The organism is Thalassospira australica, from assembly GCF_000763295.1.
In the GTDB taxonomy this organism is placed as follows: domain Bacteria; phylum Pseudomonadota; class Alphaproteobacteria; order Rhodospirillales; family Thalassospiraceae; genus Thalassospira; species Thalassospira australica.
On sequence record NZ_JRJE01000004.1, the window covers coordinates 1 to 57671 of the forward strand.

A 57671-nucleotide genomic window follows, 5' to 3' on the forward strand; every position below is an offset into this window, starting at 1 on the left:
CCCCGTCCCGGCCGCCCCGCGTCGCCCAATCGTTGGCGCCGCACTGCGTCGGTGGAGGCGGGTTATAGGGCCCTAACTCCGACCTGTAAACACCTTTTTCCCAAAAAAATGCATTTAATCGCGTTTTTTCCAAATTCCATTGAATTTCAATGACTTATGATTATTTGGCCATCCAACCATAACAATCAGATACCAATGGGCAGCAGACCACGGGTTGAAAAATCATGCCTGCGGCGGTCACACGTCCCTGAAACCGTAGGCTTTTACGTGATCAGATACCTTGAGAAGATTGAAAATGATTCGGACTGAGACCTCAAAAAACTAACAAATCGGACAAGGCGTTCTGCAAATCACTGTCGCCTCGACTGATTTGATGCAATGCGACACGTTGTGTTCACTATATATAGCAAAGGCGCAAGCCGCCCTGCGCGGTTGCGATATCCGGACGCGGTTGGAAAATGCTGCAAAAGCAAAGATGTGAACCTTTCCTTTACATTATCACCCGATTATAGGGTGAGATAGTCAGCCCCCTCGTGAGGCGCATGACTTATTAAGTTGGTTTGAACGGTCTCTCGGATTTGTGCGGATATACGCATCTAACCACGTAATAAGCCATGATCCTAAAAGATGGGCATCAGGGGACCGAAGGAAGATGATGAGACTGCGACAATATCTTATATGTGCCGCCGCAATTGCAGGGCTTTCTCTTGCAGGGTGTTCAGGCACCAGCCTTGTACCCAATACAAGTCAAGGCAGCGACGGCAAAAACGGCCAACCGGGACCGTCATTCACCCAGTTCACCGATATTCCAATGCCGTCCAATTCATCACTGGATATGGACCGCAGCATTATCTTTGGGGCGTCTGATGCCTGGCATGGGCGGCTTGTTCTTAACACCGGCGGCTCGCAAGCGCAGATGTATGACTTTTACGAACGCGAAATGCCGAACTTTGGCTGGAGCAAGGTAACGGTTGTCCGCGCCGATATTTCGGTATTGGTCTATGACCGTGAAAACCGCGTTGCCACCATCAAGCTTACAGGCGGTTCGTTTGCCGGATCGATTGTTGATATCACGGTATCGCCGAAAGGCTGATCACACCGGGCCTCAAAGCGGCAAACAACACAGTAAAAAAGAAAGGGTGCCAAATGGCACCCTTTCTTCGTAGGCAATTCGATAAGGCGCGACAGATCAGCGCGTACCGAACAGTCGGTCCCCTGCATCGCCAAGGCCCGGAACAATGTAAGCCTTTTCATTGAGCTTCTCATCAAGGCCGGCGGTATAGATCGGTACATCGGGATGGGCATCCTGAAACACCTTGACCCCTTCTGGGGCTGCGACCAGTGCCATAAAGCGGATGTCCTTATCAGCAACACCATACTTATTAAGGGTGTCAATCGCCGCCACTGCCGAATTCCCGGTTGCCAGCATCGGGTCCACCAGAATGAAGGTGCGGCCTTCGACTTCGGGCAGCTTGACCAGATATTCGACCGGCATGTGGGTTTCGGGATCACGGTACAGGCCGATATGGCCGATACGAGCAGACGGCATGAGTTCAATCAGGCCATCAGCCATGCCAGAACCGGCACGCAGGATCGGCACGACGGCAAGTTTACGGCCCTGAATGACCGGTGCCTTCATCGGGCAGATCGGAGTTTCGATTTCTTCGAAACTGACCGGCAGCTCACGGGTGATTTCATAGCCCATCAGCAGCGCAATTTCCTTAAGCAACTGGCGGAAGGTCTTGGTCGATGTATTCACCTTGCGCATATGGCTCAGCTTATGCTGGATCAGCGGGTGATCAAGAATATGAAGGTTCGGGAAATCCTTGTGCGTGCTCATGTTACTACCGGCCATCCTGTCTTGCGGGGCAACCATCGCGACCATGCGGTTGCCTGTCTATTGGGTACGGACGTAGCGCGTAGCGCCTTTGCCCAAGAATGGCAAGTAGAATGCCCCAATCAGCAGACAAAAACAAACCCGATAACCAAGAAACCTTCGATTACGCAAACGCAAAACGGGGTGGAACATCACTGCCCCACCCCGTCATTCTGTCTTTATATATATGTGATTTATATGTGTCCCGAAACAGGGTCAGGGTCAGTCAACCACCCGGTCATTGGGTTCTGCGCGGACCGGGAAGCCATCCAGGGAATGCTCGGACTTGATTTTCGCCGCATCGTCACGCGCATCAGCCAGGCTTGCATAAGACCCGATGCGCACATAGTACCAAGCGCCTTCTTCTTCTGGCCCGCGTACGACAACTGCGACCTCAAGCCCCTCTTTGCGCAGCTCTTCAGCGCGCTGGCTTGCATTTTCATGCACCTTGAATGCACCAACCTGAACCGAAAACGGTTTGTCACCATCCGTTGCAGCAGGAGGCGTGCTTTCGGTAGCAAGAGTCTCTGGTGCTGCGTCCGGGGTCGTGGCAGCGGTTTCTGTTGCCGCGGTTTGCTCTTCGGCTTCGACGGCTGGTGCTTGCTCAGCGCTTTCAGCGGCTTCATCAGCAGCGGTTGTTTCCTCAGCCTCGGTTGCGGCGGGGGCTTCGGGAACCTCTGGTGCATCCGGGGCGCTGGCAACGTCGCGAATTTCCGGTGCGGCGATTCCTGCATCCGGTTCTGCGGCCTTCGTTTCAGCCATTTCAGCCGGGTCAGAAGCGTTCGCATCATCTTCTGTTGCAGCATCGGTTTCCGAGGTGCCCGGAGTTTCTTCTTCCAACGCTTCGGTGCGCTGGGCAATCAGATCGCCAACCGGGTCTGTGCTGTCGGCACTGATTTCCGGGGCTGCAACCGTGGTTGACGGCTCGGTCACCGGTTCTTCCATGACAGCGGGTTCATCGGGGACCGATGCCAACGTTTCGACCTGGGCTGGTTCGGATTGAGTTGTGCTTACGCGTTCGTCGGAATCCATAAACAGGCCTGCGCCGACCAGCATTCCGGCAAAGAACAGGACAAGCCCAAGCATGCCTGCGCCCGTAATCAGGCCAAGAAGGGTTTTGCGATCCATATCTGCTATCCGTGAATTAAAATTTTGCCGATCACCGGTGCGAGGTCCCCCGCGTCCGTTGCCATCACCTTGCCCGTCCCGACCATATATAAAGGCCGGTAATGGTGCATCCTTTTGTGCGGATTCCGGATCGGTTTCCGTTTCAGGGACGGCACGCAGATCGGATTTAGGGGTGTGGTCTTCGTCAGCCATGGATTTGGCTATCCTTCACGACATCAAAGTTACCCTGCATTTGTAACCACCAGCACGTTTATAAAACGCTAAAGCCCCAAACCCCGTGTATAATAGGGTTGGCACATCAGTGCTTTGCACTCTGTTCACGCCGGTTCTGAGTATGTCCGTAAGGATAAAAAAAGGGGGACTGGTATGTTCCCCGGCATTGTCCCGCACAATAAACCGGATACCAGTCCCCTCGAGTGAGAGAGATCGACCTTCGGGGAGAGAGAGTCCCGAAGATAGAGATCATCAGGTACGCCATGTCAGCCTGATGACCAGTCACAAACGACGTTGTCGTCTGCATTTGACAAAAACAGTCATAGAGCATCAAAATCGCAATTGCAAACGATTATCACACACATTCGCATAATTTTTATTAAAAAGATCAAACCGATACCTTTAAACCCACCGAAAACATCCCGATTTGCAGGCCAGAACCGCCGTTTTGCCAACGTGATATTTTTGACCAAACCGGCAGATTTCCAACGATCAGAGTAACTAAATGATTGTTTTCCGAATTAAGCTCTGTTTGGATCAGGAAAACTACTCTTGAGAAGTAGAGGTGTGCGGGAGCGCAACGCCGAGACAACTGATAAGAAAAAACACGGTTTGCTCTGGAGTAAAAAGTATGACGGGAGACAAAGCCGCGAAGACGGCTATTTCAGGAGGTTTTTCCGGCCTTCTGACGTTACGGCGCATTTTGCTTGTAACAGGGTTACTGGTCTCAGGGGCAGTAACATGGATGCTTTTATGGACCGGCGATACATATCGTAATTTCGCCGTTGAAACGCTTAACGATTCAGTCAGCGGGACAGTTAACTTCTTTGTCGGGTCGCGTGTCGCCACCGACTATGCTGACAAAATCACACCGATTGCCAACGAATGGTCGCGCCTTGGCAGTCTGGTTAAAAGCTATCAGGAAAACGACCAGACCCGCATGCAGGCAGAACTCAACATTCTATCGAACGCCCGCGAAGTGGTTCAGGGCGAGCTGCAACTGATTGACGCGGTCGCCTATGATCAGGAATTCAATCAGCTTGCGACGTCTGAAGCCGATCTTGGGGCCAACGTCACAGATGATCCTGACGTCAAGGCCTTCCTTGCCGGACGGAGCAAAGGTGAAGCCCGCAAACCGGCAAGCTTCATGTGGCAAACACCAGATGGGCGTCCGGTCTTTAGCCTGATCCTGCCGGTGGGTGGTTTCAGGGCTGTTGGCTATTTGGAAGTCATCACCGATCCCCTGCCCCAGCTTGAAGGCATCGGCAAGGTTCTGGGCGGGAACTTCCAGATTCTCGATAATTCCGGTGGGGTTCTGTTTGAAAGCCTTGAAGGCAACGAAGCGGCAGAAGCTGCTGCGCCCGAAACACCACCAGCACCCAACGAAGGCGGCGGAGAAGACGGTGGCGAGGCAGCCACCGCAACACCGGAAGATACCGCTGACGTTCCCGCAGAAAACACAACCACCCACCGTGCTGCCGTTGATGTCACCATCGGCGACGGGCGTGGCGGGATTTGGGCGCAAGCGCGTTTCGACCGCGATATCACGGATTTCTATGCCCAGACCAATGACCTGAGAATACTGTCCATCGAGATCCTGATCGGGGTTTTGCTTGCGGCATGGGTTACGGGCTGGGTTCTGTTGCGCACGACGGTATTTCGCAATCTGCGGTCATTTGCTCGTGCAATGACCTCGATCTCAGAGGGCGATACCAATGTGAACCTGCCCACGGTTGGCGGGGATGAAATCGGGGATATGAAAAAGGCCCTGATTGCATTGCGCGAATCTGTACGTCAGGCGCTGATCTTGCAAAACATGGTTGAGAACACACCAACCATGACGGCCCTGATTACATCAGACGGAACGTTAAGCTACCTTAATGCCAGTGCGCAGGAATACCTTGGCGGAACGACAAGCACAGTTTCCGGTGATTTCCTGAAACTGGGTGCGGACTTTCAGGCCAAGCTTTCCAACCCTGACAACCTGCCCTTCTCAGAGGTTATCAAAACCGATCGCGGTTATCTTGATGTTCTGGCCGCCCCGGTGCGCGACAAGGACAATACGCTTCTGGGCACCATGTTGGCGTGGAATGACGTCAGTCAGCGCGAAGAAAGCAAAATCGCGGTAACCGACATGATGGCAGAGGTCGCCCGCGTGGCGCAATCGGTCACGGAACAGTCCGAAGGTTTGCTAAGCCTTGCCAACGAACTGACAAGCCAGTCGGAAAATACCGTGCAGCAATCTGGCAATGCTTTGGATGTATCGCGTGATGCGGCATCCAACACCCAGAATGTTGCCACCGCCGTCGAAGAACTTTCGTCTTCCATCGCGGAAATCAACCGACAGGCGACCGAGGCCTCGACCGTGACCGGACGGGCACGTGAAGAAGCCGAGGAAAGCCAACGCAATATCGGATCGCTTGAAAAGGCCAGCTCCGAGATCGGATCGATCATTGATCTGATCAACGATATCGCACACCGCACCAAGCTTCTGTCGCTCAATGCAACGATTGAGGCCGAACGTGCCGGTGAACTTGGCAAGGGCTTTGCCGTGGTTGCCAACGAGGTCAAATCACTTGCCGATCAAACGGCAAATGCCACCGGCCAGATTGGCGACCTGACGGCTGCCATTCAGCAGGAAGTCCAGAAAGCCGCGCATTCGATCAGCACGGTTGGCGAGGTTATTCATCAGGTTAACGACATCCAGTCGACCATCACCCATTCGGTGGATGAACAACGCCGCGCCACCAGCGAGATTTCCGAAAACGTTCAACGGATCGCCGCCGGTGCGGGTTCGATGGATGAAATGATCACCTTTGTGAATGACGGGGCACAGGGCACCGGGCGCAACGCCCATGACCTGAACACCGCCAGCCACAAACTTTCGGAAGTGGCACACAACCTGTCAGAAAAGATGCGCGAGTTTAGCGAACGCATGAAACTGACCTGATCAATCGATCAACGCGGCACATCAAAAACGAAGGGCGGCATCAATGCGATGCCGCCCTTTTCTTTGTTCATTCCCGATGTCTGTTTTGCCACTCAGGCGGCAGCAGACTTCGAGGCGATTTCATACAAATCACGGGAAATTTCCGGTTTCGCCAGAATCCGATCCAGAGCGGCCTTCATCTTGTCAGCACGACCGGCATCATATTTCGCCCATTTGCCAAGCGGTGCGCACAGGCGGGCCGCCACTTGCGGGTTGATATCATCAAGTTCGATCAGGCGATCAGCATAGAATTCATAGCCCGATCCATCCTTGGCGTGGAAATGGCGCGGATTGCCCATGGCGAACGCCCCGATCAACGCGCGTACCTTGTTGGGATTGCGCATGGTAAAGGCCGGATGGCTCATCAGGTCCTTGACCCTGGCAAGCGTATCATCACGCGATGACATCGCCTGAAGCGAGAACCATTTATCAAGCACGACGGCATCCTTGGCAAAGCGTTGCTCAAAATCAGCCAATGCCGTTTCGCGGCCCGGATGATCAAGATTGTTCAGCACCGAAAGGGCCGCCATCTGATCGGTCATGTTATCTGCCGTGCCATATTGCGCCACCGCCACATCGGCATATTCGTTCTCACCGCTTGCCACCAGGTAGGACAGTGCCGTTGCCCGCAAGGCCCGCTGCCCTGCGGACGCCGCATCCGGGGTGAAGGCCGCGTTTGAGGCGTTCTGGTGATAGGCATTGGCGAAATCATCGCAAAGCGCCTGCCCGATGCGTTGGCGCAAGGCGGTACGCACCTGGTAGATCGCCTCGGGATTGGCCGGGCTGCGTTGTTCTGACAGGAATGCTTCCCCCGGCAGGACAAGCGCATCGGCACGAAACGCCTTATCAAGATCATCATTGATCAGGGTCGCCCGCATGGCCGCAACAAAGGCATCGACACGGGCCTGTTCGGCGGCAAAGGCCGCATCAACATCCCCACCGTTTTCTTCAAACGCGGCAATCGCAGACAACATCAGACGGGTTGCGTATTTCTGTCCGGCTTCCCAGCGGTTAAAGGCATCAACGTCATTGCCCATCAAGAAGACAAGTTCGTCATCGGGCTGATCGGTGGTGATGTTGACAGGGGCAGAGAACCCACGATTAAACGACACAACCGGCTGTTCGGACACACCATCAAACACAAATTCCTGCTGTACGTCGGTAAGCTCAACAGTTTGCGCCACGATATCCGTGCCATCCGCACCCAAAAGCCCGATTGAAATTGGCATATGCAGCGGTTTCTTGTCTGGCTGTCCCGGGGTCGGGTCGGTTTTCTGCCAGATGGTCAGACGATATTGTTTGGCATCCGCATCATAATCGCCCTGCCAGGAAAGCTTCGGCGTGCCTGCCTGCGAATACCAGAGCTTAAGCTGTGTGAAATCAGCACCATTGGCATCTTCCATCGCCTTGGCAAAATCATCACAGGTCACCGCCTGCCCGTCATGACGATCAAAGTAAAGATCAATGCCCTTGCGATAACCATCCGGGCCAAGCAACGTATGCATCATGCGGATCAGTTCCGCGCCCTTTTCATAAACGGTCGCGGTATAGAAATTGTTGATTTCCATATAGCTGTCCGGACGTACCGGATGGGCCAATGGCCCGCCATCCTCGGGGAATTGCGCAGCACGGAGCGCCTGTACATCCTTGATGCGCTGTACCGGACGCGAACGTTGATCGGCGGAAAACTCCTGATCACGAAATACCGTCAGGCCTTCTTTCAGCGACAGCTGGAACCAGTCGCGGCACGTTACGCGGTTGCCCGACCAGTTATGGAAATATTCGTGCGCAACGATGGATTCAATGCGTTCATAATCAACATCGGTTGCGGTATCCGGGCGGGCCAGAACGAACTTGGCATTGAAAACATTCAGACTTTTGTTTTCCATCGCCCCCATATTGAAGTCAGACACGGCCACGATATTAAACAGATCAAGATCGTATTCGAGGCCATAAACCTCTTCATCCCATTTCATCGAACGTTTGAGGCTGTCCATCGCATAATCACAGCGATCTTCATTACCATGTTCGACAAAAATGCGCAGCGCAACGTCGCGGCCGGACATGGTTTTGAAAGTGTCTTCGACACAGGCCAGGTCACCGGCCACTAGGGCAAACAGATAGGATGGCTTGGGGAACGGGTCTTCCCACACGGCGAAATGACGCCCGTCGGCAAGGTCACCGCTATCAATCAGGTTGCCGTTTGACAGCAATACCGGGCAGGTTTCCTTGTTGGCATTGATCGTCACCTTATAGGTCGCCATGACATCCGGGCGATCCGGGAAATAGGTGATACGACGGAAACCTTCGGCTTCGCACTGGGTGCAAAAGGCACTTTGCGAAACATAAAGCCCTTCAAGGCGGGTGTTATTGGCCGGTGAAATCTGCGTTTCAAGCTCGGCGACAAATGTGCTTCCCGGTGCGGTGAAGCGCAAACCTTCGTGATCGACATTGAAATCACTTGAGGCCAGGCGGGTATCATCCAGCGTTACGGACAGAAGCTTCATTTCCTCGCCATGCAGGAAAACTTCGTCACCCTTGCCAGTACCGCGCACAGGATTCGCAGCCATAAACAGGCGTGATTTGACATTTGTGACCTCGCGATCAAGGTCAAAAACCAGTTCGACCTTTTCGACAATAAAGTCAGGTTCCTTATAGTCTTCGCGGCGAATCACCTGCGGCTGTTCAGACATTTATGTGTCCTTTTTTCCTTGGACTGCGCGGTTTTGGAACGGATTGTATAAATTCGCCAATTTTGCAGCGCAGTGTCATGTGTCAGAACTGAATTTCGGTCATTGATCACACTGATAAGACAAAATGCATTTTTCCTCAAATGCGGAGTTTACGACACGGATTTTAATGGGCATACTCTCAAACGGTGGCGCGAGGGGGGCCAGAGTTTCACATTTCGTGGGGCGAGAGTGATCTTTGGTTTCCCTCACTCCTTCTGCCGGTTTTTCCATATAAAAACACCTTCTGTGCAGATCGGCGTCTATCGGGTCGCACCTAATCAAAATCAAAAATATCCCATCCTTTTCTCACCTAATAATTTGTGAGTTCCGATTGATCGGGATAGAATACGCACGACCTGTCGGGGAAAATAACTTTCAGGGAAAATTCGTCTATGTCCGAGACCTTCCAAATTCTGATCGCCGATGACCATCCACTTGTGCGCGGCGCGCTCAAGCAGGCTTTATCAACAGAACTGGAAGATGTATCGGTGCTTGAAGCGGGCAGCCTGTTTGAAGCCATTGATCAGGTCGAAGCACACAAGGGCGATATCGACCTTGTTCTTCTTGATCTGCACATGCCCGGCATGAATGGCTTTACCGGCCTGTTCAGCTTGCGCGCATCCTATCCCGACATTCCGGTTTCCATCGTTTCAGCCAGTCAGGAATTGCCCGTGGTGCGCCGTTCCATCGAATATGGCGCATCGGCCTTTGTTCCGAAATCGGCCCCCGTAGAACAGATCGGCCTTGCGGTAAGAACCGTTCTTGATGGCGGCATGTGGATGCCCGACTGGGCACGTGATGCCATGGAAAACGGGCCGGCCGATGACGAAGCCACCCAATTGGCCGAAAAGATCGGTCAGCTCACGCCACAGCAGTTGCGTGTTTTGAACATGCTGACCGAAGGCAAATTGAACAAACAGATTGCCTATGAGCTTGATGTGACCGAGGCGACCGTCAAGGCCCACGTATCAGCCATCCTGCGCAAACTGTCCGTCCATAGCCGGACACAGGCCGTGATCATCGCCCGTGAATTGCAGCTTCAGGAACCCGCGATCGAGACCTGACGTGCGCGGCACGTATCGGGAACTTCCACGGCCATCAACCGTTACATGCATATACCTTAAAACTCTGCAGGCGTTTTGCCCTGCCCGTCGGGAGTCCATGCATGTCGGCCAGAAGCACAGCGCATTCGTCTGAAACACCCCCTGCCTTATCTGAAAATCCATCAACCGATCTTGATGATGCCACCACGCCCCCCATCGCCAAGCAGCGCATGATTGCGCGTGCACTGGTATATCGCCGTGCCCGGACGATCTCGGTGATTGGTACATTTATGGTTTTGCTGCTGGGCTGTCTTTATGTGGCGCAAAGTCTTTTGCTGCCTGTGTTTCTGGCGTTTTTGCTGTCGCTTGTGTTTTCGCCACTTGTCCGCACCCTGGCACGGTTTCGCATTCCCAAGGCCGTTACGGCCTTTGCGGTTGTTCTGGCCCTTACTGCATCGGTCATTGCCGGGATTTATGGCCTGAGCGGGCCGGTATCGGGCTGGATTGACGAGGCCCCCAACATCGAGCGGCAATTGCGCCTGCGTCTGGCTGATCTGAGCGAGCCGCTTGATAAACTGCGCGAAGCCCAGCAACAGGTATCAGAAGCCACCGAACAGGATAACGGCAACGAAGATGTGCAAAAGGTCGTGGTTGCCGAACCCAACCTGATCAGCCGGGCGGCCCAGGGTGCGCCCGATATCATGGCGGGGATCATGTTGATGCTTGTTTTGTTGCTGTTTATCCTTTCGGGCGGGGATCGCATTTATGAAAAGCTGATCCGGGCACTACCAACCTTTGGCGATCGGCGCAAGGGCGTGCGTATTGCCCATGATGTCGAACGCGAAGTGTCCCGCTATCTTGCAACCATCACGGCAATCAACATCTTGCTTGGCATTGTGGTTGGCAGCCTGATGGCGATTGTCGGCCTGCCCAACCCGGTTTTATGGGGGATTGCAGCCGCGATCCTCAATTACGTACCGATCCTTGGTGCGCTGACCGGCGTTGCCATTGTCGCCGTGGTGTCCCTTGTTTCGATGCAAACCACCGGACAGGCATTGATCGCGCCCGCGCTCTATCTGGCCTGCACCGTGATCGAGGGGCAATTAATCACCCCGGCCCTGGTGGGCAACCGGCTTAAGATCAACTCGATTGCCATTGTCCTTGCGATTGCGCTTTGGGGGTGGCTGTGGGGCTTTGTCGGCGTTCTGGTCGCCGTGCCGCTTCTGATCGTCATGGGGGTGATATCCAAACATGTCGAAGGCCTTGGCGGCCTGCGCGAATTGATCGGCCCGCATCGGGAAAACCCGCGACTGCCAATGGACAAGACATAGACCCAAGCTGGTTACCCGGACCAGATTGCGACGTTGGACATCAGCAACCACCAGCAACCAATTGCCAAACAGGCTTTATCCTGCCACCTTTAAACCATGTCGCAGGATCAGGTTCATATCGTTGCCCATGATTGCGCGGGTGTTGAGGCCGTCATGGCCCAAACCCGCCACAGCTTTGCCAAACACACCCACGAGGCGTTTGGCATCGGGCTTATGTATTCCGGGGCACAAAAATCCGCATCCGGGCGCGGCATGGTCGAAGCCGGGGCCGGCAACATCATCACCGTCAATCCCCGCGAAGTACATGACGGCCACCCGATTGGCGAAACGCCGCGTGGCTGGAACATGTTGTATTTCGACCCGGCGCTTATTGCCGATACCGCCAAGGACATGCAGGACGGTGCCAGCGACCAATATGAATTTACCCGCCCGGTGATGGATAGCCCGGCGGTCACGACCTGCTTTGGCGCATTGTTTGATGCAATCACCACGGGTACGGATCGGGCCGCAAGACTGCGCCGTGACGAGATGCTGTTTTTACTGCTTCATCACGCGCTGATCGCGTCCGGTGACATGACCCCGCATAACAACAGCCGCACGGCCGTTGCCCATGCCCGGATCAAACAGGCCAAGGCCCTGCTTGATGATGCCCCGGAAATATCGCACAGCCTTGACGATCTGGCGCATGCAGCACGTTTGAGCAAATTTCAAACACTCCGCGATTTCACCCGTGCCACCGGCCTGACCCCGCATGCCTATCTGATCCAGCGGCGCATTGATGTCGCACGTAATCTGATCCAGTCGGGCAAACCGCTTGCCGATATTGCCCACGCCACTGGCTTTGCCGATCAAAGCCATCTTAACCGCCATTTCGTGCGTGCCTTTGGCCTGACACCGGGCCGCTATGCCCGTGCGGTTCGGGCAAACTGAGGTCCCTCAAACCGACTATTCGTCACTCCCGCGAAGGCGGAAATCCAACGCAGCCGCCGCACTTTCCAGCCAGTTGTCATTCCTACGCAGAGCCTGTGCCCGCGAAGGCGGGTACGGGAATCCATCTTTGTTTCAATGCGCTATGGATTCCGGGTCTGCGCTTCGCTCCGCCCTGAATGACGAATTTGGCAAATTCATCCTGCAATTTCGTTCAAGAATGCCCTGCTCTTCCTGCTTAAACTTCGGGGCAACAGCATTCAACGAACGGACACACCATGATCAGCCTCGATTTCCTGATAACCTCGCTCATCATCGTCGCCCTGCCCGGCACGGGTGTGATTTATACCCTCGCACTCGGACTGGGACGTGGCATAAAGGCCAGCATCTGGGCAGCCCTTGGCTGTACGCTTGGCATTGTCCCGCATATGGCCGCCAGCATCCTCGGCCTTGCCGCCCTGCTCCACGCCAGTGCGGTTGCCTTTGAAATCGTCCGCTATCTCGGTGTGGCCTGGCTGCTTTATATGGCCTGGGGCATGTGGCATGGCACCGGTGCAATGAAAGTCACCGCCAATGAAACCACCACCGGCGTTCTTAAAATCATCCGCGACGGGATATTGCTCAACCTGCTGAACCCGAAACTTTCCGTCTTCTTCCTCGCCTTCCTGCCGCAGTTTGTTAGCGCTAACACGCCCGATACGACTGGCGACATGACGATCCTTGGTTTGATCTTCATGGCAATGACGTTTGGGGTGTTTGGGGTTTATGGGTGTTTTGCGGGTGCGCTTCGAAGCCGCATCATCGAACGCCCGAAGGTCATGGCATGGATGGGCAAGGGATTTGCCGGTGCTTTTGTCCTGATGGGCGCGAAACTTGTGCTTTCCAATCGCTAGAACAACATTGTGCCCCAACCACTGCTGTATGGTAATCTATCCTTGATTGAAGGAAGCCTAGCCATGCAAACAACCTATGCCATCAAGACCAAAACTGACTATGACGCAGCAATGGAACAACTTGAAAACCTTTGGGGTGCCAACCCCGGCACGCCTGAGGCCGATCAGATGGAGGTGCTTGGCATCCTGATTGACCAATATGAAGCGCAACAGTTCACGTTTGCCGCACCCGAAGCTGTTTAGGCCATGCTGTTTTACATGGAACCAAACGGAAATGCCTGGAACATTCTAGCGGATAGATTGATTCAGCAGGCTCGGACAGAAAATAAATCTGTCCCCTTTTCTGAATAAATCTGTCCCCTTTTCTGTGTGTACATATAGTTGCTTTGTAATTTCCAAATCCGGCTAAACAATGCGATAGCTTAAGAACCAGTATCTGAAGTCTTCGGGATGCCTGAAGTATGTAAAAAGAGCACAGAACGGCAGTAGTCGTACTCCTCAGAACTCATCATTTTTTCCTGAAAACCCTCTACAGACAACGTGCTCTTGCAGTGGAAATCCTGATAAAAAGCGGTGCGATAGCACAGGTTTAGGTTGACCGTTTGATTCGCATCGCACCACAAAAGCGGGTTATCTGGTTGAGACGATTTATAGCGTTTCACCCATTCGCTTACGATAACAGGAATTTCAGAAGCATCATACTGGCTTGCATTGGCGCGCAGTTTATCAACTGACAAACTGTGCTCATTCTCAATTTCCCAATGGTGCATCAATGCCGTCAAAAAGAAGTCTGATATCGGTGCAGGCTCAAGCTCATTGTTTGAGATAAACTTCTCCACATGCTCGCATTCATTTTTGCGCAACAGGACGAGCATTTGAGCGAACTCGGGTGCTAACCAAAAGTGCTCTAGGTCAAGCGGCTCAGGTGCGGGTGGGTTCTTGCTCGGGAACATCTTCGAGTAAAAACAAACAGTGTTCAGGTGATTGATTAGCTGCTTTACCGCACTAAAGTGCGCGTCGCCCAACGGCGTTAAATTCTGGACGAATTTTCCTGCCCAATCCCAATCATTAAAGAGGCTCGTGTAAGTAAAATAAGCGCTTCCGTACAGACTCCCCCGTTTTGCACTTTCACCAAGATATGAATACGTTCTTCGGGCCTCATCGCCCGAATTCATAGCTCCCTCGATCAATGCCTTGCGTATGAAGAAGGCCTTGAAAAAGCTATCGGCAGAACGCGCGGCATCTGGAAGCCCCAATTCAGCAATGATTTCCTCTGGCTGCTCATGAAATGTCCCCAAAAGCGCACTCTGGAGATACGAGTGCCCCAACGGTTCATCGATACAATCAGCAGCGAACTCTGCAGCTTCATACACATCTGTATCAGGTGTAAAGATTAACGAAGACAAAGCTGAGCAGTCTTTCGCAATTGGTCTCTCTGCACCCAACACTGATATGGCAGACAACAGTGATAGATAGACCGCGAGGCGGGAGATAGAAAACAATGCCATGTTCAAATTCAACTTTCGTTTTATTCGTTTCGTAGAATAGGGTCGGGCCAACCACACTTATTGTAAAGAATACTAGGTTCTCACTCCGCCGCATCACTCCCCAACCGGTTCAGCGCCCGCGTCATCAACGCCCGCAATTTTGCTGGCCGGAGTGGTTTATTCAGCAACGAGAATCCCTGCTCCGCTATCAGGTCGGCGGTTTCAGTTGAGCGGTCAGCAGTGATTATGACGCCCGGCACGTTAACGCCGTGAACATCGCGGAGCCGCATTAAGACATCAAGGCCGGTCTGGCCGGAATCAAGGTGGTAATCGGCAAGGATGATGTCCGGGGCAAAGGGGGCTTTGCCGTCAATTGTCTTGGTCAGGACGTCTTCGGCGGCGGTGCCTGACTGGGCCGTTGCCACAACGCAATCCCAGTTTTTCAGCATTGCACGCATGCCATCGAGGATATCGGGTTCGTTATCCATGCACAGCACACGAAGTCCGCCCAATTCGCCGGCCATGCGGCGTTTGGGTTTGGGGGTCGCGGCGGTATCGGCAACGCCAAGTGGCACGTCCACCGAGAAGACTGTGCCACGTCCGGGGCGGGAGCGTACCGAGATCGTATGACCAAGCGACTTGCCAAGACGGTCCACAATCGCAAGGCCAAGGCCAAGCCCCTTTACATCCGTGGTTTCCGGGCCTTCAAGACGATGGAATTCGCGGAAGATGATTTTCAGTTTGTCTTCGGGGATGCCCGGCCCGCTATCCCAGACTTCGAGTTTCAGTGTATCGCCGCGCACACGGCATCCGACCACCGCCCCGCCGGTGCGGGTATAGCGCATGGCGTTGGATATGAAGTTCTGCAGGATACGCCTAAGCAAGCGACTGTCACTGCGCACCCAAAGATCGCGCTTATAGACCTTGAAGCTAAGCCCCGCATTTTCGGCAATCGGGCCAAATTCGGTTTCAAGTGCGCCCAGCACATCATTAATGGCAAAGTCACGAATGGTCGGCTGCATCGCGCCTGCATCGAGCTTGCAGATATCAAGCAGTTCATTGAGCAGTTCCTCAACCCCCTTTAATGACAAATCAACCTTGCCGACCAGATCAAGCACGTCTTCAGCCAGACCCTGCTTGCCACCCAAGGCGACCGTGAACAGACGCGCAGCATTTAGTGGTTGCAGCAGATCATGGCTGGCGGCGGCAAAGAAGCGGGTTTTGGTGTCATTGGCGGTTTCGGCCTGTTCCTTGGCGTCTGACAGTTCGGAATTAAGCACCTCAAGCGCGTGGGTCCGTTCGGTCACGCGCGCTTCAAGGCCTTCGTTGGCTTCCTTAAGCGCCTTTTCGGCCGTCTTGCGTTCGGTGATGTCGTGGTAAATGCAGAAATAGCCAAGCACTGCGCCGGTTTCGTCAAAGTGCGGGATATAGGTGCCTTCGGCATAGCGGCCTTCGCGCACGCCCTGGATACCGCGTTCGTCATTGCGATTGCGCGTGATCGCCGGAAATTCGATTTCAAAGCTTTGTCGATATCCCTGCAGGACCAGATCAATCATCGGGGCGAGATGAACAAAACGTTCCTCGCCCACCGCTTCGCGGACCGACATGCCGTGTGCCTCGACGCGCCGCAGGCCAAACATCCGTTCATAAGGCCGGTTGGTAAAGCGCAGGCGCTGATTTTTATCGGCATAGGCGATCATCACCGGAATATTATCGGTATAAATCCGAATGTTGCGTTCGCTTTCGCGGAGCGCCTCTTCGGTGCGCACGCGCGCGGTGATATCGGCAATGGTGGCAACAAACCCGCCATCAGGCATCGGGTTGGTCCGCACTTCAAGCACCATGCCATCAGCACGTTTGCGTTCATAGGTATGGGGCAAGCGGCGCATCTGCGGGGCGGCATTCCGGCCCAGCAAGATATCAATATCAACCGCCCGGTTGCCGTTTTCTCGGCAAATATGAACCAGTTCGGACAGGGGCAAGGTCACCTGAATGTCACTGGTGGAAATGCCCAGCAAATCAATAAAACGGTGGTTCCAAGTCGCAAGCCTGAGGTTCTGGTCAAACACCCCCACCCCTTGAGAGATGTTTTCAAGCGTATTGAGCAAAAGATCACGGTTGAACTTGATCGCCTCGGAGGCTTCGTCAAGCAGTTCCATCGCATCACGGCGTGATACCGCCTTGTCAGGCAGCAACAGCGCCATGACCACCCGCGAAGATGCCGCCCCCACCGCACCGGACAACAGATGTTCGGTAAAGTTCGCGGCATCGACATCGGCAATATCGGATCGTTTGGTTTCGCCGTCACGCGATTGCAAATAATTGCGAAAGGCGCGCTGCGCCCAGTGTTTGCCAAGAAACCGTGCGGCAAGGTCTTCAAGGTCGCCAAGGGTCACCCGCCCCGGCCATGTATCATTGCGCGCCTTGGTGTCCTTGCGCCAGATATCGACAAAAACCTGTGCCTGACGGCGTTGGGTAACGCCCTGCACCCCAACGGCAGAACCGACAAACATCAACACAAAATTCATGCCAAGCGACCAGACCACCCCATGGGTCAGATGATCTTCGATCCCGACCCCCAAAAGGGCTTGGGGGTTCAGAATGCCAATGCCAAACGGCCCATTGACCAGGATCGACGGCGGTAACAACCCACCCTGCACAAAGGCCGGCACCAGCAGCGTATAACCCCACAACACAAAGCCCGATATCAGGCCAAGCCGAACCCCGGTGCGATTGATGTTTTTAAGGTAGATCGCGGCCAGAACCGCCGGGCCAAATTGCGCCATGGCCGCAAAGGACAACATGCCAATATCGGCAAGCGCATAGTTATCGGCCAAAAACCGATAGAACCCATAGGCCAGAAACAAAATCAGGATCACGGCCGCCCGGCGGATTTTCAGCAGCACCTGACTGACATCGCCCGACATGCGTTTTTGCAAGCGTTCCGAACGCAGCAAAAGCGGCATCACCAGATCATTACATACCATGGTCGATACCGCGACACAGGACACAATCACCATCCCGGTACTGGCCGACAACCCACCAATAAAGGCCACAACAGCCAGCCAGTTCTGTTCGCCAAGCAGCGGCAGAGTCAGAACAAATGTATCGGGATTGACCGTCGGGTCATCGCCAAACATGAAAAGCCCGGCAATCGCAATCGGCACCACAAAGATATTGATCGCAATCAGATAGGCCGGAAACAGCCAGCGCGCACTGATCAGGTTGCGGCTGTCATCGTTTTCAACAAAGGTCACATGGAACTGACGCGGCAGACAGAAAATGGCAAACCCCGCCAACAGGGTCGCAACAAAGAAGTTCGATGTCAGCCATGTATCGGGAATGAACATTTGCCGTACGGTCGGGTCGGCCATCGCCCGGTTGTTGATATCAACAAACCCGTCAAACATGCCGTAAACGACAAAGAACCCGACCATCAAAAGGGCGGCAAGCTTAACCAGGCTTTCAAACGCAACTGCAAGGATAAGGCCATCATGATGTTCGGACGCATGGATATAGCGCACCCCGAACAGGATCGCGAAGGCCGCCATCAGGATGGTAACGTAAAACGCGGTATCCTTTGAAAAATGGTCTTCGGAATGACGCACAACCTGCTGCCCAAGATCACCGATCAGCACATCAAATGAAAGCGAAACGGCTTTGAGCTGCAGCGAAATATAGGCCAGAACCCCGACCACCGCGATCAGGGCAACCAAAGCCGCCAGACTTTGGCTTTTGCCATAGCGCGACCCCAGGAAATCAGCGATCGAGGTGATGTTTTGCTTGTGACAGACCCGCGCGATTTTGGTCATGACGCCAAAACCGAAAATCATCATCAGGATCGGGCCGATATAAATCGGCAGGAACGCCCACCCCCCGGTGGCCGCCGACCCGACCGAGCCAAAGAACGTCCAACTGGTACAATAAACCGCCATCGACAGGGCATAGATCGTCGGTTTAAGCCGGGATCCGCGCCATTGATCGGCATATTTGTCGCCATAATGGGCAATGGCAAACAAAAGCCCGATATAGGCCATGGCAACAATAAAGATCAGTCCGCCCTGAAGCATCGACGCAAACGCCCTTGTTTTCGCCGCCTGTCGAGGCGGTCACAATTATCTATTATCTGGGACTATACCACGGCGACCATATTGTCTAAAACGACGCAAATCTCGTTGCGACCAAAGACCAAGGATAGAGTGGTTCAAATGGCTTCTGATTATGGCTTTTACGCCGGTATCTTGCGCTTTGTTGCCAAGAAAACCGAAACCGAAGATCCGGAAATCCGCGTCATGATGGGCCATCTGGCCGGTATTTCCGACGCGATTGAACAAGCCGGCCGTTTCATGGTCGAACGCAACAATTGCGAAAGTGCCGCGCGCGCATTCGCCGGTGTTGCCAAGTTCCTGCAGGAACGCATCCTGCCAGAGGCCCTAAATGCCGGAAACGAAGGTGCTGTCGAGCAGCTTAAATGGGCAATTGAAACATCGCTGGTGCTGGCTGCTGAACTGGTCAAACGTGCTGCCAACGAAGAGCTTAAAGATCAGAACAACTTCACCTTTGATTTGCCCGCAGCACCGAACGCCCCGACCGTGCACTAATACCGGCGTCATGGCGACATAGCCCAATACCACAAAAGGCCGACACCCGAGGGTGCCGGCCTTTGTCATTTGATGGGCCTTACGGCTTAGGAATTGCGATTGGCAAAGACATTTGCGCGCTGGTTTAGCGCGGTTGCCTCGAATTCCTTGCCATAGGGGGCGGCCTTTTTGGCAAACTCCATCAGCGATGCATAGATGCGGCCATTCAGATCATTTTGACCTGCGATCTCTTCGACCGCGTCCTTGGCGGCACCGGCAAAGGCATTGATCAGATCATCATTGAAGTGACGGATCTCGGTGCCTTTTTCAAGGATCGCCTGATAGGACTGAACGTTGTTAAAGGTAAAGTCCGACAGGGTCTGTTCGACATTGGCCTGTGCGGCAACTGCAACGATTTCCTGCAGGTCTTCGGGCAGTTCGGCGAACTTGTCCTTGTTGATGAAGACTTCGATGCCCGAACCCGGTTCAGCGAATGCCGGGGTGTAGTAATATTTGGCAACCGATGCCAGACCAAAGGCATAATCGTTCCACGGGCCAACCCATTCGGCTGCATCAATTGCGCCCGACTGCAAGCTTGGCAGGATTTCAGACGCCGGCAGCAGCGACGGGGTTGCCCCCAGACGACGCATGGCTTCGCCGCCGATACCCGCATAGCGGACTTTAAGACCCTGAAGGTCTTCAACAGAATTGATTTCCTTGTTGAACCAACCACCGGCCTGAAGACCGGTATTGCCTGCCAGGAACGGCTTTACGTTGAACTGGGCATACAGTTCGTCCCAAAGCGCCTGACCACCGCCAAAGCGCAGCCAACCGGAAAGTTCCCATGCCATCAAACCAAACGGAATGGTGGTAAAGAAGGAAACAGCCGGATCCTTGCCAAACCAGTAGTACGGCGTTGCATGCGCCAGATCGGCAACACCCTGTTCAACCGCATCCATGCATTCAAGGGCCGGGACGAGTTCACCTGCACCATAAACAGTGATGTTGAGGCGACCGCCCGACATCTTGTTCACACGCTTGGCAAACAGTTCACCATTGGCCCCAAGACCCGGGGTACCTTTTGGCCAGGGCATGACCATACGCCAATTGATGGAATCACTGGCTTTGACGATGGACGGTGCAGCGGCTGTGGCGGCAAATGCACCGGCAGCAACACCTGCACTGCTCAGAAAATCACGACGTTTCATTGTGGGGCTCCCAATTCGGTATTGGTAAAATTTTGCGTCAAAATATCACGAAGGTAATTTCGTAACTCTGCATGGGCGTGAAGTTACGGTTTTTGGCGCACCCAACAATTCATGATTGCGGGATGCTGCATCGCACGGACTGCATGACATCGACATTTCATCAACAAATCTTCACCTTATGGTTCAAGCCCCCCTTCCCACTCCCAAAAACAAAAAGGGACCGCCCGAAGGCAGTCCCTGATCACCGTGCGAACCCGATGGGTTCGAATAGTTGTTGTCTGGCTTAGTAGCCCCAGACCTTTGCACGGTGCAGAAGGCCGGTTGCTTCGAACTCCTTGCCGTAACGTGCGGCTTTTTTGACCAGATCGAGATAGCTTTCGGCAATCCGGCCTGCCAGATCGTTCTGAGCAGCAATTTCATCAACAGCAGCCTTGGAGTGTTCGGCAAGCGCCATGATGACTTCATCAGGGAACTGACGAACTTCAACACCCTTGTCGATCAGCGGCTGATAGGACTGCAGGTTATTGAAGGTAAAGTCAGCCAGCGTGTTTTCAGCAATCGCCTGGGCTGCAAAGCGAATGATCGCCTGCAGGTCCGGTGACAGCGCATCGAACTTGTCTTTGCCGATAAAGATTTCAAGCCCCGGTCCCGGCTCGTGGAAGGCCGGGGTGTAGTAGTATTTGGCAACCTGATACAGACCAAATGCCAGATCGTTCCATGGGCCAACCCATTCGGCTGCGTCAATCGCACCCGACTGCATGGCCGGCAGAATTTCGCCCGGCGGGATCATGGTGGCATTGGCACCGGCACGACGCATTGCTTCGCCGCCAAGACCGGCATAACGCATTTTCAGGCCCTGCAGGTCATCAAGGGAATTGATTTCCTTGTTAAACCAACCGCCCGCCTGCATGCCGGAGTTACCGGCATAGAACGGCACAACATTGAATTCTGCGTAGGCTTCTTCCCACAATTTCTGACCATCGCCAAAGCGCAGCCAGCTTGAAAGTTCCCACGCGGTCAGACCGAACGGAATGGTCGAAAAGAAGTTAAGCGCCGGGTTTTTGCCCTGCCAGTAATACGGGGTGCCGTGCGCCATTTCGACCACGCCCTGCTCGACCGCATCCATGCATTCAAACGGCGGCACAAGTTCGCCAGCGCCATAAACAGTGATGTTCAGGCGGCCATTTGACATTTCCTTGACCATACCGGCGAATTTTTCGGCATTGGTGCCAAGGCCCGGCGTGCCTTTCGGCCACGGCATGACCATGCGCCAATTCATGGTTTCCTGTGCGGATACAACGGCAGGTGCTGCAACCGATGCGGCAACCGCACCGGCACCCATACCTGCCCCTTTTAGGAACTGACGACGTTTCATTTAGACCCCCTTTTGAATTCTTGTGTGTTGGTGGATTTTTGCGCAACCACCAATCTCGAAGGGGGATTTTGGCCAAAACAGCCGTCATTTTCCACTAATTTTGCTGTACTCGCGAAATATTTTTCTCTGACGCTACGGAATGCTGATGTCCGGGCAAATTCTGCGTCAGGATGACGTCAGGTAGTGATTGTAATCGGCCACAAACTGTTCAACCGTCCCGGCCCCCTGTGGGGTGTTGTAATATTGCTTCCAGTATTGGGCGAGCGCATTGACATCATTTGGGTCGGTCGGCATTGCCGTCGGAGCGCGATAATAGCGGATACGACACAGCGCGGTTGCATAGGCCAGATTGGTCGCCAATTGTTTTTCCTTGTCGGGCGTGCCATCTGATTGGGTTGGCTGGGGGGCCAGAAAGCCGTCCACCTTGGCCTTCAGATCTGCGCGGTAATCGAGATAGTTGGCATAGCAATCATGCAAGGTAGCGGGTTCCATTTGGAAAATTCCAAGAGCCGGGCCACCGCCGACCTGTTCGATGTAATCGCCCAGATGACTTTCATGGGCGGCCGTCCCCATGATCAGGTTTTCGGCAACATCCTTTGCGGGAAGTTGCAGGGCGGCCAGAACCGGCTGAACAACAAGCTTTCTGAGCTGCGTAGCATTGATGGGCATCATCGCCTCCATTTTCTCATAAGGGATCGTCTTGCTATGACGCAGCCAAACCGAACTTGAGAAAAAATATCCCGCAAAGCGCCCCTTCCCCATCAATAGAGCCCCCCTTCCTTATAGGCTCCTCTCCTTACAGGGGCGAAAACATATACATACGCATAGTTTTACGGATGTATTCCATGCCAACCTAAAGTCCAGAGGCTTGTTTTTGCCCTGAAATCACGTGCCGACATTTTGGAGGACACTTTGAGCATACATCCGGAATTAAAACGCCGTCTTGACTTCATCGGGCTCGACGATGCGAAAATCAAACAGCTTAAACGGGCCTGGCCGGTGATTGAAAAGCACCTGCCATCGATGTTGGACGAGTTTTACCGGCGCGTGATGAGTGACCCTGCCCTGGCCAGGATTATCGGCGATCCGTCAAACATCGAAAGTTTGAAAAATGCCCAGCGCAACCATTGGGCAAAACTGTTTGATGGCGCATTTGACCAGTCGTTCTATGACGATGTCCGGCGGATCGGCAAAGCCCATGAACGTATCGGCCTGACCCCGGAATCCTATGTGTCGGCCTATAACTTCATGCTGGGCGAAATCACCACTGTTCTGTGCAAAAACTTCGCACGAGACTCAAAGCTTTCGACGATGCTGGTTGGTAGCACCAATGCCCTGCTGATTGATGTCGAAATGGCGATCACGGTGTATTACGAAGAAACCGAGAAAACCTATGCCCGCAAACTTCAGGATATGTCGCAGGAGTTTGAAACAACCATCGGGACGGTGGTATCGGCTGTGGCAAGTTCCGCAGAAGACATGTCACATGCCTCTGACACGCTGATGTCAAGCATACAAGAAACCCAAAGCGAGGTTGAAAAAGCCCGTGGGGCAGCAGAACTGTCAGCCGACAATGCCACAACCGTGGCCGGTGCGGCCGAAGAACTTGACGGTTCCATTCGTGAAATATCAAGTCAGGTATCGCGGGCTTCGACCATCTCGACCGAAGTCGAAGATTCCGTTCGCCAAACATCCGATACCATCGAGACCCTGAACACAGCCGCCGAACAGATCGGCACTGTGGTGGACCTGATCGACAAAATCGCAAGCCAAACCAATCTTCTGGCACTCAATGCAACGATTGAGGCGGCGCGCGCAGGCGAAGCGGGCAAAGGGTTTGCCGTGGTCGCAAGCGAGGTCAAAAATCTGGCCAATCAGACAGCCAAGGCTACCGGCGACATTACCGAACAAATCAACAATGTGCAGCAAAGCACCGTGGCCGCCGTAAACGCTATTCACAGCGTTGCCGGACAAATCAGCAATATCGTGGATTCCGTAACCGCGATTTCCGCAGCCGTTGAACAGCAGGCCGCAGCCACCACCGAAATCAGCGGCAACATCAATGCCGTGTCGTCAGCAAATCAGGACGTTAATCACAGCCTTGAAACCGTGAATGGCACGGCCACGCGAACCGGTTCGGTGGCGTCAAATGTGCTTGAAGCATCCCAGAAGCTTAAACAGAACTCCGAACGGCTTCGTACTGATGTCGATGCCTTCATCACCAAACTGACGTCATAGAAACAACAGGATCGCCCCGTCCACCAAACGAGCCTAGCGGTCGCGTGCTTCGGACGGGGTGATGCCGAAAACGCGTTTGAACGCTGTGGCAAAATTGGCCGGGCTTTTATATCCGGCCATCCAGGCGGCCTGGGCGATCGTGATGCCATCTTTTTCCATGGCATCACGCGCAGCAACCAGACGGCTTTCGCGAATGAAATCTTTTACCGTCATGCCATAGGCATCCTTGAAGATGCGCTGCATGCTGGCAACACTGATCCCGATGGCAGTTGCGATCGTTGACAAGGTTTGCTGATCGGGCGCGCTTTCGAGAATGTAATTGCGAATTTCGCGGGCACGATAATGACGATCAAGTGCGTCCGGTTCCGATACTTCCTGTGCGACCAATGTGTTCGCAGTACTGCTTTGGATGGCTGACAGGGCCTCGGCCAGAATTTCAAGACCGCGGCTTTCTTCATAGAGTTCGCGCACAATCGGGTCGGATGCATGCGGATAAATCAGCTGATCGGCCAGGGCAAGAACCCGGCGCGACGGCTGCCAGGATCGCACAGAGGTACCGGATGTGAAGAAATCCATGATTTCGCGGTACCGCGCTGGCGACTTTCCCAACAATTGCTGCACAACCCAGTCATAGTGCGCAGAGATCATCACCTTGCTGATCTCACTGCCTTTGTGGATGTAGCGGCGCACCATGGATGGGCGCGGCACTGCCCAGATAAAACCGACAGGATGATCGCGGGCATCAAGATCAATGGGCACACCATCAAAGTCGGCCTGCAGGCGCCCCTTCAACACGATGGCGACCTTGACCGCCGCCCCGACCTCGTAACTGGCAACCGCGTCCTTCATTTCCATCGTGTCTGATGTGTGAATATCAAGAAATGACGGCGTGTCGCTAAAGGACATGCGTCCACTCATTAGTGATCCCCTGCCGGACAGCGGACCTGCTGTGCCGCTGACACGGGTTCCCAGTTCTTCTAGCTGGCTCCTGGTAATAGAGTCACGCCGCGTTACCTGTCGGTGCGCTGTTACCCCCACAAACCTCTCCTGAGTTTTGATCTTCCAAAGCATCATTGGACAAACGCGCAAATGGCATCGGATGGCCGTTGCGCAAACATGCTGACGATTTCGCAAACATATCCGGCGATCTGGCAAACATCATTCCTGTTGCCTTCCTGCGTCAGAAAATAATACTCACAATCATTCTCATTTGCAAATTTAATTCTCAGGGAACAGACATGCCACAATCACCCTCGCAAATCTCATCCCCACGGGTCAGCAGCTTGCTGTGCTCTACCCTGCTTGCAGGTGTTGCTCTTTCGGTTTTGCCGACCGTCGCACTTGCCCAGACGGCAGACACTGATGAAACTGAAACGGTCACCCAGCCCATCGAAGTTACGGCATCGGCCGGGGCCGCATCGGGGCTTGCAGGTGGTGTTTCGATTGATCAGGAAGAAATTGATCGTCAGAACCCGCAAACCATCAAGGATGTGTTTGCAAACGAACCGTCGGTGCAATCGGGTGGCCCAACTGCGATCTCGCAAAAGGTCTATATTCAGGGCATTGAGAACACCAAGCTTAATGTACAGGTTGATGGTACGCGTCAGGTTGATTCAACCTTCCATCACATTGGCACGGCCATTATTGATCCGGCCATGCTGAAATCGGTCGACGTCGAGTCCGGCGTTTCACCAGCAGATGCGGGCCCGAACGCGCTTGGCGGTTCGATGTTCTATGAAACCCGTGATGCCCGCGACATCCTTGAAAATGGCGAGTCATTTGGTGGCTGGGCAAAGCTGCAATACAACTCAAACACCCAAGGTTTTGCTGAATGGCTGACCCTTGCCGGGCAACACGAAAACGTCGAGGCACTGGCATACATCAAGAACAGCAATCAGGGGAACTACGAGGATGGTGACGGCAACGAAGTCACCGGCACCGCCGACGGCAGCGAAAGCGGTCTGGGCAAGCTTGCCTTTACCGGAAATGACGGTGGCCGCTTCGAAGTATTCGCCAGCCACCTTGTCGACGAAGGTGTCCGCCCGGTACGCCCAAACTTTGCATCCCTTCCGGGCAGAACCACCCAACCGCAATGGCTTTCCTATACCGATACGTCAGTTGGCATCAGCTATGTTGATGAAATGCCAACGGACATGCTCGCACCAGAGTTCAGCCTGAATTACAGCAAAACCCATCTTGATGTACCGAAGCTTGACGACACCACGCACATTGAATCGGAAATTGAAACCCTGAACGGCAAGGCTGCAAACACCTTTGACGTTGGCATGGGCGATTTGACAGCCGGTGTAGACTTCTATCACGATGAAGCCACCGGCGGCGGCGACACTGCGCGTTCTGCGGGTCAAGCAGGTCGCTTTACAGAGACATCAACTAATATTGGTGTTTTCTCTCAGGCGCGGTTGTCACTGACTGATCGTTGGCGCGTTTCGTTTGGCGGTCGTGGCGATCAGCAGTGGTTTGAAGGCATCGACGGCACCGATTTCAGCGAATTCGGCCTGAGTGGTAATGCCAATACCGAATTTGACGTGACTGATAACGTCATGGCCTATGGCGGTTTCGGCACGACGTTTGGTGGCCTGCCACTTGGTGAATCGGCGATCTACAACTATTCCGCCATCTGGGATTACACCGGCTTTAGCCCATCGCGGTCATACAATGCGAAACTGGGGTCGCGCGTCACGTTGCAGGATTGGGCATTTGACGGAAATCTGTTCTACAACCTGATTGACGAATCTCATGATCTGTCGACGTCAGATCGAAATACCACCGTCGATCTCGATACACGTGGCGTGAATCTGTCAGCGACTTATACCTATGGTCCGGGATATGTCCGGGCGGGCTATACGCATACCAATGTCAAATCGGATGGCGCTGTCCCTGTCAGTACATCAGCTTCTTATCAAGGTGTGATTGTTGGTGACATCATCAATATTGATGCTGCACACAGCTTTGACGCCTATGGCGTACGCGTCGGAGGCAACTCAGAACTGGCATTGTCTGATGATAGCCCTGAGGACAACGGCAGCGACGAACTCGATACTTACTTTGTCGCCAACCTCTATGCCGAGTGGGTACCTGACACCTTGAACAACGCCGTTACCCTGCGCGTTGATGCCCTGAACATCTTTGATCGTGATTATGTCGCCCGCACCACAACGGGTTACGACAACAGCAATGTTGAGCCGTATCACGAACCGGGTCGGACTTTCCTGGTATCGGCAAAAGTTGATTTCTAAGGCGCAAGCGCACCACAGATTTGAATTCGAAATGGGCGGCACAATGCGTGCTGCCCGTTTCGTCATTTCAACATGTGCTTCGCAATAATCACCCGTCAAAAGACAAGCCCGCAGAACGAGAGATCATATTGATGTTTACCACAAAGGGATCGGTTAAAACCGGCAATGCTGCCAAATACCTTGTGCAGATGTGCAAGCATTTTGCCCATAAGGTCGAGGTGGATTTGGGCGAAACCCGCGGGGATGTAAGCTTTCCCATGGGACCATGCGTTATCATCGCCCTGGACGATCAGCTTACCATTGAAGCAAAATCGCACAAGGCCGAAGGCATCGAGAAAATAAAGGGCATTATCATTGTTCATCTTGATAAATTTGCCTGGCGCGAAGCGCCGCTTGACTATCACTGGGATGATGGACAAGAGCAGCCCTGAAACACACGCCAGCCTCTCCGGGCTGGCGTTTTGCGTTCTGTTCTAGTTCAGCTTGTAGGTGACCGGCACGATCCACTCAACTCTGTCTTCGGTCATCGCATCGGGGAACGGCGGAAACTTTTTGACTCGCTCAATCATCCGCTGGGTTTCACGATCAAGGATGCTTGCCCCGCTCGACGTCACCATGGTGGCTTCAAGCACGGTGCCATCACGGTCAATGACAAGCCGAATACGGTTCACGCCTTCGATCTTTCGGCGTATGGCGCGTTCGGGATATTCGCGAAAGCGCGAAAGCATCTGCAAGACAGACGTTTCGTAATCGACCATGGCGGCCTTACTTGCCGCCCCGCCACCACTGCCACTTGACGAACTTGCCGCCTGACTTTGGGTGTTTTCGCCTGTTGCCCCCTCGGACTTGACAGAATTGCTCTGCCCTGCTGGCTGCGTCGTCGGTTTGGGGGCTTGTTTGACTGGTTCAGCGACCTTGGTTGGTGCTGGCGCCACGGGTTTGGCGACAGGTGGTTTTGGTTTCGTACGTACCGTCAGAACTTCGGCCAATTGCTGTACGACGACCGGTTCTGGTTCAGGCTTCGGCTCTGGCTTCGGTTCAGGCTTTTCCACAACGATCGGCTCGGGCACCGGCTCTGGCTCGACCTCGACAACTTCGGGTTCTGGTAAAGGCTCAGGGACTGGTTCCGGTTCGGGCTGTTCCTTGACCACTTCCGGCTCGGGTTCGGGTTCTGGTTCTGGTTCTGGTTCTGGTTCTGGTTCTGGTTCTGGCTGCGGTTCTGGCTGCGGTTCGGGTTGGGTGGTTTCCTCGGGTTCATCCTCGGGCTGTTCGGCAACAACGCTGTCAACAGAGGCCGCACTTTGCGCATCGACTTCTGCTTCACCTGTTTCCGCCTGCCCGGCACCCAGCGAAATACTTATGCTTTGCACAGAACCTGCCCCACCCCAGCCGGACGGCTGTGGTTCGGGCATGGCAAGGACAATCCCGCCCGTCAGAAGAAGGCCGGTCAATCCGGTTGCAATCAGAAGGTCGACGCGGTTTGACATACTATTTCTGCTCCGGCTCGATGGCCGTCATGAGCTGGACTTTTTCGACGCCAAGTTCCTGAAGACGCCCAAGCAGGGTAACAACTTTTGCGCCTTCGGTTTCGCGGTCGGCACGGATTTCCACCGGGCGTCCGATATAGTCGGGAGGCAACATTGACGATAATCGATCCAGTCCACCTGTCAGATCATCAATACCGATTTCCCCGTTTGTCCCAAACCAGATCACAATGGTGTCTTCGGGGCGTGCGTCAGCGGTTTGACTTGCAGGTGGCTCGACGTCAAAGGGACCAAGTTTTTGCAGACTTCCAGCGATCATGAAGAAAATCAAAAGCAAGAACACAATATTAATCAGCGGCAACATTGGTTCCTGAACCGGGCCATCTTGGGCAATCTGGATACGGCGTTTCATTCGACAAACTCCACATCCGTCACGCCACCCCGACCAAGTGTGTCCATTACATCAATCAGGCGCTGCAACTGGGCCCCGTTGACCGGACGTAACCGCACCTTTGAACCTGCATGATCACGTAAAAGCGTTGCGGCCAGATTGGAAAGCGAGATCGCATTGCCATTGACCGACAGCCCGCCATTCACATCGACCTCGACCGTGACGGGCCGAACGTCGCTTTGGCTGGTGGAGGCACCATCAGTGATGCTGACCGACATCTCAAAGCCCTTCCAGTCAAGGAAGCTTGAGGCCAGCATAAAGAAGATCAGCAGGATAAAGACAACATCAATCAGCGGAGTCAGACCGATCATCGGTGAAGAACCGCTGTTGCGTTCACGCAGTTGCATGGGACGACTTTCGGAAACGGGTTTCTATTCAGCGGCGTGGCGCAGATCGGAAACGTTCGATGCACGCAAGGGGGCCTTATTGGCAAGTTCGCCACGATTGACCACAAGCGTACAGACATCTTCCATCACGGCAGCGACACGGCCAATCACGCCCTGCATCCACATATGGAATGCCGTCGCCGGGATCGCGACCACCAACCCAATCGCCGTTGTCAGAAGCGCCAGCCAGATGCCGCCAGAAAGCACAGACGGGTCGATACGGCTTCCGGCCCCTTCCATGCGCTGGAAGGCCTCGATCATGCCCATAACGGTCCCCAGAAGCCCCAAAAGCGGGCTCAGCACTGCAATGGCCGACATAATGCGCAGACCACCATTCAAACCATCGATTTCCTTACGCGCACGCGCAGCAATCAAATCCGATGCGGCTTCGCGGTCTTGCGCATTGCCAACTGACAAGGACATGCCCGAAAGACCAATCCGGGCCGCCGGATGACGGCGATGTGCCAGAAGCTCTGCTGCCTGCACCTCATCACCGGATGACAGATGGCGTTCGACATCCTTAACGAAACCATCGGCAAACACACCACGGCGCAGGAAGCCGACCAGTTTATAAAAGAAAACAACAAGCCCGATCAGGGCCATCGCGCCAAGCACCCACCCGACAACACCTGCCTTGTCGATCTGTTCAATCACCGGAAGCGCGGTCAGGCTATCGAAGAAGCCGCCCGACTGGGTACTGGCCAGTGTATCGACAGGAAGACCTGTATCGGGGTCCACCATCACAGTGCCGTCCGCATTTAGGTTTCCGGTCGCAGTGGCATCATTTGCCGGTGCGCCATCAGAAGAAAACGGGGCTTGCGCATCAGTCGATGCGGCCGACGAATTAACTGGGTCAGACATGTAACTTTCCCGATCACTGAATTGATCATCATCAGATGTCCTGCTCTGATGACTTTGAAACTGATTTGCATTCCTTACAGGAAATTACATTGCGATGCAATCGCAACCAATGAAATGCGCAGCTTTTTCGTCGATACCCGCCCCGCGTTGCGCAACGGCCGGTATACAGCTGTTTCAATCGTTTACAGATGATGTGATCGTCGGGAAATACAGCACCAAACCCCAGATATGCAAAACCCCCGGAACTTCTGGGTTCCAGGGGTTTTGAATTGGTGAGCCCGACAGGATTCGAACCTGTGGCCAACTGATTAAAAGTCAGTTGCTCTACCAACTGAGCTACGGGCCCTCAACGTTGGTGAGCGGCGTTTTAATGGCACTGAGGGCATCGGTCAACCCCCCTTTTTACGCGAAAATGCACATCTGCCATGAAAACAGGTCAAATGACGAAAAATTTGCTCAAAACATGCCTTTTGAATTGGCCGCACGCGCACGGCAAAGACCAACCAGCAAGACAACGGGCTTTGTGAAAAAGGGTCAAAATCGGATGGGGAAATTCGGGCAAATAAAAAGCCCCCGAAACCGGCAAGGTTTCAGGGGCTTATTGGTGAGCCCGACAGGATTCGAACCTGTGGCCAACTGATTAAAAGTCAGTTGCTCTACCAACTGAGCTACGGGCCCTCAAGGTTGGTGAAGCGCGTTTTAATGGCACAGGCCCCATCGGTCAACACCTGTTTTCCATATTTTGGTTCTTTTTACGCATTCAGCCCTTAAAACGCGAAAGCCGCCCCACATCGGGACGGCTTTCGGTTGTAAAGGATCGTATTTCGCGATTACTGCGCGTCGGCAGCAACCTGCATTTTGACGATCTGATCTGGGTCAGCAACGCTACCATTGGCCCACGGCGCACCCTTCTTGATCATATCGACATATTCCATGCCTTCGGTCACCTGCCCCCAGATGGTGTACTGACCATCAAGGTGCGGCGCATCGGCAAAGACAATAAAGAACTGGGAATCTGCACTGTTAGGATTGGCCGAACGCGCCATGGAAACACTGCCGCGAACGTGATTCTCGCTGGAGAATTCCGCATCAAGGTTCTGGCCGGAACCGCCGGTGCCATTGCCTTTGGGGTCGCCTGTCTGCGCCATAAACCCTTCGATCACACGATGGAACTTCAATCCATCATAGAACCCTTCACGGGTAAGTTCCTTGATCCGGGCAACGTGATTCGGTGCGAGATCCGGGCGAAGCTGGATCACAACGCGGCCATCTTTCAGATCAAGATAAAGCGTGTTTTCCAGATCCTGAGCGACAGCGTCGTTTCCATTGGACATGGTGATAAATCCTAGTACGAGAGCAATTAGTGAGAATAGACGAATAAGACGCATGGCCTGCGTTATTCCTTTTCTTCTGCCAGCTTTTCGTGCAGTCGGGCAAGCACGTTTGCAGGCACAAATTCAGTGACATCCCCGCCAAGACGGGCGATTTCCTTCACAAAGCGCGAAGAAACAAACTGTTGCTTGTCAGACGCCATCAAAAAGACGGTTTCAACTTCCGGCGACAGTCGGGCGTTCATGCCCGCCATCTGGAACTCATATTCAAAGTCCGATACAGCCCGAAGACCACGGATGATGGTGCTTGATCCGTTTTCCTGGGCAAATTGCATCAAAAGCGATGAAAATGGCTTTACTGAGGTACGGGCGGCAACTTCGCCGCCCGCAGCCTTAAGTGCACCTTCAACCAGTGCACAGCGTTCCTCAACCCCGAACATCGGGCCTTTGCCGGCATTGATCGCAACACCGACAATAAGCTGATCGACGATACGGGTCGCACGACGAATGATATCCATATGCCCTTGGGTTACCGGGTCGAATGTGCCCGGATAAATCCCGATACGCGATACGGTAGAAGACAGGTCAGTCATCGTACTTCCCGTTATTCGTCGCTGTCTGCGTCATCAGATGACGGCGCATCGGATGCATCTTCAGCAGATGCCTCCGCTACGGTTTCAGCGCCATCATTGGTACCTTCGGCACCCTCGACCACACCTTCTTCGCCCTCGATGAGTTCATCTTCTTCGTCGCCAAGGTTTGACAGACGTTCCACTGCAACGACTTCTTCGTCCTTGGCAGTACGGAACAGGGTCACACCCTGTGTCTTACGACCGGCAATACGGATATCGTGGGTCGGCATGCGGATGACCTTGCCACCATTGGTGACCATCATCAGCTCATCGCCCTCTTCAATCACGAACGATGCTGCGACATTACCGTTACGCTCGGACATCTCGATATTGGCAAAGCCCTGACCGCCACGGCCCGTTACACGGTATTCATAGGCAGACGTGCGTTTGCCATACCCGTTTTCCGTGACCGACAGGATCAACTGATCGCCATCATAGATTTCCTGATAACGCTCGGCTGACAGCACCTCAAGCGGCAGATTGTCTTCGGTGATTTCCTCGCGGCGCAATTTACCTGCAATCGACAGGTATTCGTCGCGTTCTTCCATGGTAACATGGTTGCCAAACAGCACCGACATGGCGATGACTTCGTCCTGATCGGCCAGACGAATGCCACGCACACCAACCGAATTACGGCCGGTGAAGACGCGAACGTCGGTCACACGGAAACGAATGCATTTACCCAGACGGGTCGTCAGCAGAATGTCGTCATCATCGGTACAGGTCTGAACCGCAATCAGCTTGTCGCCACGTTCTTCTTCGAGCTTCATGGCAATCTTGCCGTTCGATTTCACATTCACGAAATCAGCAAGACTGTTACGGCGTACATTCCCGGTCGAGGTCGCAAACATCACATGCAGGTTTGGCCATTCTTCCTCATCAGGAAGCGGCAGGACCGTGGTGATATATTCGCCCTCGGACAGCGGCAGCAAGTTCACAAGCGCCTTGCCGCGTGATTGCGGGGTTCCCATCGGCAGACGCCAGACCTTCATCTTGTAGACCATCCCCTCGGAGCTGAAGAACAGAACCGGTGTATGGGTATTGGCCACGAACAGCTTGGAAACGAAATCTTCCTCGCGGGTGGCCATGCCTGAACGGCCTTTGCCACCGCGACGCTGTGCGCGATAGGTCGACAGCGGCACACGCTGAATATAGCCGCTGTGCGACACGGTCACGACCATGTCTTCACGGGCAATCAGGTCTTCGATGTCATGTTCGAATTCGGCTTCGAGAATTTCACTACGACGTTCGTTCGCGAACTCGTTGCGCATCTCGGTCAGTTCGTCCTTGAGAATCGTAAGCTTGCGTTCCCGCGAGCCAAGAATATCAAGGAAGTCTTTGATCTTCTCACCCAATTCGGTCAATTCGCCCGCGATCTTGTCGCGTTCGAGACCGGTCAGGCGATGTAGACGCAGCTCAAGGATCGCACGGGCCTGTGCTTCGGACAGGCGATACATACCATCACTGGACCCGATCTGGTTCGGATCGGCAATCAGTTCAATCAGCGGAACAATATCGCCCGCCGCCCAATCACGTGCCATCAGTTGTTCACGTGCCACAACCGGATCGGCCGCATTACGGATCAGCTTGATGACTTCATCAATGTTTGAAACCGCAATACCAAGACCGACCACGACATGGGCACGATCACGTGCCTTTTTCAGAAGGTGGATGGTCCGGCGCGTGATGACTTCTTCGCGGAATTCGACAAAGGCCTGAATGATGTCTTTGAGGTTCATCAGTTCCGGCTTGCCCCGGTTAAGGGCCAGCATATTCACACCAAACGAGGTCTGAAGTGCGGTAAAGCGGAACAGCTGATTAAGGACAACATCCGAATTGGCATCACGTTTCAGTTCGATCACCATGCGCACGCCTGAACGGTCAGACTCGTCACGCAGATCGGAAATGCCTTCGAGTTTCTTTTCACGGACCAGATCGGCGATCTTTTCCATCAGGGTCGCCTTGTTCACCTGATAGGGAACTTCGGTGACGATGATGGCTTCACGATTGGCACGGATTTCTTCGACATGGGTGCGTGCCCGCATGACAACCGACCCACGGCCGGTCTTGAATGCCGAATGGATGCCCGAACGGCCAAGAATAAGCGCCCCGGTCGGGAAATCCGGACCGTGGACAAATTCCATCAGACCTTCGATGGTAATATCGGGATCATCGACGTAGGCCATGCAGCCATTGATGACTTCGCCAAGGTTATGCGGCGGAATATTGGTCGCCATACCAACGGCAATACCACCGGCCCCATTGACCAGCATGTTGGGAAAACGTGCCGGGATAACAGACGGTTCCTTGGTGGTTTCGTCATAGTTATCGCGAAAATCAATCGTATCCTTGTCGATATCATCAAGCAGGAAGTGTGCTGCCTTGGCCATGCGGGCTTCGGTGTAACGCATGGCAGCGGCTTTATCGCCATCCATGGACCCGAAGTTGCCCTGACCATCAATCAGCGGCAGGCGCATGGAGAAATTCTGCGCCATACGAACCATCGCGTCGTAAATCGCGCTGTCGCCATGGGGGTGATATTTACCCATTACATCCCCGACCACACGGGCCGATTTACGGAACGGCTTGTTATAATCGAAACCGTTCTCGTGCATGGCGTACAGAATACGACGATGCACCGGCTTCAGGCCGTCGCGGACGTCAGGCAGTGCGCGGCTAACGATCACGCTCATTGCGTAATCAAGGTAGCTCCGGCGCATTTCTTGTTCGATGGAAACCGGGAAAATATCGCGGCTCTCGGGATTGGTCTCTTCGGTGGACAAAGGCCGTGACCTCTTAAACGCTTGATCAGAAATGATTCAATCGGCGTGACATGCACCCAGTTTCAGGTTCATGCCGGACCAGAAAGGCGGAAAGTATCAGGTTTGTTGCCCACAAACAATATTGACAAATCCTATCCGTCACAGTTGGGCAATAAAGTTCGGTTTTTTACGCAAATTCAGGGCCTTCAAAGGCATCAAACCCTGTGTGGATCAACGGCCTTTTCCCCGTTTTCGTTGCTTTCGGGGACTTCCATCACCGATGCCATCGGGTCTGACTTTGCACCATCGCCCTTAACCGGGCCGGATTTACGGCCAAAACGCATTTGTGACGCGGCAATCCCGCCCAGAATAATTGCCAGCGCGACAAGCGCATTTGGCTGGGGAACTTCGCCCAATACAATGAAACTGATCAAAACACCGACCGCCGGCACAAGGTAATTGTTAAACACAAGGAAGCTTGCCCCGGCCACCGCAATCAGTTGCAGGATCAGGAACATGGCAATCCCGGTCGGGAACATGCCAAGATACATGATTGCAAGCGCGCCTTGAAAATCCCAGGCCATGTTCCACGGTTGATCAAGAATCAGGGTAAAGGGCATCAACATCAGGGCGGCAAAGGTCAGGATCACTGCGGTCGATCCGATGCGCGGCTGATCGCGCAGGTTACGCGCCACCAGCGATGAAATCGCATAGCCCACCGCAGCAACCAGAATGGCAAGCTGGAACAAAAATTCCCCACCCAGCCCCGATAGTGTTTCCGGCCCGACCAGAACAATCACGCCGATGGTGCCCAAAACAACACCGATCACCTTGCCCAGTGACAGTTTTTCATCATCGGTGAAGAAATGCGCGAGAACCACTGTGGTCAGCGGCACGGTCGACATCAGGATCGCGGCCAACCCGGCATCAACGCGGGTTTCGCCATAGCTGATCAAAAAGAACGGAATGGCATTGCCGATAAGTGCCACCAAAAAGGTTGATGCCCATGCCCGTTTGCCCTTGGGCATGTCGGACTTGCGGATCAGGGCAAAGCACCAAAGAACAAGGGCGGCAAAGCTTAAACGCCCGCAGGCAACAACCAGGGGGGAATAGGCATGCACACTGATCTTGATGAAGGTGAATGAACTTCCCCACATCAGGGCCAGCAACAGCAGCAGTACATATTCGCGCATTCCCGGACGTGTCATCTTGCAAGCCTATTTTTGCCATACTTGTCTGGTCTTATCACAGGGTCGAAGCCTGACCGGAACCAAACCGGGTCACAGCGTTAAAACCGATCCAAACTTTAATCAAGAAAATACAACTCACAGGAGTTTAGCCCGGAATTCGGCAAGAAAAACCCGACAAAAGCAGTTTGCGAAAATTTCGCACAAATCGCTTGTTTGAAGACAGATCAAAGCGTTTTGGGGATTAAATTGAGAAAAGATATCATTCGAACATGATAATTGTTGCGAATGAATTGCAATTGCATTACATTCAGCACAACAAAAAGATTCGGGATACGAGATGATGAGATATGTTGATCAGGAATTGACGGTCGAAGACATGCTTGCCGACCCGATCGTTCAGACATTAATGCGCTATGATGGCGTTTCTGCCAGTGACGTCCGTCACACCATTGATCAGGCAAGCCTGAATCGTGATGGCGATGCCCCCGAGGCAATGGCATCCGTTTCACCAAAATCGCAAAAAGTCCCCGTTGCCAAATCACAGACCGGTGCCCCCCGCCCGGTGCGCTCCGGAATACGCAATACCGCGGCCTGATTGCTCTGAACGCAACGCAGTTCTGTAAATCTGCGCGCCAATCGTCCCTGCTGTGATTGGCGCTATAACCAGCTTCTCAATCCGGCCCGCCAACAGATCGGACCGATTGGCCCGGACAATTTCCCGCAATTGGCCCTTACGGTGGTCTATCTGGCCTTTTAGGGTATCGGCAATCCCCGCGCGCTCCTTGCGCCACCCAAGTTTGCCCTGCCAAAAAGGATGTAATGATGCCCGATGAGTCCACAGAAATTCGCCCGATAACGGCCCCGGACTTCGATGCATGGCTGCCGCTTTGGCGCGGCTATCAAACCTTTTACAAGGTCGATATTCCCGACGATGTCAGCAAGCAAACCTGGCAACGCTTCCTTGACGCCAATGAACCGATGCATGCGGCCCTTGCCTGGCAAGACGGCAAAGCCATTGGCATGGTTCACTGGATTTATCATCGCTCCTGCTGGACATCTGGCGATTACTGCTATTTGCAGGATCTTTATGTTGATGAAAAGCTGCGCGGCACGGGTGCTGGCCGCAAGCTGATCGAACATGTTTATGATGATGCAGGCAAAACCGGCGCTGCCCGTGTCTATTGGCTGATCCAGGATGACAACTTTACCGCCATGAAGCTTTATGACCGTATCGCTGACAAGTCCGGCTTCATTCAGTATCGCAAGATGCTCTAGATCAGATTGCGGTGCTGAAATGCTTAGCGCCGCACATCATTCAGCGCCCAGTCATAGTGATACTCATCAACCTCAAACGCAGTAACAGCTGACAACGTGGCTGAAAGCCAAGGCCCGGCAAACTGCGCAAGATGGTCGATGAAATCAGCATCACTCTTGCCAAAATCATCGCGATACCAGTCATACAGGCTTGAAAGCACAAACGCGCCGTCTTCGGCCTGAGTCACCGCCCGCGGATGATTGATGAAGCCGCGTGCTGCCGGATCAAGCTGCGCCTCCAGCTTGTCGGCTTCATAGGCCTCTGGCGCCAGTGCCGGACAGCCAATCGAGAATTCTAGTACAGTGGTACTGTACAAACTCGGACTTTCCGGTTCTCCTCATCATCCACATCATTAAATGGTCTGGTTGCAACCGAAATAGCCATGAGAGGTAAATCTGTTGGCGGCTTCCGTTCGCGCAGTGCATCGAGCAAAGCCTCTTGAACTGTGTAGGCGCGCATTTGGGCAAGTATGTAGTTCGAACCAAATTCTTTCTTGCCCTCCTCTGATAGTGCACGTTTGTCTGCAGCACCAACAAATAGAAGCATTGATAAACGGTTCGCGCTAAGACTGAACTTCGAAGCTGCGGAGACTACACTATTCTGTATTGCATCTGTAACTTTAACACTTTCGTCCTCAAATGCAGGCGTAACTAGCACAGTCTCGTCCCCGTCATGACCGTTTTAACTAGCGGAGTTTGGCCTCACAAACTTAACAGGCACCCCCGGAAACAAGTCATCCCTGACCCTTTCTTGCCCAACATCAATTAGAATGTCTTCCAGCGCTCTCTTAACGATCCCAGCAACCACTTCCTGCTCTGCTTCATCAAGCCTTACCATTACTTCTATTGAAGTAGGAATTGAGAACGAGAAAGAGCCTACAGTAAATTTTTCGAAAAAGGTGGAAGAAAACAAAGTGATACCTCCCACGCTTACAGAAATTACTCCTCGAATAATCTGATAAAATGGACCACGCTGGACAGAAGGCGTTCCAGCAAATTCTGTCGATACTTTATTTTCACGTGTGAATGAACTTATTATCGATGGCCAAATTGCAAAAACAATAGCACCGACAATTATCGCCAAGGGAAAAGTGATAATAAATGCGAATGGCGATAAATCTATTTCTTCTCTGTCTTCACTGAACTGCAGCTCTCCGCCAGGTGAACTTGGCGAGATAGCACTCGTTAAACCTTGCAGTTCTTCTGAATTGCGCTGAATGCTCCTCGAGTTTTCCTGAATAGTTTTAGCAAGACGCTCCGACCCATTCACTACAATTTCCGCTGCATCAATGAGCTCAGGGTAATCAGGCGCAATAACCGGTAAATCCGCACCCCGCCATGAGGAAAGAATAGCTTCGGTAAGCGCAGTAAGGTGTGTCGAGTTATCGTCAACCTTGTCAGAACTCTCCCGAACAAGCTTACTTAGATTATCAGTCTTTTGAATAAAGTCGTCTGCAGCATTTACCAGCTCTTTGTTTTCTGTAACTGATTTGATGCTTGCTTGGATGGAGTTAACTTGCCAAAGGACCGTTGAGAGCAGAAAAAAGGCAGCAAATGAGAAGCAGATCGTTGCCCACAAAAAATAGGCTTTTCTGTTTTTCCCCAACAACCAACCACGAAGACCAACTACGGACGTACTCCCTCTAGCTTTGATCACCAACCACAGGAAAAGAACCGCCACGAAGCCAAAAAATGCGCTAAGCCAATACAAAAGAAAGAGAAAACTGTTTTCCATTGATACCACCACACGCCGCGTTACATACCCCTACCCCCAATTAAAACAATACAACCGAGATTAATCTACCGAAAGTTGATTTAGAGCCCAATCATATTCATAATTGGCAACGTCAAGCTCCCGGGCATCACCCAAAATGGCCATCAGTTTCGCCCCGGCAAACTGCGCAAGATGGTCGATGAAATCAGCATCACTCTTGCCAAAATCATCGCGATACCAGTCATACAGGCTCGAAAGCACAAACGCGCCGTCTTCGGCCTGTGTCACCGCACGCGGATGATTGATGAAGCCGCGCGCCGCCTGATCAAGCTGCGCCTCCAGCTTGTCGGCTTCGTAGGCCTCTGGCGCCAGTGCCGGACAGCCAATCGACGCACAATTAACCACATAATGAATGCGCGGATCGCGCCAGATCGGGCGCAAGATGCGATGTTCGATATCATCAAGGCTAAGCGTCCGGCCCTCAACCGTGATCAGCTTCTTGCCCCACGGACCGGACGAAAACAGGCCGGGTGAAATATCGATATCGCGAATGCTCTCGACCGGATAATGATCCAGCACCACCTTGACGGTCAGCGCATTATAAAGGTTCACCCAATATGCAAATTGCTGATCGCGATTAAGGTTACTCACTGCCAACATGCTCATGGCATCGACATAGCCCGCAACCTGCGCATGGGCCTCACGCCGGGCTGTCTCGTAATCAAACACGGTTTCGCCGGGTGCAATCACGGTTACATAGCGATCCAGAATATCCTGCCACGCCCCGTGATCGATTACCTGTGTGCTACTTGGATCATGGGCTTGCCAATCCGGCCACAGATCGGCCTTGGGCGCAGCATGAGCAAGACCGGGCAAGATCAGGACATATAAAACAACAAGCAACAGGCGCATGGCAGGCCTTTTCTCAGATTTTCAAAATGATCGTAACGCCACTTGTCATACCCAAAGTCCGGCACCCCGTCACCTCAAAGCCCCGTGAAGTCACGACGCAGTTTATATAAACCCGAAGTTGAGCTATAATGCCCCCATGATACAGGCAGGTGCCATACAGGTTATCCCCGGAAGTGGCGGGCAACTTGGTCAGATCATTGCCACACGCGCCCTGCCCGGCTCCGGGAGCCAACCGCCGACCACCGGGTCGGGCGGACAGGCTGCGTCTGCGCCGCAAACACTTCCTGCCGCTGTGGCACTGGTCCCGCTTTCAAGCACCATCGCCGCGACCCAGGCGCCTGCAAGCACGCCCACGTCGCGCAACACAGGGACAAGCGATGCGGCACCGACCGCATCGCCAACAGGATCGCCATCGCCTGCCCCGACCCAAACCGCACCGGTCAACAGCGCGGCATCGGTGGTTACGATCATCCAGCAGCTTGATCCGCGCGACATTGATGACGGTGTCCCCGAAGACCCCGACATCCAAAGCCCGACACAGCGTCAGCAACAGGAACGCGAAGCAACACCGGAAAACGCCCGCCAGCCGACATCCAACCCGGCCCTCCTGACCGCATCAGAACGCGAAATCGTGCAGGAACTGCGCGCCCGTGATGCCACGGTCCGCACAGAGGAAGAAAGCCATCAGACCCTTGCCGGTGCCAATGCCGGCATGATCAGCTATAGCTATACCGCAGGCCCCGACGGGCGGCTTTATGCCACCGGCGGCAAGGTCAGCATCCACCCCCTTCAGGGCCTTGAAGGTGTGGCCGCGATTGCCAATCAGGCGGCCATTTCCCGCGCGGCATCCGTGCCGGGAAGCTCGGCGGCTGATTTCAATGTCGCCAAGGGGGCGTCGATGAACATCTCGACAATGCTGGCATCTCAGGCCAGTGCCGCAGCCGAAAGCTATCGCATGACGCTTGGCCTGAATGCCGCGCCGGGCAAAGTGGATCTCAGCGGCTAACAACCAACCCTCACCACCCTGTCATTCCCGCTAAGGCGGAAATCCAGCACGTCGCCCAAAGCAACCAGAGGTCCCAGCGGCCCCAGATTCCTGCCCGCCGCTGCGCGCCGTCCGGGATGACGGGTTTTGGGCGTAATCAAGACCAACGCCCCACCGACGCGACACCGTCATTCCCGCGAAGGCGGGAATCTCGCACCACATCGCGCTGCAGCCCCAAAACAAAAAAACGGCCCCGTCGGAGCCGCTTTTATCTGTCTGGGTCAGATGCAATCTCAGGCGTAATGCCAGAACACATCAAAGCCCGGATTAAACACCGTCACCGGGCCTTCATTGGTTTCGATCTTCTCGGCAAACCTGGCGGGTTCGCTGCGTTTTTCCAGCGTGATCTGATCACCATTGATCGGCAGACCATAGAATTGCGGCCCATGCAGCGAGGCAAAGCCTTCAAGCTGATCAAGCGCGCCTTCTTCCTCAAACACGTGGGCCAGAAGCTGCACGGTGTTGTTGGCGGTAAAGATACCGGCACAGCCACATGGGCTTTCCTTGCGCTCATCAGTATGCGGTGCTGAATCAGTACCAAGGAAGAAACGCGTATCCCCCGATGTTGCCGCAGCACGCAGGGCCAAGCGGTGCTTTTCACGCTTGGCAACCGGCAGGCAATAGAAATGCGGATGAATACCGCCGACCAGAATGGCATTGCGGTTAATGATCAGATGGTGCGTCGTGATCGTCGCACCCAAATTCTTGTCATTGGCTTTGACATACTCGACACCGTCTTCGGTCGTGATGTGCTCCATCACCACGCGCAGTTCCGGCAAACGCTTGCGCAGCGGATCAAGAACCCGGTCGATAAACACCGCTTCACGGTCAAAGATATCAATTTCCGGATCAGTGACTTCACCATGCACACACAACGGAATGCCAAGTTCTGCCATGCGTTCAAGGGCGGGCATCGCATTATCGAAATTGCGAACACCACTGTCCGAATTCGTGGTCGCCCCGGCGGGATAAAGCTTCAAAGCCGTGATCACACCCGCCTTATAGCCTTCCTCGATATCAACAGGATTGCTGCCCTCGGTCAGATACAGCGTCATAAGCGGCGTGAAATCGTGGCCCGACGGGATGGCGGCCGTAATCCGGTCACGATAGGCCACCGCATCGGCGGTCTTGACCACCGGCGGCACCAGATTGGGCATGATGATCGCACGGGCAAAATGCTCGGACGTCTCGCCAATCACACCTTTAAGCATCTCGCCATCACGCAAATGCAAATGCCAGTCATCGGGACGGCGAAGGGTAATGCGATTGGTCGACATAGGGCGATCTCCTGGCAAGCAATGAACCCGTTTGGGAAATATGGAGCGTTACCTAGCAGATTGGTGCGGGATTGGGAATGTGAAACTCCCGAGTTCGAATTGCTTTGCTTCTTCACAGCAAATGCTGCGCAACCGTCGGTATAACGCCTATTTTTTTTCAAACAAAACGAGGAATGACAATGACGCCTTATACAATTCGTTGCACCGACGGCTTTAATATCACCATCTTTCTTGACGATAGCGAGAAGGATACCCTCCCAACCCTTCAGGTAGACCAAGTCATGATCCTAGAAAACGGCGGAACGATTACGCTGCAGGACGAGGGAGAGTACTACTACAAGAAAGATGGAAAGAACTGGTTCTTTGCGCAGGACGTAATGTTCGAGGCTCTCGGCCTCTGATCGCGGCTCAACCAAACGTGCCAAAAAATTGAAAAAAGGTCAGGTAGATATGCCTGGCCTTTTTGCACGCTCTTTGTCGCTATTGTCAGGCCAGTGAAAGCACCGCCCCCTCAAGCAGATCCATCAAATCCCCGAAATATCCCCCTGACCGTGCGGGAGAGGTCGGGTCTGAGGTGATGGCCACCGCCAGATCCTTTTCCGGATGTGCCGCAATGATCTGGCCGCCATAGCCGCGTGCGATAATGAAGCCGCTGCGGCTCAGGAACCAACCGTAGCCATAATCAAGACCGGAATAAGGTGATCGGGTGCGGGCCTGGGTTGACTGGTCTATCCAGTTGGTCGGAATGATCTGATCGCCATCAAACCGGCCCTGGTCCCGCATGAGGGCCGCGATGCGCAACATTCCGCGCGGTGTCAGCGCCATCTGGTTCCCGCCGAAATAATAGCCTTGCGGATCCTGTGTCCAAGCCGGGATTTCAATGCCAAGCGGCTGACCAAGAACAGCGCGCGCCTGCTCAAGCAGGCTTTTTCCTGTCGCTACCGTAAGCACGGCACCAAGGATATGCGTGGTGCCGGTCGAATAGATCATACGCCCGCCGGGTGTTGCTACCATGGGGCGGCGCAGTGCAAAGGAAACCCAGTTCTCGGACGTGACCCATGCGCCGTAATTGCGCCCTGATGTGCTTTCAAGCCCGGCCCTGAGCGTTACCAGATCTTCGATGGTGAGGTCTTCCACACCGGGGGTGGCATCCGTTGGAATGAGAGACGGCGCTATTTCACCGATGGTGGCTTTGATTGAGGGGATCGCCCCTTTCGCGATTGCATTACCCGTCAGAAGGCCGATGATGCTTTTCGAACAGGACTTGATGTTCGCAACCCGATCCAAACCTGGCCCGCGTGGTGCTTCAGCGACGATGACCTCGTCACCGCGCTGTACCAGGATTGCATGCAACTGCGACATGTCCGCAACACGCGACCGGATATCGGACGGCGTTTGCGCAAAGGCCCTGCCCGCAAAGGGCGTGGCCATCGCGCCCAGAAGGGCCCCTGAGAAGGCACGGCGGGTCAGCATTGGAAGGGATCTGAAGACGGGCATATCCATCAGTCCTTGAAGGTCGGGGTCATATAAAACTATACGCAGTCCATGTGACCGCGGACCGCAACGCACAGTTTTCCAGTCAACCGACCCGGAAGTTAACGCGTTCTGTCTTTAATTCCCTTATCAGGAGTTATTTCGTCAGGAATGTGACAGCAAACCACAAACAGACAAGATCGAGCATCAAGAAAAAAGGGGACCGATTTATTTTTCCGAGCAGATTGACTTGAGTTTGGGAATATCAACGAGCCGAAACGTTGCGCGATCACGTGCCCGGCTTGACCAATGCGACCGATCTGTCAAACGCCTGGACAAAATCGCGCAAGGGCGGGATATCCCGGCAAATCAGGGCGATTTCGGAATATCTCAACACCGGAAGTTCAGCCGACACGACCACATTGGTTCCGGTCATTGCAACACGCGTACCATCAGCAACAATGACATCCAGTCGACGATTGGCCAAAAGGTTGACCCCTTGATCAATACTGCGCAATGGGTACCAATCCACCTCACCGGAAAACGGCACATCGGGCTTTGCCATATTGGCTAGCAAACCAATCCTAACGACAGGCAGCCGGTTGAGATCAATCCCTTTATACTTAAACAGTTCGACCTGAAAAATCATGCGACGCTGCGCCTTGAAAGTATTTTCCATGGGCCTTTGTGTTGAAGACAAAACGCAATCGAGCTTTTCCGCGTCAATCAATTCATGCAGCCGATTCTGCGGAATTGTTTCTATTTTGACAGATCGGTTTTGCCCCATAAGCGCGGCCATGAACTCACGTTGATCTTTCTGCGCATGGATCAACCATTTTGGGGAAAATGAAATTGAAGCCCCTACCAAGACGGGGGCGTCATCTGGCATCGTGTCTGCCCGCGCTTCGAAAGAAATCGCAGCAACAAGAACGAATGAAGCCAGCAACCGCTACGGGCCTGAAAAACGTCCACAGGGTAAAATGCGTCGCATGAATACTGTCCAAGGAAAACCAGCCAATCGCGTGCTGGAACCGCATTTACGTACATCGACGCCAGACACGGCTGGTTTATAAGCCGTGCGCTATATGTGGAGCTTGGGATCAGCGTTTCAAGGAACAAGAGCTTCACCCTCTTGATCATCCACTTCGGGTTGACACTATGGTGCCCAAAAAAGGGGGACAGATTTAGTTTTATGCCACAATCCTGGCAGCCCCGCCTTTTACATACTCTGTGTCGCTTCTGTCAGGCCAGTCGTTCGTAAGTTCGAATCCCTCTCAGGCAAGCTTGGAGCGATTGATCGACTTTGTCGCTTTGTCGTGGACTAAAACTGGAACACAGCTTTTGAATTTGTCCACAAGGTTTCAGCTCACAATCAAGTTGAAGATCTGAAATCTGAAATGTCCGTTAACCATCTTAGTCAACGAATTGAACGCCTTTATACGAGCCTGAATGTAAAACGGCGTCCTTGCAGGCACCCTATAAATGCCCTACCCGCCAGGGTCTTCGAGAGTCTGGTCGAAAAATCCAGTTAATTATATCAAAAATGATGCAATCGACCTCCTGACACCGCCATTCCTTGACGTTGTTTTACCTTCGTAGTGCTGCCCCACCCAACAGTACCATCGGCTAGACTTATAAGGGTATAGTACCGTTCATCGAACTACAGTTTTTTTTGGGCATAGCGGTGATCCTGCTTTGAACGGTACTGGCAAGATGACTGCCTCCAAGACACAGAAAAACTTGAACATCGGGCTCAAAACAATACGGGCCTGACCATATCTAACGTCTTATTCCACAATAACTACAGCGGGTCTTCGCTTCGCAATTGCGGGATCATACTGCGAGGGAGCCCTCAGATAACCTTGGAAAATACCATCAAAAGTTAACGCACATTTTCGCTAACGCACTTGAAAACAAGGCAGAAAGAAAGGCATAGTCGAAACTGTCGATTGAGGGATCGGTCAAAACACTCAACGCATAAAACCAAACCAGCACACTATACGGTTGGCTGAGCATCTTGGTTGCGGTTAACAACGTTTGAAGGGACCGGACGTTGCAAGAAGAACAAAGAGATGTCGTGGCAGGGACTGACAGCATATTTTATCCCCTAACATCACCACAGGCCGCCATCTGGCTGGATATGGTCCGGGGGCATGATCCGTCACGCTACAATATTTGCAACGTTTTTGATTTTAAGGGCGCGCTTAATGTCGGAAAGTTGCGTCAGGCAATCGTTCAGACAGATCACGAAAATGACGCACTTAGACTGTGCTTTGCAGTCCGCAATGGCGAATTACAGCAACATTTCGCCCCCACCAACCGCCCCATTGAGTTTGAGGTAATTGATCTTCAGTTCGAAGTAGATCCAGAACGCATTGCCCGCCAAAAGGTCGCGCAGTTTCGTGAACGTGTTTTCGACCTGGAAAATGGCGAGAATTGTCGCCATCAGGTTTTGCGCCTTAGTGAAACCCGTTACTGGTGGGCTCGGGTCTACCATCACATTGTGTGCGACGGGTATGGCGGCCATCTCATGGCCGAACGCAATGCGGCCATCTACAACGCGCTCAAGAGTGATGAAGCCATCCCTGACTGCCCTTTCAAATCCTATCGCACGTTCATTGAAACGGACAACGCCTATCCGCAAACTGCGACATATGCACGCGATGTCGCTTATTGGCGTGAACGCCTGACCCCTGATAGATCACCAACAAGTTTGACAACACTACCGATCCACGCGCCCCAAAAAGATGCGCAGGTAACGATCCCGCTTTCGACAGAAACCCTTGATGCCCTTAATGTGACGGCACGCAATGCTGGCACGACGCCCACCGCAATCCTTATGGGACTTTTCGCCATATTCCTTGGCAAGGTCACAGGCGAGCGGGAGCCGATGTGGAACTTGCCCATCCTCAACAGATTGGGGCGGGAAGAACGTGAAACGCCGGGTGCGTTTTCCTGCATAATTCCCTACACGGTCAAATTGGATGAACAGAAAAGCATTCTGGAATTAAGCGATCAGATCTTTAAACAATCACGCGGCGACATTCGCCATGTCCGAATGAGCCCTGTGCGCATGCGTGATGCCGGACTTGGCCTTCGTAGCCTAACAGCGACCGGCGCCACCTTTAACAGTCTGGACGCAGCAACCGCGATCCATTTTGACGACCTTTCTGTCAGAAGAATCAACGTCTATCACGGGCCTGCCGACGATATCGGGCTGGCATTTTTCTCAGAAACGATTTCGCCATCCGAACAAAAGTCCGAGCTGATCTGGCAATATGATGCCAACCGCATTGACGCCCAGACGACACAGGCATTGACGGCCGCTTTTTCGCGACTTCTTGATATCGTTTTGGCAAACCCGGACCAAAAAATTGGCGTGTTACTTGATCAGATTGACATTGATCCCGTCCATGTCGAAGCCCTTCGCCCCAAGGGTTCCAATGAAACCTTTGCCGCACGGCTTGCCACCTATGTGAAGGATGTCTGGGCTGGAATTCTTGAGATTGATGATCTCGAGATTGATGAGAATTTGATTGTGGCTGGCGCGCATTCGCTTTTGCTGCCGCGGGCGCAAAGCATATTTGCTGAACTGGCAGACCGAGTGATCAAGCTTGAGGAAATGCATGAATACCCGACAGCCCAAAGCTTTGCCAACAATCTGATAAAGACCAGCTCGCGTTTGGATGAAACACGCCTGAAGGCGGCCATCGACCGTCTTGTCACACATAGTACCAAGGCAAAAACGGCTGCAAAACCAACAGTCCCGCTGCAATGGAAGGATGGCACAATTATCTTGCCATTCGCGGCCAGAAGCCGGGATGAGCTTGATAAAAATCTCAGCACGGCACTTCGCCGCCTTGAACAAGGGGCGGCACCGGAAAACCTTGGTGATCTGGGGCAAGCAACGCCGCATCAGCCTGAAAGCTGCGAACGTTCTGTCATTGTCGGAGTATCCACCGAAAGCATCATCAATTCCCTTGGACGTCCGGATGATCATGGTCATCTGATAGGGCGCGTTGATGCACCCCAAAATTCTATCGTTCTGCTGTTCCCTGGCCAGGGGGCTCAACGTCCTGGCATGGCTCGCGCACCTTACGATGCTGATCCCGTATCGGCGCAACTGATTGACGCTGCCTGCAAATCTGTTGTGCGCCACAGCGGCCCTTCTGACTTGCGCGACTTGTTGCTTTACGCTGATCAAAGCACGGCCAGTATTGAGAAACTCATACGGACCGATTACACCCAGCCTGCCCTGTTCATCACCGAGTATGCCAAGGCAAACTGGCTGATGCGCCTTGGCATCAAGCCGACAGCCCTGCTCGGGCATAGCATTGGCGAATATGTCGCTGCCTGTCTGGCAGGTGTCATGCAATTTGATGATGCCTTGCGACTTGTCGTCATACGCGGCAAATTGATGAGCCAGACCGAGCCGGGCGCAATGTTTGCGCTGTCGATGACAGAAGACGAAGTCGACGAAATCCTGACAAGGTTTGGTTCGGATTTATCCCTGGCAGCAAAGAATGGCCCCCGACAATTTGTTGTGGCCGGAAGCTTGTCTGTTATTGACGCGGTTGAAGCACATATCGCCGAGACTGGCAAAAAAGGCCGCCGCCTCATTGTCTCGCGTGCATTTCATTCAAAAATGATGGAACCGGTCCTCGATCGTTTCCGCAATGCTTTCGATCAGATCGAATTGCACGCCCCAACGATTGAAATACAATCAAATCTGACGGGCACAGCCCTTCGCCCGGAAGACGCAACTAACCCGGATTACTGGGTTTCCCACCTCCGAAATACCGTTCGGTTTGCCGACAACATCAATCAACTCAAAACATCCCATCCCGACGCCCTGTATGTTGAATGCGGCTTTGGAAATACCGCAAGCCGCTTGGCAACCGTCAATGGTATTGCATCAACCCAATGCATTGCCTTGCACACTGATCTTAACGCGGGCGCTACCGATGCGGACCAACAGGCATCCCCTAACCCACTGGCCATCGGGCTCGCGAACTTATGGCTACATGGGGTTGGAATTGAGTTTGGCGATGGTTCTGCGGACCCAACCTATCCGTGGGCACAAGTAGAAGACGAACGCGGCGCGGTTATTACCTCATTCCAGCCGCATCCTGCGGTCGCCGGTCAGTGGCTCGCGCGTCGTGATCTTCCATCGGATGACAGCTATCACATCGTTGTCAGTTTCCGTCTGCCTTTTGACACATCGTTCGACGCCCTGAAAACCGCGTTCGAAAAAGTCGTCGCGTCTTATGATTCATTCCGTTCAACCTTCGTTGAGCGAAATGGTGAACTGCTTCAGCGCGTGCATGAAAGCATGTCGGTCCCAATCAATGTCGTCGAGCATCTTGAAGACATTCGTCATGGGCTTTTTGACCTTAAAAACGGACCGCTTCTGCGCGTTGGTTACTTGGCGCAGACGAGTGTTTCGCCACCGATCGTCGTCATTGCGATTGACCATATCTGTTTTGATGGCCAATCCCTGCCGCTTCTTGAGAAAGCGGTTATTTCAGCACTTGGAAACGATGGGTCAGAATTCCCCAAGCAGAATTCAAGGGAAATCGCGAAGCTTTCTCTTGAGGCGCTTGAAGGTCAACGCGGGGCGCTTGGTGCTGCGTTCTGGAAAGAACGTAGTGAGCTTTTGTTGGGTCCTTCGCTGCCCAAAAATGCCGAGACCAGAGCCAGCAACACGGTAAAACGGTGCTTTGTTCAACTTGACGAAGCCCAGGTAAACGCGCTCGAGACTGTCAGAACCCATCTGGGAACGGCAACACCAACCGCGCTTTGGAATGCGTTGGTATTGGCGACGGTAGCACATTACAAAACCGGTAATGCCGCCGTCATTGGGCAGCCGTTTTCCGGACGTGTCGCGCCAGAAACACGCGAGGCAATTGGGTGTTTTGCCAATGTTCTGCCCATTGCGATCAAACCAGATATGTCAGCCGGGATTGGCGCACTTGCACAGCAAATCAGTCGCGAAATGCTGTCGATCATGGATGTTCAGGATTACCCGCTGCTACGGATCATTAAGGATCTTTCAGTCATTGAACAGCGACATGTGGACCTTCCGTTCGATATCGTGAGTACGATCGAGATCAATCCCGATCTGTATGAAATCGATGATGTCGACTTTGGCGGCGGCAAGTTCCCGTTGATGGCAACGCTTGCCAAGTTTGGCGCGGGTACGTTCCTGTCGATTGAGCATTTCACATCCCTTTACAGCGAAAGCTGGGCAGAACGCTTTGCCCATAGTTTGCTTTCACTTATCACATCGCTGGCGGAAAACCCGGACAAACCGCTAAGCGCTGTTGATTTCTTGCCCGCAGGCGAGCGCAACCGACTGATCAACGAATTCAACGATACCGCATCTGAATACCCACGCGATGAGGGACTTGGCAGTTTGCTTGCCAAGCAGATCTCCGATGATCGACAGGCCGACAAAACAGCAATTGACGACGGTAAGAGCCGGATTACCTATGCAGAGCTTGGCATTCTATTGTCCGATGTTTCCGGCAAGCTTGCTCAGATTGGTGTCAAATCCGGTGATACGGTCGCCTTTGCGTCTGAACGTAATCTTGATGCCATTCTGGCGATGCTTGGTATTGTCTGGCATGGCGCGGTTTACTTGCCAATTGACAAGTCGCTACCTGCTAATGCCATCGCAGAGCTGATGGAAGAATGCGGGGCAACGACACTGCTGTTTGATGCAGCGGAAAAGGACCGTCTGGCACAGCTATCGGATCGCTTCAAAGTCGCGCCATTGCCCAAGGGAGATTTGAAATCGGGTGTCGAGTTCAAAGCCCCGGACGAACGTCGTGGTGATGACCTTGCCTATGTCATGTTCACATCCGGATCGACCGGCAAACCCAAGGGTGTTCTGGTGCCCAACCGGGGCATTGTCCGTCTTGTTGTGAACAACAAAACACTTCCGTTCGACGAACATGATGTGATTGCACAGGCCGCATCGCTTGGCTTTGACGCGGCGACACTGGAAATCTGGGCGGCACTTCTAAACGGTGGGCGGTTGTTTGTACTTGAGAACGACGCCCTGTTTGATCTGTCAGCGCTTGGCGACAAATTGCGTGATGCAGGCGTTACGACAATGTGGATGACAGCAAGCCTGTTCAACCTGATTGCTGATGTTGCCCCCGAAGCTTTCAAACCGCTAAGACGTTTGATGAGTGGCGGTGAAGCGCTCAGCCCGGTTCATCTGCGCAAGGTTCGTGCGGCCTGTCCGGATGTTGCACTGATCAACGGGTATGGCCCGACTGAAAACACCACATTCACCTGCACTCACCTGATTACTGAACATGATCTGGAAACCGGGTTGATCCCGATTGGCAGGCCGATTGGCAATACTCGGGTCTATGTTTTGGATGATGCCGGTCATTTGGTTCCGACCGATGTCTGGGGTGAGTTGTATGCCGCAGGTGATGGGCTGGCCCTTGGCTATACGGGTGCGCCGGAACGCACCAAAAAGGCCTTCGTTCAGATCCCGGGTATTGATGAAGAACGGCTTTATAAGACCGGTGACCGGGTGCGCTGGCGTGCGGATGGCAACATTGAGTTTGGCGGGCGTGGTGATGGTCAGGTCAAAATTCGTGGCCACCGTATTGAGCTGAATGCGATTGAAGAAAAACTGCTTGCCCTTGATGACATCCGCAATGTTTGCGTCATGCCGATTGGTCAGGGGGCGGATGCCTTTTTGGGCGCGGCGATTGCTTCTGATCATGATGTACGGGATGCTTGGGTATCGGTTTTGGCGCGCGACTTCCCCGACTATATGGTGCCTGAACGTTTTGTCGTGCTGGAACACTTGCCCGTTAATGCCAATGGCAAAGTGGATCGCAAAAAGCTTCAGGCTATCCTTGCCGAAGAAGAACAGGTAAACGCGGCTTCACCTGAAAGCGATAACGCGCTTGAGGCGTTTGTCATCAAACAATTTGGGGTCCTGTTCCCGAACAAGGCAATTACAGCTGCGACCGATTTCTTTGCCCTTGGCGGACATAGCCTGATTGCCATGCGACTGGCTGGCATGATTGAGGAAGAAACCGGCTACCGCCCGAAGCTTCAGGAAATCTTTGCGGCACGTACGCCTGCCAATATGGCCCTTTTGGCTGCCAAGCATCAAACCCAGCCAAAGCAGACCGCTCTGGCAAGCAAGACGGACACAAAATTTGCGCTGTCCAGTGGTCAGGCACGTTTGTGGGTTCTGCAGCGTATGGAGCCGGAGCTTGCGGTTTATTCGGTTCCGGTCACGCTTGATATTGCGGGCCCCGTCGATGCCGCTGCCCTGCAACGCGCACTTCATAAGCTTGAAGAACGTCAGCATGCCTTGCGCTTGCGGTTTAAATCCGATCCCGATCATCCCGATGGGGTCAGCCAGTATCTGGCACCGGTTGGATCGCTTGAAATGATCCACCATCACATGGATGCGGCAGCAGCCGACACCTTTATAGCCACAGAAGCAGTCCGTCCATTTGATCTGAACGATGCATCCATGGTGCGCGCGCAGCTGATTACGGTGGCCGATGATCGCCATTGCCTGATGATTACACTGCATCATGCGATTTGCGATGGCTGGTCGATGCCGATCCTGCTTTCAGAGCTGACAGAACTTTATCACGCAGAGCTTGCCGGCACGGCAGCGAAACTTCCCAAAATCGAACGTCATTACGAAGATTTCGTTTCCTGGCAGCGTGACTATTTGAACGGTCCTGAGGGTCAAGAAGCCCTTGGACGGTGGAAAGAACGTCTGGCACAATTGCCTGAGCCGCTTAATCTGCCGAGTGATTTCCCGCGCCCGGTCGAACGTAAATTTGCCGGTGACTTCTATGAGTTCGAATTGGGTGCTGCAACAACCCGACTGATCGAGCAAACCGCACAGAGATTTGGCGTAACCGCCTTTAACACCCTGACTGCACTTTTGCAGGTCTTGCTCTATCGGCATTGCGGTCAAAGCGATGTTGCGATGGGCATGCTGGTGGCAGGGCGTGAACATTCATCGCTTGATCGTCTTGTCGGGTTCTTTGTGAACACGGTTTTGATCCGTCAGAAACTTGATCCCGATGCACGATTTGAAAGCCATCTGGCGCAAACGCAAAAGGTCATTCTGGATGCGGTTTCGGATCATGCCATCCCGTTTGAGGATGTGGTCAACGCGGTGAAGGCGCCGCGCGATCTGTCACGCAATCCGTTGTTCGATGTTCTGGTAGCCTGGCAAGATAACCTTCCGGGTGGCGCGAAGCTTGGCGATGCCAACGCAACCGTTCGGGAGATTGAATTCCCGTTCTCCAAGTTCGATCTTGGTTTCTATTTCTGGCGCGATGACAGTGCGCTGTGTGGATCGGTCGAATTTGATACCGGGTTGTTCGAGCGCCCGACCATCACATCCTTGATCGAGCGACTTGAAACCTTATGCCAATCAGCACTGGGCGACAGCGTGGACGTACCGCTTCGCGAACTTACCATTCTGCCCGAACGGGAACGCGCGCAGATTGGGTCCTTTAACGCTACACAAACAGACCTTCCGATTGATCGCAGCATCTCCGAACCGTTCTTGGATCAGGTTGCAGCAATCCCCGAACGGGTTGCGGTTCAGGATGATGTGGAAGCGCTGAGCTATCATCAGTTCGCCCGTCGTGCTGCAGGTATTGCCAAACTTCTGAAAGACAAGTCGATTAAGCCCGGCGATGTTGTCGGTGTAGCCATTCGCCGGTCGGTCAATATGCTGGCCGCCATTCATGGTATCCTTCTGTCCGGTGCGGCCTATAGCCCGCTTGATCCCGATCATCCCGAACAGCGCCGCAAGGATATGCTTGATGACCTGGGCGACGGTTGGGTGATCACGACATCAGATCTGGCCCACCTGTTTGATGCGGACCGCACCATCCTGGTTGACGGGTCGGAAGATGCCGACATCCCTGCACTTTCAAACGGCCCGAATGATCTGGCTTATGTTCTGTTTACGTCGGGCTCCACCGGCCGTCCCAAAGGGGTCGAGATCGCCCATCGCGGCGTTTTGAACCGTATTTTGTGGATGCAAGATGAATTCCCGCTGGGTACGGGTGACGTGATCTTGCAGAAAACGCCGATCACGTTCGATGTGTCGGTTTGGGAGCTGTTCTGGTGGTCATGGACCGGATCAAAGGTTGTCCTGCCCCCACCGGGCGCAGAACGTGACCCGGCTCAGATTGCCGATGCTATCCATGACAACCGCGTCACGACCATGCATTTCGTACCATCGATGCTCTCAGCCTTTTTGACTGCGGTTGAAAGCGGTATGGTCGATTTGAACAAGCTGGCATCCCTGCGGCGCGTCTTTGCCAGCGGCGAAGCATTGGATGCTTCCGTTGTTCGCCGTTTCAATGCGCTTTTGTTTGAGCGTTTCGGTACGGAACTTCACAACCTGTATGGCCCGACCGAAGCCACAGTTGATGTCACCTGGCAAGCGTGTTCGCCTCAAACCACGGGTGACGTTGTACCGATCGGCAAACCCATTGCCAATACCACGGTGCAGATCCTGAGCAGTGATTTCAAACCGCTGCCGATTGGTGTCGTGGGCGAGATCATTTTGGGCGGACCGCAAATCGCGCTTGGGTATCGCAACAGGGCCGAACTGAGTGCCGAGAAGTTCCCGGCTGATCCAAGTGATCGCGGTGATCGTCTGTATCGCACGGGTGATCTTGGTCGCTGGCGACGGGATGGAACGGTCGAATATCTTGGCCGTATTGATCATCAGGTCAAAATTCGTGGCTTCCGGATCGAGATTGGCGAGGTTGAAGTCGCACTGGAAAGCCATCCGAAAGTGGAACGTGCGCCGGTGATTGTCGCGTCGGTTGCTGGGCTGAATGAGCTTCATGCTTTCATTTTACCATCCGGTAACATTGATGCGATTTCACTGCGCGATCATCTGCGCAGTCGCCTGCCGCAATACATGATCCCTGCCCGGTTCTTTGCCATTGATCACTTGCCGATGACAAGTAGTGGCAAGGTTGATCGCAAGGCGCTCAAAGGCACGCCAATCCGCGCACGTTCGACAAGTGCGGGTGCTAAGGCACCATCGACGGCATCCGCGACAGCGACCGGGACTGAAAACAGCAAGTCACTTGAAGCTAAAGTCGCGAAGCTTTGGGCAGAAATTTTACCCGAGGTCACGCCAATACGTGATGACGGGTTCTTTGATATTGGTGGCAATTCGCTGTTGCTGCTGCGGTTGTTTGAAAAATTCGAAGCCAATTGGCCCGGCCGTGTCGGAATTGCTGATTTATTTGCCAATCCGACGATTGCCAAGCAGGCAGAATTGATTTCCGAAGATGCCACGTCGCCGTCAAACTTGGGCACACTGGCGTCAGACGCCCCTATTCTTGCCAATAATGAACCAATTGCCGTGATTGGCATGGCCGTTCAGGTTGCTGGCGCTGACACCATTGACGGGTTCTGGGATGACATTGCCGCGGGTCGCGACCTTGTGCGTGCCCTGCCAGAGGCGCGCGAAGCAGATACACGCGAAATCCTGGGCGCGATCGGCAGACCGGTTCCGAACAAGTTCCGCGAGATCGCCTATCTTGATCATTTGTTTGAATTTGATGCGCAGCGTTTCCGCCTTTCGCCGATTGACGCCGGATTACTGGACCCGGAACAACGATTGTTCATTGAAACAACACTGATGGCGGTTGAGGATTCCGGTTATGGTGGCAATGCATTGCGTAGCCAGAAAGTTGGCGTCTTTGCCGGTGGTGGCACCAGTCCGATCTGGCGCATGGCGATGGATCAGATTTCACCGAGCAAGGCCGAACAAGCCTTCGCGCTAAACGTTCCATCAAACATCGTCACCCGGCTGTCATTCCTGAAAGACTGGCATGGCCCGGCCAATATTGTTGATACCGCATGCTCTTCTACACTCGTCGCTGTTCATCAAGCCTGTCAGCAATTGCGCGATGGCAGTTGCACGGTGGCTATCGCCGGTGGGGCGAAAATTCTGCCCTGCCCGCCGGATGCAGACAGTTCCTTTACGATTGATTCGTCAACTGCCCGCACCCGTGCGTTTGACGCCCATGCCGATGGCACGGGCGTAGGCGAAGGCAGCGTTGTATTTGTCCTCAAACCGCTTAGCAACGCGTTGCAGGATGGCGATACCATCCACGCCATCATCCGTGGCAGCGCGGTTAATCAGGATGGTGCATCAAGCGGGGCCGCAGCCCCCAACCCGCTGATGCAGGCAGAAGTCATTCGTGATGCCGCGCGTGCCGCCGATATCGAACTTTCGACGGTTTCCTATTTCGAGGCACATGGCACCGGAACATCACTTGGCGATCCGATTGAGATTGACGGACTGACCCGGGCATTCAAGGATCGCAAACCGGCCCAAAACCGTGCCTTCATCGGATCGGGAAAAGGCAATTACGGTCATCTGGACGGCACAGCAGGGGCACTTGGTCTGGCGCGTGCAATCATGGTGCTGCGCCATGATCAGGCACCGCCGCAACCTCACTTCGAAGCCCCGAACCCCAAGATCAATTTCGACCATGCACCAGTTGTGGTGACAAACAAGCTGGCCAAGCTTCCCGATCAGGGAACGCCCCGCCGTGCAGGTGTTAGCTCATTCGGGCTAAGCGGGATCAACGCCCATATTCTGATCGAAGCAGCCCCGGAACGGAGCAAACATTACGAAGCTGATCAAAACAAGGAAGCAGCCTTGGTCTTTGCCCTTTCGGCAGGAAGTCCCGAAGCGCTCCGAACCTATGCAACCAACCTGCATCACCGAATCAGCAATGATGCTAGCCTTTCGCTCAAAGACATTGCCTTTACGCTGGCGACCGGGCGTGATCGGTTAAAATATGGCATCGCTTTTGCTGCGGATCATCGGGCGGACCTTCTTGAACAGCTGCTTGATATCGCAACCGGCATTACCACACCGAGCATGCAGGCTGAAAATGACGATGCGCCAGTCTGCGAAGTTGTCACGGCAAAGACTGCAGACGCAGATAAACAGGCAGCACATTATCTGGCAGGTGGTGCGCTGCACTGGCCATCAAACATCAAGGCCCGCCGCCTCTCCTTGCCGCCAGCACCATTCACGCGCAAAAGCTTCAAGCCAACCTTTGAAAAGCGCGCCAAAGCCGTTTCAAACGACATGCTTCAAGGGCCAGTTTCAACGCCGAGCGCGCACGTCTTTAGCGTCGCGATTGATGACCCGCGCTTCTGGCCGTTACAGGATCATAAGCTTAATGGCCAACCGACACTGGTCGGCATGGCGGTCCCTGCCCTGATCGCCAAAGCGGCCACGAAACTGCGTGCAGATGACACTGCCCCAATCAACATCAGCAATCTGGTCTGGCACACGGCGTTGGTTGCAAACGCGGTACCGGATGGCAATGTGAGCCTGAGCTTTGCTGATGACGGCTCCGTCGAGCTTGGCGGACGCCTTAAGAACGGAAAGTGGCGCGTTTTTGCGACGGCCACTTGGCAGTCGGATCCTCAGGCAACAGCGCCAAAATCAGGCTTTGCGGACATCCGGGCCCGTGCAAGACTGCAGGTTCCCGTCA

40 protein-coding genes and 2 tRNA genes (1 of these 42 running past the window's edge) are annotated in these 57671 nt (G+C 53.7%); 16 read left to right on the forward strand and 26 right to left on the reverse strand.

All coding sequences use genetic code 11. The features are described from left to right. Nucleotides 1–652 precede the first annotated feature (652 nt). Nucleotides 653–1093 carry a hypothetical protein gene (locus JF44_RS0102785; protein WP_238318354.1) on the forward strand — a complete coding sequence of 147 codons (441 nt, stop codon included), beginning with the start codon at nt 653–655 and terminating at the stop codon, nt 1091–1093. 96 nt (nt 1094–1189) lie between these two features. Here the strand turns inward: JF44_RS0102785 and upp are convergent, their stop codons facing one another. Together upp and JF44_RS0102795 are read right to left on the reverse strand one after the other, a co-directional pair. Next, a complete protein-coding gene (gene upp / locus JF44_RS0102790) occupies nt 1190–1840 on the reverse strand; it encodes a uracil phosphoribosyltransferase (protein ID WP_081944316.1) in 651 nt (216 codons plus the stop codon). 258 nt (nt 1841–2098) lie between these two features. Next, nucleotides 2099–3196 (reverse strand): SPOR domain-containing protein, encoded by a 1098-nt coding sequence (locus JF44_RS0102795; protein WP_033067451.1) that lies wholly within the window; start codon nt 3194–3196, stop codon nt 2099–2101. Nucleotides 3197–3962: 766 nt separating this feature from the next. Between JF44_RS0102795 and JF44_RS0102800 the strand changes: the two genes are divergently transcribed. Beyond that, nucleotides 3963–6167 (forward strand): methyl-accepting chemotaxis protein, encoded by a 2205-nt coding sequence (locus JF44_RS0102800; RefSeq protein WP_033067452.1) that lies wholly within the window; start codon nt 3963–3965, stop codon nt 6165–6167. 92 nt (nt 6168–6259) lie between these two features. Here the strand turns inward: JF44_RS0102800 and pepN are convergent, their stop codons facing one another. Further along, complete coding sequence (gene pepN / locus JF44_RS0102805) at nt 6260–8899, reverse strand: aminopeptidase N (RefSeq protein ID WP_033067453.1); 2640 nt, start codon at nt 8897–8899, stop codon at nt 6260–6262. 431 nt (nt 8900–9330) lie between these two features. Here pepN and JF44_RS0102810 point away from each other — a divergent pair, with 431 nt between their 5' ends. The 5 genes from JF44_RS0102810 to JF44_RS0102830 all read left to right on the forward strand — a co-directional run bounded on the left by JF44_RS0102810 (nt 9331) and on the right by JF44_RS0102830 (nt 13375). Beyond that, nucleotides 9331–10002 (forward strand): response regulator, encoded by a 672-nt coding sequence (locus JF44_RS0102810; RefSeq protein WP_033067454.1) that lies wholly within the window; start codon nt 9331–9333, stop codon nt 10000–10002. 101 nt (nt 10003–10103) lie between these two features. Continuing rightward, entirely contained in the window at nt 10104–11312 is a 1209-nt protein-coding gene (locus JF44_RS0102815) for an AI-2E family transporter (RefSeq protein WP_052065404.1), read from the forward strand. Nucleotides 11313–11408: 96 nt separating this feature from the next. After that, nucleotides 11409–12242 carry an AraC family transcriptional regulator gene (locus JF44_RS0102820; RefSeq protein ID WP_033067455.1) on the forward strand — a complete coding sequence of 278 codons (834 nt, stop codon included), beginning with the start codon at nt 11409–11411 and terminating at the stop codon, nt 12240–12242. Nucleotides 12243–12517: 275 nt separating this feature from the next. Continuing rightward, the gene (locus tag JF44_RS0102825; protein ID WP_156111572.1) at nt 12518–13132 is read left to right on the forward strand and encodes a LysE family translocator; all 615 of its coding nucleotides are present in this window, start codon (nt 12518–12520) and stop codon (nt 13130–13132) included. 63 nt (nt 13133–13195) lie between these two features. Then, nucleotides 13196–13375, forward strand: a complete 180-nt coding sequence (locus JF44_RS0102830) for a transcriptional regulator (protein WP_033067671.1) — start codon at nt 13196–13198, stop codon at nt 13373–13375. A 179-nt stretch (nt 13376–13554) separates the two neighbouring features. Here JF44_RS0102830 and JF44_RS0102835 read toward each other — a convergent pair whose 3' ends face one another. Together JF44_RS0102835 and JF44_RS0102840 are read right to left on the reverse strand one after the other, a co-directional pair. After that, nucleotides 13555–14640 (reverse strand): hypothetical protein, encoded by a 1086-nt coding sequence (locus tag JF44_RS0102835; protein WP_033067456.1) that lies wholly within the window; start codon nt 14638–14640, stop codon nt 13555–13557. A gap of 80 nt (nt 14641–14720) precedes the next feature. After that, nucleotides 14721–18689, reverse strand: coding sequence for a hybrid sensor histidine kinase/response regulator (locus JF44_RS0102840; RefSeq protein WP_033067457.1), 3969 nt, complete (start codon nt 18687–18689; stop codon nt 14721–14723). A 138-nt stretch (nt 18690–18827) separates the two neighbouring features. On the opposite strand from JF44_RS0102840, the gene JF44_RS0102845 reads away from it, so the two are divergent. After that, a complete protein-coding gene (locus tag JF44_RS0102845) occupies nt 18828–19220 on the forward strand; it encodes a hypothetical protein (RefSeq protein WP_033067458.1) in 393 nt (130 codons plus the stop codon). Nucleotides 19221–19306: 86 nt separating this feature from the next. Here the strand turns inward: JF44_RS0102845 and JF44_RS0102850 are convergent, their stop codons facing one another. The 3 genes from JF44_RS0102850 to JF44_RS0102860 all read right to left on the reverse strand — a co-directional run bounded on the left by JF44_RS0102850 (nt 19307) and on the right by JF44_RS0102860 (nt 22451). Further along, on the reverse strand, nt 19307–20407 hold the full coding sequence (locus JF44_RS0102850; protein WP_033067459.1) for a TRAP transporter substrate-binding protein: 1101 nt from the start codon (nt 20405–20407) through the stop codon (nt 19307–19309). A 283-nt stretch (nt 20408–20690) separates the two neighbouring features. After that, nucleotides 20691–21782 (reverse strand): TRAP transporter substrate-binding protein, encoded by a 1092-nt coding sequence (locus JF44_RS0102855; RefSeq protein ID WP_033067460.1) that lies wholly within the window; start codon nt 21780–21782, stop codon nt 20691–20693. 165 nt (nt 21783–21947) lie between these two features. Beyond that, nucleotides 21948–22451, reverse strand: coding sequence for a hypothetical protein (locus tag JF44_RS0102860; protein WP_033067672.1), 504 nt, complete (start codon nt 22449–22451; stop codon nt 21948–21950). A gap of 243 nt (nt 22452–22694) precedes the next feature. Between JF44_RS0102860 and JF44_RS0102865 the strand changes: the two genes are divergently transcribed. Continuing rightward, nucleotides 22695–24020, forward strand: a complete 1326-nt coding sequence (locus JF44_RS0102865) for a globin-coupled sensor protein (RefSeq protein WP_238318355.1) — start codon at nt 22695–22697, stop codon at nt 24018–24020. Nucleotides 24021–24053: 33 nt separating this feature from the next. Here the strand turns inward: JF44_RS0102865 and JF44_RS0102870 are convergent, their stop codons facing one another. Continuing rightward, the gene (locus tag JF44_RS0102870; RefSeq protein ID WP_238318356.1) at nt 24054–24938 is read right to left on the reverse strand and encodes a helix-turn-helix domain-containing protein; all 885 of its coding nucleotides are present in this window, start codon (nt 24936–24938) and stop codon (nt 24054–24056) included. Nucleotides 24939–25258: 320 nt separating this feature from the next. On the opposite strand from JF44_RS0102870, the gene JF44_RS0102875 reads away from it, so the two are divergent. Both JF44_RS0102875 and JF44_RS0102880 read left to right on the forward strand, forming a co-directional pair. Further along, nucleotides 25259–27277, forward strand: a complete 2019-nt coding sequence (locus tag JF44_RS0102875; RefSeq protein ID WP_033067675.1) for a TonB-dependent receptor domain-containing protein — start codon at nt 25259–25261, stop codon at nt 27275–27277. Nucleotides 27278–27408: 131 nt separating this feature from the next. Then, entirely contained in the window at nt 27409–27708 is a 300-nt protein-coding gene (locus tag JF44_RS0102880; RefSeq protein WP_033067676.1) for a DUF2218 domain-containing protein, read from the forward strand. Between the two features lie 42 nt (nt 27709–27750). On the opposite strand, the gene JF44_RS0102885 is transcribed toward JF44_RS0102880, so the two are convergent. The 10 genes from JF44_RS0102885 to JF44_RS0102930 form a co-directional block, all read right to left on the reverse strand. Beyond that, nucleotides 27751–28764, reverse strand: coding sequence for an energy transducer TonB (locus JF44_RS0102885; RefSeq protein ID WP_033067461.1), 1014 nt, complete (start codon nt 28762–28764; stop codon nt 27751–27753). A 1-nt stretch (nt 28765) separates the two neighbouring features. Next, entirely contained in the window at nt 28766–29173 is a 408-nt protein-coding gene (locus JF44_RS0102890) for an ExbD/TolR family protein (protein WP_052065405.1), read from the reverse strand. Further along, nucleotides 29170–29559: an ExbD/TolR family protein gene (locus tag JF44_RS0102895; RefSeq protein ID WP_052065407.1), complete on the reverse strand. Its 390-nt coding sequence runs from the start codon at nt 29557–29559 to the stop codon at nt 29170–29172. Before JF44_RS0102895 ends, JF44_RS0102890 begins: the two co-directional genes overlap by 4 nt. 24 nt (nt 29560–29583) lie before the next feature. After that, nucleotides 29584–30459 carry a MotA/TolQ/ExbB proton channel family protein gene (locus tag JF44_RS0102900; protein WP_033067462.1) on the reverse strand — a complete coding sequence of 292 codons (876 nt, stop codon included), beginning with the start codon at nt 30457–30459 and terminating at the stop codon, nt 29584–29586. A gap of 270 nt (nt 30460–30729) precedes the next feature. After that, nucleotides 30730–30805 (reverse strand) — tRNA-Lys (locus JF44_RS0102905). A gap of 256 nt (nt 30806–31061) precedes the next feature. Continuing rightward, nucleotides 31062–31137 (reverse strand) — tRNA-Lys (locus JF44_RS0102910). 152 nt (nt 31138–31289) lie between these two features. Then, entirely contained in the window at nt 31290–31793 is a 504-nt protein-coding gene (locus JF44_RS0102915; protein WP_033067463.1) for a peptidylprolyl isomerase, read from the reverse strand. A 62-nt stretch (nt 31794–31855) separates the two neighbouring features. After that, complete coding sequence (coaD, locus tag JF44_RS0102920; protein WP_033067464.1) at nt 31856–32383, reverse strand: pantetheine-phosphate adenylyltransferase; 528 nt, start codon at nt 32381–32383, stop codon at nt 31856–31858. Between the two features lie 11 nt (nt 32384–32394). Beyond that, nucleotides 32395–35205, reverse strand: coding sequence for a DNA gyrase subunit A (gene gyrA, locus JF44_RS0102925; RefSeq protein WP_033067465.1), 2811 nt, complete (start codon nt 35203–35205; stop codon nt 32395–32397). A 194-nt stretch (nt 35206–35399) separates the two neighbouring features. Continuing rightward, nucleotides 35400–36392, reverse strand: coding sequence for a DMT family transporter (locus JF44_RS0102930; RefSeq protein WP_033067466.1), 993 nt, complete (start codon nt 36390–36392; stop codon nt 35400–35402). 319 nt (nt 36393–36711) lie between these two features. Here JF44_RS0102930 and JF44_RS0102935 point away from each other — a divergent pair, with 319 nt between their 5' ends. Both JF44_RS0102935 and JF44_RS0102940 read left to right on the forward strand, forming a co-directional pair. Next, the gene (locus JF44_RS0102935) at nt 36712–36969 is read left to right on the forward strand and encodes a hypothetical protein (protein ID WP_156111573.1); all 258 of its coding nucleotides are present in this window, start codon (nt 36712–36714) and stop codon (nt 36967–36969) included. Nucleotides 36970–37196: 227 nt separating this feature from the next. Beyond that, on the forward strand, nt 37197–37649 hold the full coding sequence (locus tag JF44_RS0102940) for a GNAT family N-acetyltransferase (RefSeq protein WP_202901472.1): 453 nt from the start codon (nt 37197–37199) through the stop codon (nt 37647–37649). Between the two features lie 23 nt (nt 37650–37672). Here JF44_RS0102940 and JF44_RS0102945 read toward each other — a convergent pair whose 3' ends face one another. From JF44_RS0102945 to JF44_RS0102960, 4 genes are all read right to left on the reverse strand, one after another. After that, a complete protein-coding gene (locus JF44_RS0102945) occupies nt 37673–38005 on the reverse strand; it encodes a DUF547 domain-containing protein (RefSeq protein ID WP_052065409.1) in 333 nt (110 codons plus the stop codon). Continuing rightward, complete coding sequence (locus tag JF44_RS0102950) at nt 37984–38235, reverse strand: hypothetical protein (RefSeq protein ID WP_033067469.1); 252 nt, start codon at nt 38233–38235, stop codon at nt 37984–37986. The genes JF44_RS0102945 and JF44_RS0102950 overlap by 22 nt, the downstream gene beginning before the upstream one ends. A 135-nt stretch (nt 38236–38370) precedes the next feature. After that, nucleotides 38371–39423 (reverse strand): hypothetical protein, encoded by a 1053-nt coding sequence (locus tag JF44_RS0102955; protein WP_033067470.1) that lies wholly within the window; start codon nt 39421–39423, stop codon nt 38371–38373. Nucleotides 39424–39483: 60 nt separating this feature from the next. Beyond that, on the reverse strand, nt 39484–40314 hold the full coding sequence (locus JF44_RS0102960) for a DUF547 domain-containing protein (RefSeq protein WP_033067471.1): 831 nt from the start codon (nt 40312–40314) through the stop codon (nt 39484–39486). A 136-nt stretch (nt 40315–40450) separates the two neighbouring features. Between JF44_RS0102960 and JF44_RS0102965 the strand changes: the two genes are divergently transcribed. Then, complete coding sequence (locus JF44_RS0102965; protein WP_033067472.1) at nt 40451–41320, forward strand: putative metalloprotease CJM1_0395 family protein; 870 nt, start codon at nt 40451–40453, stop codon at nt 41318–41320. Nucleotides 41321–41592: 272 nt separating this feature from the next. Here JF44_RS0102965 and pyrC read toward each other — a convergent pair whose 3' ends face one another. Further along, nucleotides 41593–42636, reverse strand: coding sequence for a dihydroorotase (gene pyrC / locus JF44_RS0102970; RefSeq protein WP_033067473.1), 1044 nt, complete (start codon nt 42634–42636; stop codon nt 41593–41595). 179 nt (nt 42637–42815) lie between these two features. Here pyrC and JF44_RS0102975 point away from each other — a divergent pair, with 179 nt between their 5' ends. Further along, a complete protein-coding gene (locus tag JF44_RS0102975; protein ID WP_156111575.1) occupies nt 42816–43037 on the forward strand; it encodes a hypothetical protein in 222 nt (73 codons plus the stop codon). Nucleotides 43038–43122: 85 nt separating this feature from the next. On the opposite strand, the gene JF44_RS0102980 is transcribed toward JF44_RS0102975, so the two are convergent. Next, nucleotides 43123–44133: a serine hydrolase domain-containing protein gene (locus JF44_RS0102980; protein WP_238318357.1), complete on the reverse strand. Its 1011-nt coding sequence runs from the start codon at nt 44131–44133 to the stop codon at nt 43123–43125. A gap of 265 nt (nt 44134–44398) precedes the next feature. After that, nucleotides 44399–44788, reverse strand: coding sequence for a hypothetical protein (locus tag JF44_RS20265; RefSeq protein WP_156111576.1), 390 nt, complete (start codon nt 44786–44788; stop codon nt 44399–44401). A gap of 1398 nt (nt 44789–46186) precedes the next feature. Between JF44_RS20265 and JF44_RS0102990 the strand changes: the two genes are divergently transcribed. Continuing rightward, nucleotides 46187–57671 carry the 5' portion of a non-ribosomal peptide synthetase/type I polyketide synthase gene (locus JF44_RS0102990; RefSeq protein ID WP_156111577.1) on the forward strand. 5306 nt of this gene lie beyond the right edge of the window, so 11485 of the gene's 16791 nt are visible here — the first part of the coding sequence; its start codon is at nt 46187–46189; its stop codon lies off the right edge, out of view.

Bases quoted from the DNA above. Each gene is read 5' to 3' on its own strand.
- JF44_RS0102785 (WP_238318354.1), top strand. From the start codon at position 653: ATGATGAGACTGCGACAATATCTTATATGTGCCGCCGCAATTGCAGGG.
- upp (WP_081944316.1), bottom strand. From the start codon at position 1,840: ATGAGCACGCACAAGGATTTCCCGAACCTTCATATTCTTGATCACCCG.
- JF44_RS0102795 (WP_033067451.1), bottom strand. From the start codon at position 3,196: ATGGCTGACGAAGACCACACCCCTAAATCCGATCTGCGTGCCGTCCCT.
- JF44_RS0102800 (WP_033067452.1), top strand. From the start codon at position 3,963: ATGCTTTTATGGACCGGCGATACATATCGTAATTTCGCCGTTGAAACG.
- pepN (WP_033067453.1), bottom strand. From the start codon at position 8,899: ATGTCTGAACAGCCGCAGGTGATTCGCCGCGAAGACTATAAGGAACCT.
- JF44_RS0102810 (WP_033067454.1), top strand. From the start codon at position 9,331: ATGTCCGAGACCTTCCAAATTCTGATCGCCGATGACCATCCACTTGTG.
- JF44_RS0102815 (WP_052065404.1), top strand. From the start codon at position 10,104: ATGTCGGCCAGAAGCACAGCGCATTCGTCTGAAACACCCCCTGCCTTA.
- JF44_RS0102820 (WP_033067455.1), top strand. From the start codon at position 11,409: ATGTCGCAGGATCAGGTTCATATCGTTGCCCATGATTGCGCGGGTGTT.
- JF44_RS0102825 (WP_156111572.1), top strand. From the start codon at position 12,518: ATGATCAGCCTCGATTTCCTGATAACCTCGCTCATCATCGTCGCCCTG.
- JF44_RS0102830 (WP_033067671.1), top strand. From the start codon at position 13,196: ATGCAAACAACCTATGCCATCAAGACCAAAACTGACTATGACGCAGCA.
- JF44_RS0102835 (WP_033067456.1), bottom strand. From the start codon at position 14,640: ATGGCATTGTTTTCTATCTCCCGCCTCGCGGTCTATCTATCACTGTTG.
- JF44_RS0102840 (WP_033067457.1), bottom strand. From the start codon at position 18,689: ATGCTTCAGGGCGGACTGATCTTTATTGTTGCCATGGCCTATATCGGG.
- JF44_RS0102845 (WP_033067458.1), top strand. From the start codon at position 18,828: ATGGCTTCTGATTATGGCTTTTACGCCGGTATCTTGCGCTTTGTTGCC.
- JF44_RS0102850 (WP_033067459.1), bottom strand. From the start codon at position 20,407: ATGAAACGTCGTGATTTTCTGAGCAGTGCAGGTGTTGCTGCCGGTGCA.
- JF44_RS0102855 (WP_033067460.1), bottom strand. From the start codon at position 21,782: ATGAAACGTCGTCAGTTCCTAAAAGGGGCAGGTATGGGTGCCGGTGCG.
- JF44_RS0102860 (WP_033067672.1), bottom strand. From the start codon at position 22,451: ATGCCCATCAATGCTACGCAGCTCAGAAAGCTTGTTGTTCAGCCGGTT.
- JF44_RS0102870 (WP_238318356.1), bottom strand. From the start codon at position 24,938: ATGAGTGGACGCATGTCCTTTAGCGACACGCCGTCATTTCTTGATATT.
- JF44_RS0102875 (WP_033067675.1), top strand. From the start codon at position 25,259: ATGCCACAATCACCCTCGCAAATCTCATCCCCACGGGTCAGCAGCTTG.
- JF44_RS0102880 (WP_033067676.1), top strand. From the start codon at position 27,409: ATGTTTACCACAAAGGGATCGGTTAAAACCGGCAATGCTGCCAAATAC.
- JF44_RS0102885 (WP_033067461.1), bottom strand. From the start codon at position 28,764: ATGTCAAACCGCGTCGACCTTCTGATTGCAACCGGATTGACCGGCCTT.
- JF44_RS0102890 (WP_052065405.1), bottom strand. From the start codon at position 29,173: ATGAAACGCCGTATCCAGATTGCCCAAGATGGCCCGGTTCAGGAACCA.
- JF44_RS0102895 (WP_052065407.1), bottom strand. From the start codon at position 29,559: ATGCAACTGCGTGAACGCAACAGCGGTTCTTCACCGATGATCGGTCTG.
- JF44_RS0102900 (WP_033067462.1), bottom strand. From the start codon at position 30,459: ATGTCTGACCCAGTTAATTCGTCGGCCGCATCGACTGATGCGCAAGCC.
- JF44_RS0102915 (WP_033067463.1), bottom strand. From the start codon at position 31,793: ATGTCCAATGGAAACGACGCTGTCGCTCAGGATCTGGAAAACACGCTT.
- coaD (WP_033067464.1), bottom strand. From the start codon at position 32,383: ATGACTGACCTGTCTTCTACCGTATCGCGTATCGGGATTTATCCGGGC.
- JF44_RS0102930 (WP_033067466.1), bottom strand. From the start codon at position 36,392: ATGACACGTCCGGGAATGCGCGAATATGTACTGCTGCTGTTGCTGGCC.
- JF44_RS0102935 (WP_156111573.1), top strand. From the start codon at position 36,712: ATGATGAGATATGTTGATCAGGAATTGACGGTCGAAGACATGCTTGCC.
- JF44_RS0102940 (WP_202901472.1), top strand. From the start codon at position 37,197: ATGCCCGATGAGTCCACAGAAATTCGCCCGATAACGGCCCCGGACTTC.
- JF44_RS0102950 (WP_033067469.1), bottom strand. From the start codon at position 38,235: ATGCTTCTATTTGTTGGTGCTGCAGACAAACGTGCACTATCAGAGGAG.
- JF44_RS0102955 (WP_033067470.1), bottom strand. From the start codon at position 39,423: ATGGAAAACAGTTTTCTCTTTCTTTTGTATTGGCTTAGCGCATTTTTT.
- JF44_RS0102960 (WP_033067471.1), bottom strand. From the start codon at position 40,314: ATGCGCCTGTTGCTTGTTGTTTTATATGTCCTGATCTTGCCCGGTCTT.
- JF44_RS0102965 (WP_033067472.1), top strand. From the start codon at position 40,451: ATGATACAGGCAGGTGCCATACAGGTTATCCCCGGAAGTGGCGGGCAA.
- pyrC (WP_033067473.1), bottom strand. From the start codon at position 42,636: ATGTCGACCAATCGCATTACCCTTCGCCGTCCCGATGACTGGCATTTG.
- JF44_RS0102975 (WP_156111575.1), top strand. From the start codon at position 42,816: ATGACGCCTTATACAATTCGTTGCACCGACGGCTTTAATATCACCATC.
- JF44_RS0102980 (WP_238318357.1), bottom strand. From the start codon at position 44,133: ATGCCCGTCTTCAGATCCCTTCCAATGCTGACCCGCCGTGCCTTCTCA.
- JF44_RS20265 (WP_156111576.1), bottom strand. From the start codon at position 44,788: ATGGAAAATACTTTCAAGGCGCAGCGTCGCATGATTTTTCAGGTCGAA.